The organism is Sphingomonas sp. TDK1 (genome assembly GCF_001650735.1).
Lineage (GTDB): Bacteria > Pseudomonadota > Alphaproteobacteria > Sphingomonadales > Sphingomonadaceae > Sphingomonas.
This window is the reverse complement of the sequence record NZ_LXVY01000044.1, coordinates 1-56,284: the sequence shown is the minus strand read 5'-3', so window position 1 is coordinate 56,284 and position 56,284 is coordinate 1. Positions and strand designations below refer to the sequence as shown.

Here is a 56,284-nt window from a genome sequence, read left to right as displayed (position 1 = left end):
CGATCAGCTTCGCTTCGCCGGGCATCGCGGCGGAATGGGGCATCGATCGGGCGGCGCTGGGGCTGGTGCTGTCGATGGAGCTGATCGGCATGGCGGTCGGATCGGTCGTGCTCGGCGCCTTTGCCGATCGTGCGGGGCGGCGACCGGCGATCCTGCTCTGCCTCGTCATCATGGCGGCGGGGATGCTGGCGGCGACCTTCGCCCGCAATGTCGAGATGCTTTCCGCCTTCCGGCTGTTCACCGGCCTCGGCATCGGCGGCATGCTGGCGTGCACCAATGCGATGGTGGCGGAACTGGCCAATGCCCGCACCCGCAGCCTGGCGGTGGGGCTGATGGCCTCGGGCTATCCGGTCGGCGCGATCGTCGGCGGATCGATCGCGGCGAAGCTGCTGGTCGGCGGCGACTGGCGGCATGTCTTCCTGTTCGGGGCCGGCATGACCGCGCTCTTCCTGCCGCTCGCCTGGTTCCTGCTGCCCGAATCGATCCGCTACCTGTTCCAGCGCCAGCCGGCGAATGCGCTCGCCCGTGCCAACATCTTGCTCGCGCGGATGGGTCAGCGGGCGATCGCGGCGCTGCCGCCCCCCGCCGACGCGGGTGGCAAGCTGCCGCTGGCGCAGCTGTTCGCCGGGCCGCTGGCACGCACGACGATCCTGCTCACGGTCGCCTATTTCTGCCACATCATGACCTTCTACTTCATCCTGAAATGGGTGCCGAAGATCGTCGTCGACATGGGCTATCCGCCCTCGCAGGCGGCGGGCGTGCTGGTCTGGGCCAATGTCGGCGGGCTGGCGGGCGCGGTGCTGCTCAGCGTGCTCAGCTGGCGGCTGCCGCTCCGCCCGCTGCTGGTGGTGGCGCTGGTCGCCGCAACCGCGATGGTGACGCTGTTCGGCCAGGGCCAGCGCGATCTGAGCGGGCTGGCGCTGATCGCCGGGATCGCCGGCTTCTGCACCAACGCCGGCGTCGTCGGCATGTATGCGCTGATCGCGCAGAGCTTTCCGACCGAGGCGCGCGGATCGGGCACGGGGTTCGTGATCGGCGTGGGGCGCGGCGGCGCGGCGCTGGGGCCGATCGTCGCCGGGCTGCTGTTCACGATGAACCTCGGCCTGCCGGTGGTCGCGCTGGCGATGGCCGGCGGTTCGCTGGTGGCCGCGGCGGCGCTGCTGGGGCTCAAGCGGGGATAGGCGTGCGGCGCACGGCGCGATAGACTCGCGTCATGACGATCCAGGAAGCAAGCGCGGCCGACCGGGAAGCGGTGGTGGCGCTGTGGCACGCAGCGGGGCTGACGCGCCCGTGGAACGACCCCGCCGCCGATTTCGACCGGGCGGTGCACGGGCCAAGCTCCGCCCTGTTGTTGCTGCGCGACGGGGGAACGCTCCTCGGCAGCGCGATGGTGGGCGAGGACGGGCATCGCGGCTGGATCTATTATCTGGCCGTCGCAGAGAGCGCCCGCGGGCAGGGGCATGGCCGGGCCCTGATGATCGCGGCCGAAGACTGGCTCCGCGCCCGGGGCTGCCCCAAGCTCCAGCTGATGGTCCGCGAGGGCAATGATGCGGCGATCGGTTTCTATCGCGCGCTGGGTCTGGAGGTGCAGCCGGTTGTGACGCTGGGCCGTTTCCTGCACTAGGGCGGCATGACCATCGCGCTCTACGGAATCAAGAATTGCGACACGATGAAGAAGGCCCGGGCCTGGCTCGACGCCAACGCCATCGTCCATGTCTTTCATGACTATAAGGTCGAGGGCGTGGATCCCGCACGGCTCGCCCGCTGGATCGCGATGGAGGGCTGGGAGCCGCTGCTGAACCGCGCCGGGACGACCTTCCGCAAGCTTCCGGAGATTGACAAGATCGACCTTGATTCGGCCAAGGCCAGCGCCCTGATGATCGCGCAGCCTTCGATGATCAAACGCCCGGTGCTGGAATATCCGGGTGGTCTGCTGATCGGATTCGCGGCGGAACGCTACGCGCGCGCGTTGCTCTGAGTGCGAAAATTTCCCGCATTCATGGCCTAACACCCGTGTTTATCCTAAATTAACACCGTAAATAACACGGATTATTGGGGTCGCATGGCGTCTTACATTCGGCAACGACCGGCCGGCTGGTTCCGGACCGTCGCGACGATGCTGGTCCTTTGGGGACTGCTCGGCTGCCTGGTCTTCTATGCGCATGCGACGCTGACGCCGCAGCGGGCGGGTGAGCCTGGTTTCTGGAACTGGGAATATTATCAGGCGGTTCCGCGGTGGTTCCTGATCGATTACGCGATCGGGGTGGGCAGCAGCCTGCTCGGTTCGCTGGCGATGCTGCGGCGATCGCGCAAGGCGAATATCCTGTACGTCGTGTCGCTCGCGGCGGTGATCGTGCAGTTCGGCTATCTGTTCGCGACCGGGCTGGTGTCCGGCCCGCTCCAGACGTTCGTCGTGCCGGCCTTCATCCTGGGCGTGGCAACCTTCCAGATCTGGCTTGCCGGCATGGCGACGCGGCGCGGCTGGCTGCGCTGAGCTGCGCAGGACGGCCCTGAAAACGAGGATGGTGGTTAGGCTGGCGGCCCCGCGCGGGACCGGCTAGACCGCGCGTCATGTCGCACCAGCTCAGTCTCGATACTGCCACCAGCCGCGCCAATCCCACGCCCGCGCCGATGAAGCGCGTCACCGTGCCGGCGATCCGCAAGCGCAAGGGGGGCGAGCCGCTGGTGATGCTCACGGCCTATACCGTCCGCATGGCGCAGCTGATGGACGCCGCCTGCGACATGCTGCTGGTGGGCGACAGCCTGGGCCAGGTGATCTACGGCCTGCCGTCCACGGTTCCCGTCACGCTCGAGATGATGGCGGCCCACGGCGCGGCGGTGGTGCGCGGCAGCTACCACGCACTGGTGGTGATCGACATGCCGTTCGGCAGCTATGAAGCCTCGCCTGCGCAGGCGTTCGAGAGTGCGGCGCGGCTGCTGAAGGAAACCGGGGCGGCGGCGGTGAAGCTGGAAGGCGGCGCGGCGATGGCGCCGACGGTCAAGTTCCTCAACGAGCGCGGCATCCCGGTGATCGGCCATATCGGCCTGACGCCCCAGGCGATCAACGTGCTCGGCGGCTATGGCGCACGCGGGCGCAGCGAGGCCGAACACGCCAAGCTGGTCGGCGATGCGGTGGCGATGGACGAGGCGGGGGCCTTCGCGATCGTCGTCGAAGGCGTGGTCGAGCCGATCGCGGTGGAGATCACCAAGGCGGTGCAATGCCCGACCATCGGCATCGGCGCGTCGGGCCAGTGCGACGGACAGGTGCTCGTTGCGGAGGACATGCTCGGCCTGTTCGAGCGCACGCCGCGCTTCGTGAAGCGCTATGACGATCTGGCTGGCCGCATTTCCGCCGCGGTTGAGACCTATGCGGGCGAGGTACGGTCGCGGGCCTTTCCGGGACCGGATCAGGTCTATGCGCCGAAGGACTGACAGAGTAGGGCGGTTTGCGTTCACGGCACGCGACGCTAAGGTCCGCGGCCGCATCAGACCCATGGAGTAGATTTTGGCGCTTCCTCCTTCCGGTACCACCGACGAGGCTTTCCTTCGCGAAGTCGACGAGGAATATCGGCGCGATCAGCTGATCCGCGCCGGCCGTCGCTATGGCATCTGGATCGTCGCGGGCGTGATCGCCTTCCTCGTCGCCGTCGCAGCCTGGCTGTTCTACGATCACAGCCAGCGCAGCGCCGCCGAGGCACGCGGCGAGGAATATGACGCCGCGCTCCAGCTCGCCGCGCAGAACCAAGTGGGCCAGGCCCAGCCGGGTCTGAACAAGCTGGCGCAGGGCGAGGACGGCTATGCCGCCATGGCGCGCTTCACCCAGGGCAATCTGCTGTTCCAGCAGGGCGACAAGAAGGGCGCCGCGGCCAAGTTCGCCAGCATCGTCACCGATGCCAAGCTGGCGCAGCCCTTCCGCGACCTTGCGCTGGTTCGCCAGACCCAGGCCGAGTTCGACACGCTGAACCCGCAGGAGGTGATCCAGCGGCTCGGCACGCTCGCCAACCCCGATTCGCCCTGGTTCGGCAGCGCGGGCGAGATGGTGGCAGCGGCCTATCTGAAATCGGGCAAGCGCGGCGAGGCCGCCAAGCTCTATCGCCAGCTGAGCGAAGCCGGCCCGCGCGTGCCGGATTCGATCCGCGAACGCACCGGCGAACTCGCCAAGACGCTTTCGGTCGCTCCTACCACGGCGGCCGCTCAGACCCAGGAAAAGCAAGCTAAATGAACACGAAGGTTCGCGTTGTAACGGCAGTTGCCGCGCTCGCGCTGGTGAGCGGCTGCGGGATCGTAAAGGGCGGCGGCGGGAAGAAGACGCCCGTGCTCGGCGAGCGCGTGCCGATCCTGGTCACCGAGAACGACATCAGCGCCGACAAGACGCTGGCGGCCATCGAGGTGCAGCTCCCCGAAGCGGCGACCAATGAGAACTGGACCCAGCCGGGCGGCAGCGCTTCCAAGGCGATGGGCCATCTGACGCTGGGCGAATCGCTGTCGCGCGTCTGGTCGCGACAGGTCGCCAAGCCGTCGAAGAGCGAGCGCCTCGCGGCGTCGCCGGTGATCGAGGGCAACAAGCTGTTCGTGATGGACACGGCCGGCGTCGTCCACGCCATGACCGCGGATACCGGTTCGGAGCTGTGGAAGGCCAACACCGGCGCGGGTGCCGCCAAGCGCAACCGTAACGCGCTGTTCGGCGGCGGCGTGAGCGTCGACGGCGATCATGTCTATGCCTCGAACGGCCTGGGCGACGTGGTCGCGCTGCAGGTGTCCGACGGCAAGGAACTCTGGCGCAAGCGCCCGGGCGGCCCCCTGCGCGGCGCGCCGACGCTCGCCAACGGCAATGTCTATGTGGTGACGCAGGACAACCAGCTGTTCGCGCTCACGCAGGAAAAGGGTGACGTGTCGTGGACGGCGACCGCCAGCCTCGAATCGCAGGGCGTGTTCGGCGTCGCGGCTCCGGCTTCGGCGCAGGGCACCGTGATCGCCGGCTTCTCCTCGGGCGAGCTCAACGCCTATCGCTACGAAAACGGCCTGTCGCTGTGGGGCGACGTGCTGACCCGCAACACCATGACCACCTCGGTCTCGTCGCTGTCGGACATCGATGCCGAGCCGGTGATCGACCAGGGCCGCGTCTATGCGCTGGGCGAGGGCGGCCGGATGGTCGCGGTGGACATCACCAGCGGCTCGACGCTGTGGGAACAGAGCATCGGCGGTCTGGCGTCGCCCTATGCCGTGGGTGAGTGGCTGTTCGTCGTCACCGACGATGCGCGCCTGCTCTGCCTCTCGCGCAGCAGCGGCAAGCCGCGCTGGATCGTCCAGCTGAAGAAGTACAAGAACGAGAAGAAGCTGAAGAACCCGGTCGCCTGGAAGGGGCCGATCGCGGCCGGCGGCCGTCTCGTCCTGATCAACACGCTGGGCCAGATCGTCTCGGTATCGCCGAAGGACGGCAGCATCCTCTCCACCAAGGAGACCAAGGATTCGCTGTCGCTCGCGCCGGTGATCGCCAACAGCACCTTGTACCTGCTCGACGACAAGGGTCGCCTGACCGCCTATCGTTGAACCTGCTGTTCCGGTCGCGTGCCGGGCAGAATACCCATCCAGGGGGCCGGGGCGCAGCGCTCCGGCCCCTCTCATTTTTTCGGCGGCTTTGCGTCGCCCTTTCGACTGCGTTAGAGAATCGATCATGCCTTTGCCCACCGTCGCCATCATCGGACGCCCCAATGTGGGCAAGTCGACGCTGTTCAACCGGCTGGTCGGAAAGCGCCTCGCGCTGGTCGACGACCAGCCCGGTGTCACCCGCGATCGCCGCGAGGGCGATGCCAATCTGCTCGGCCTCGAGTTCCGGGTGATCGACACGGCGGGCTATGAGGACGAGGATGCCGCGACGCTCCCCGGCCGCATGCGCGCGCAGACCGAGGCGGCGGTGCGCGAGGCGGACGTCTCGCTGTTCCTGATCGACGCGCGCGCGGGCGTGACCCCGCTGGACGAGGAAATCGCCCGCTGGCTGCGCTCGACCGACCGCCCGGTGGTGCTGATGGCCAACAAGGCCGAAGGGCGCGCGGGTGAATCCGGCGTGCTGGAGGCGATGGCGCTGGGGCTGGGCGATCCCATTCCCTTCTCGGCCGAGCATGGCGAGGGCGTGGCGGATCTGTTCGAGGCGCTGCTGCCGCATGTCGACCGCGACGACGAGGCGCCCGAGGAGGACCCCGAAAGCCCCGACGCGCCGCTCAAGCTGGCGATCGTCGGTCGCCCGAACGCGGGCAAGTCGACATTGGTCAACCGCATCCTCGGCGAGGACCGGATGATCACCGGGCCCGAGGCGGGCATCACCCGCGACTCGATCTCGATCGATTACGAGTGGACCGATTTCGAGGACAAGCCCCGCAAGGTGCGGCTGGTCGACACCGCAGGCCTCCGCAAGAAGGCGCGGGTCGAGGAGAAGCTGGAGAAGCTTTCGGTCGCCGATACGCTGCGGTCGATCGACTTCGCCGAGGTCGTCGTGCTGCTGCTCGACGCGACGCGCGGGCTGGAGGTGCAGGACCTCAAGATCGCCGATCGCGTGCTCCAGGAAGGTCGCGCGCTGATCATCGCACTGAACAAGTGGGACGTGGCCGAGAATGCCTCCGGCCTGTTCAACGGCGTGAAGGGCGCGCTGGACGAGGGGCTGGCGCAGGTGAAGGGCGTGCCGCTGCTCACGGTGTCGGCGGTGACCGGCAAGGGGCTGGATACGCTGATGCGGGTGGCGTTCGAAACGCGTGATGCCTGGTCGCGGCGCGTGTCGACGGGCCAGCTCAACCGCTGGTTCGAGCGCGCGATCGAAGCCAATCCGCCGCCCGCGCCCGGCGGCAAGCGGATCAAGCCGCGCTACGTCACGCAGAACAAGACGCGGCCGCCCAGCTTCGTGCTGTTCGGCACGCGGGTCGACCTGCTGCCGATGAGCTACCAGCGCTATCTGATCAACGGGCTGCGGCGCGAGTTCGATTTCGGCGCGGTGCCGGTGCGGCTGGTGCTCCGCGCGCCGAAGAATCCGTTCGACCGCGACAAGGAGTAAGCGCTCCCCTCGCTCCTGCTGGTCCCCCTCCCGCTCGCGGGAGAGGGCGCAGCAGGAAGGCGGCGCTTATTCCGCTTCCGCGGGCTTGCTGTTGAGCTGGATATAGTTCTCCAGGCCCATGCGCTCGATCATGTCGAACTGGCGCTCCAGCGTGTCGACATGCTCTTCCTCGCTATCGAGGATCTTGAGGAACAGGTCGCGGCTGACGAAGTCGCGCACCGTTTCGCAATGCTGGATCGCGTCGCGGAGCACGGCGATCGCCTCCACTTCCAGCGCGAGGTCCGCGCGGAGCAGCTCCTCCACCGTCTCGCCGATGCGCAGGCGGCCGAGCAGCTGGAAATTGGGCAGGCCGTCGAGGAACAGGATGCGCTCCGACAGCCAGTCGGCATGCTTCATCTCGTCGATCGATTCATGCCGCTCGAATTCGGCGAGCTTCTGCACGCCCCAGTGATCGAGCATGCGATAGTGCAGCCAGTACTGGTTGATCGCGGTAAGCTCGTTCTTCAGCACCTCGTTCAGATACTCGAGAACCTTGGCGTCGCCCTTCATATGCAAATCCCTTTCGTTTGAGCGACAACCTAGCCGCGAAACGATCGGGGCGAAACCGCGGAAGTTGTATCAGGCGGCGGTCCGTTCTTCGGCGATGATGGCGCGCGCAAAGGGAACGCACTGGCCGCACTTCGCCTGGCAGCCGAGCGCACGATAGGCCTGGCAGGCGCTCTGGGCGCCGGATCGCGCTGCTTCCCGTACTTCGCGTTCCCGCAGGGCATTGCACACGCAGACGACCATCGCATTTCCTCGATTCTCTCGCTGCCGAAGATCTAGTGCGATTGCGAGCGATTCGCAAGGCTATTGCGAATGGGTTGCAGGCTGCCCCGTGCCAGGCTTCGCCACAGCCATTCGAACGGGCCATAGCGGTAGCGGGTGAGCCAGGGCTGCGACCAGGCCAGCAGCACCGCCCACACGCCAAGGACCACCGGATATAGCTGCCAGCGCGAGAGGTGACCGAACCAGCCCAGGCCATAGCCGTCGAAGCACCAGACGCAGAGCAGGCTGGTCGCGAGATAGTTGGAGAAGGCCATCCGCCCCGCCGCCGCGACCCGGCGGCTGAGCCCGCCCTCGGGCCGCGCGGCGTACAGGATCAGGCAGGCCCAGCCGAGGATCATCACCGGCCGGACCAGCCCGGGCAGCGTCACCGCCGCCATCAGCACGGCGAACAGGCTGAACTTCGCAGCGACCAGCCAGACCGCCAGCAGCGCGTAGACGGGCAGGGCGATCGCCCAGCAGCGCAGCCACCACCGCCGATAGGTTTCGCGCGGCCAGGCCCCTGCGAGCAGTCCGGTGCGCAGCGCGGCCATGCCGAACAGCATATAGCCCAGCGTCTCCCAGCCATAGACCAGCAGCATCGCGAAGGGGCTGGTCGCATATTCGCCGAACCGATGCCCCACCACCCCCGCATAGTCGCCGCGGCGCACTGCCAGCTCGGTCGCGATCCGCGCGGCGGGCGGCACGCCGAATGCCTCAACCAGCGAGGCATATTCGCCCTGCGCCGGCTGGGGCAGCAGCGACATCCGCCAGGCGTCGTGCGCGAGGGTGCCGAACAGCGCGGTGCTGACCAGCACCAGCACCGCCCCCAGGCTGACCATCCGCGCAACGGGCAGCTTGCGCAGCGGGAAGGCGAGCATGCCGACCAGCGCATAATGGGCGAGGATGTCGCCGTGCCAGATCAGCCACAGATGGGCGAGGCCGAACAGCAGCAGCCAGCCCATGCGGGCATAATGCGCCCGCGCCGGATCGCGCCCCGCCGCCGCCGCCGCATCGGTGACGATCAGCAGCGAGGCGCCGAACAGCAACGAGAACAGGCCCCGCATCCGCCCGTCGAAGAACAGAAAGTTCACCGCCCAGGCAACGAGGTCCGCCCCGTGCCAGCCGCCATAGGCGCGCGGGTTGAAATAGGCGGCCTCGGGCATGCCGAAGCTGACGATGTTGAGCAGCAGGATGCCCAACAAGGCGGTGCCGCGGACCAGATCGAGCGAAAGCAGGCGGGGTGGGGACGGGTGTTGCACCCGACGCGCTTAGAGCCAGCTGGCGATCTGATCGAGTGGTTTGCGCTCCGCTGCGGCGGCGGGGACCGTCGCGCCGGGGGCAGGGTGGCCGGTGATGATCATCATGATCGGCCTTTCATGCTCGGGCCGCCGGCACAGCCGGTTGAGGAAGCGCGCCGGTGTCGCCGTGTGGACCAGCGTCGCCAGGCCGGCCGTATGCAACGTTGTCAGCAGGAGCCCGCACGCGATGCTGACACTTTCGGCGACATGGGGGTTGGGAAAGCGCGAGGTTTCGCTCGCCCGCATCTGCCCGAAGGCGACGATGATCCAGGGCGCGAGTTCGAGATAGGGCTTCTCCGCGCTCGCACCGAGATCCCGCAACAATCCCTGCCATTCGCTGCCGCCGACGCCGCCGTAGAAGGTGCGCTCCTCTTCTTCCACCGCGACGCGCAAGGCGGTCTTGGCGCCCGTCGAGGAAAGGGCGGCGAAATGCCAGGGGCGGCGGTTGGCGCCGCTGGGTGCGGTGCCGGCGGCAGCGATCGCAGTCTCGATGATCGCCCGCGGCACCGGCTTGGCGGAAAAGCTCCGACAACTGTGGCGCGTCGCGATATGCTCGCAAAAGGCTGCGGCGTGAGCGATCCGCGCATCGTCCGGCAGATCTAGGTCGGGGTTCCAGGGCCGCATATCTGTTTTCATAGAGGAGAATGGCGGCCAACGTTGCCGAATGCGCTGTATCTGTCCATTCCGATTAATACGGAGTTTTGACCGATGTCGTGCTTTTTATGATTTCGGTCGTAACCCGGGAATCAGCTTCACGCCCGACCAGCCTTCGAACGCACAGCGGTCGCGTTCCTCCCAGCCCTGCGCCGCGGCCAGATCGGCGACCCGATCGCCATATAGTTCGCAGGCGGCGTCCGGCTCCGGCCAGGATACCCAGCAGAACCCGTTGGCCGCCACCAGGTCGCGCAACGCCCCCAGTTCACGCTGGAGATGGTCGCAGCGCGATGCAAAGAGATGGACGCCCTGAACGCCTTCGGTCGCGCAACCCATCTCTTCCAGCGCCGCGCGCTCGGGCGCGATCGCCGCGCGCACCGATGCGGGCATGTCGTGAAACCAGACGCGCATGCCCGGCTTGAAACCCAGTCGCGTCGCCATCGGGGTGCCAGAACGTTGTTCCATTGTCGCCGCCCTCCACGCGATCAGTCTACTGCATGGGCGACGCAGGGGCCAGCGGCCTTGATAGGGGTCAATCGGGTCGGGCGATGCGGTCCAGCGGAATGCCGCGCAGTTCCACCAGCGTGCCGGGCCGCCCGGGGAGGATGCGGAGCGTCGCATCCATGCCCCGCGCCAGATTGCGCGCGATCCGCAGGCCCAGACTGTCCGCTGCGTGCACGTCGAACGTGTCGGGCACCCCCACACCATCGTCGCGGACCGTCAGCGAAAGCCGGTCGCCCTCGCACCCCACCGAAACCAGGATGTTGCCCGTTTCGCGATCGGCGAACCCGTGCTCCACGGCGTTGGCAATGGCTTCCGCCACGATGAGCGCGACCGGAATCGCGCGGTCCGGCGGCAGCAGCAACGCGCTGTTCGCTTCCACCCCATGCCGGATGCCGGGTTTGCCACCGCTTTCCGCAAGATCGGCGACCAGCGCGGAGAGAAAGGCGTCCAGCGCGAGCGGCTCGCCGCGGCTGCCATATAGTCGTCGCTGGATCCGACCGATCAGTTGCAGCTTGTTGGCGGCATCCCCGATCGCCCGCTTGGCTTCGCCGTCCGCCACGGCGCGGCGCTGCAAGGCCAGCATCGCGCCGACCATTTGCAGGTTGTTCGATACGCGGTGCTGGAGCTCCTCGAACAGGATTTCGGTGCGCGCGGCCAGTTGCGTGGAACGTTCCCGTTCCGCGACCAGCCGGGCATTGGCCACCTGCATCCAATGGACGAGCAGGATGTCCACCGCGACCACGCCCACGTAAAAGGCCAGCGCGACCCCCGTTCCATGCCCCAATGCAAAGCTCTTGATCGGCGGAATGAAAAAATACCAGGCAAGCAGGCCACAGATCAGGGCCGATAGAATGCCAGGGCCCCGGCCGAACAGGAAGGAAGCGAGGATTACCGCCGGGAAGAACGTAAGATATGGGAAGCCGGAGGGGAAATAAGGATCCAGCACAAGCCGGAGCCACCACGCAATCGCACAGAAGCAGAGCGTGATCGCATAAGCAGCCACGCGCGGCTGGGTCTGGATCGGCAGTTGTTCCAGCGTGCGGTGGTAGATTTTCATTGCCCCTGCCTCTAGCCGTCTTCCGAACCGTGCGTATGCGCTCCATGCTCGGTCGCGGCTTGCGAACGTTCTTCTGGTTCAGAAACAATTTGGACGCAAGTCAGCGATCAGCTCGGAACGGTAAATCGAACGATCGTGCCGATCGGATCGCCGGGGCGCACGTCGATCGTACCGCCAAGGGCCGCCGCCCGTTCGCGCATTCCGCTGAGCCCGAAGTGCCCGGCCCTGGCGCCCGCCGCGGCGATCTCCGGCGGAATGCCGCGGCCCTGATCGACGATCTCCACGGTCAGCCCGGCCATGGTGCTGCGCACGCGGACCTGCGCCAGGGCAGTGCCGGCATGGCGGCGGACATTTGCCAGCGCCTCCTGTACCACAGCCAGGATATGCTCGAGCTCGGCCGGCTGGAAGCGCAGCATCGGGCCTTCGCGGCTCACGCTGACGGCCAGCCCTTCCTCGACGAGGCAGCGGGCCAGTTCCTCGATCAGCGGTTGCGGGTCGCCCGGTCCGGCAATGCGGCGCAGCGCCAGCACCCGGTCGCGCGCCTCGATCATCACATCGTCTGCGCGGTCGAGCGCGGATTCCAGCATCGCATTCGCGCGCGATCCCGGCTCGGTCGCATAGGCGGCGGCCTGAAAGCGAAGCATCAGCCCCTGCATGCTCTGCAGCAGCGTGTCGTGCAGCTCGCGCGCGATCCGCTCGCGCTCGGCGAGCTGGGCTTCGGCGCGGGCGCGGCTGCGTGCGATCTGCTCGCGCAAGCGCCAGGCATAGAACAGCCAGAGTGCCGAAGCCGCCACGCCGATCGCCAGCAGCCGGAACCACCAGGTCTGATAAAAGCTCGGGGCAATGGTGATGGCGACGGTGGCGCCTTGCCGATTCCACACGCCGTCATTGTTGGCGGCGATCACCTGGAAGCGCCAGCTGCCGGGGCCGAGATTGGCGTAATAGGCCTCGCGCGCGCCGCCTGCGTCGATCCAGTTGCGGTCGACGCCGATCAGCCGGTAGCGGAAGCGCACCCGCTCGGATTCGGCGAGGCTGAGCGCGGTATAGGCGATCCGCAGATTGGTGGTGCCCGCCGGCAGCGCCACGGCGCGGGACGTGGTATAGTCCTTGCCGTTGGCGGAAAGGCCGAGGATCGTCACGGGCGGCGGCAGCGGATTCTGCACGATGCGCCGGGGATCGATCCATCCGATTCCGACATTGTCCGCCACCCAGATCCGTCCGTCGCCGCCCCGAACTGCGGTGCTCTTCTGTGCGCCCTGTTGGGCGACGCCCGGCAGCCCGTCCGCCGCGGTGAACAGCCGGTGCGGAAGCGGCGCCGCGGGATCGGCAAATGCGGCGTCGAGCGCCGTGGCGGTGGTGCGCACGAGGCCCTGCACGCCGTTGATCCAGACGGTGCCGTCGGGCGCCTGCGCGATGCCCGTGATGCCGCTGAGTTCGGGCACGCGGCTGTCGCGCAGGGCATGGAGCCGTCCGGCCTGGATCCGTCCCAGCCCGAGCTCGCCGGCCACCAGCGTTCCGGCCGGACCTTGTGAAACGAGCGCGATCGCGCCGATCCGGTCCCCGGGGATGGGCGCCAGCCTGCCGCCTGCGCGCCGATACAGGCGGTCGCGTCCGTAGAACCAGGTGCCGCCGTCCTTCCCGGATGCGGTATACATTCTCGGCGCGGGCTGGTCGGTCGGCTCCAGCGGCAGCCAGCGGCCGCCGGAGAGACGGAAGACGCCGAGATCCTCGACCGAGATCCAGCCTTCGCCACCCGCCCGCGCCCAGGTGGCGACGGGCCCTGGCGGGGCGGGGGCGGGGAGCGGGGACAGGCGATCGTCGCGCAGCCGCATCAGTCTGCCCGGCAATGCAAGGACGAGATCGGCACCGTCCGCCTCGATCATCGCGATCGGTTCGTCGAACCGCCGCATCCATTGCATCGGCTCCCCGGGGCGGGCGCGATACAGATTATGGACATTGGCGGCGAACACGGTCCCGTCGCGCGTCACTGCAAGTTCGAAACCGCCCAGGATTTTGTCGTCGACGTGCACTGCGGTGGCGGCGCTGACCGGACGCATGCGGAGCAGGCCGAGATTGGTGCCGATCCACAGATTGGCCTCGCGGTCCTCCAGCATCGGCACCGCGACGAGGGAGGGGAGCCCCTGCTTGGTGGTGAGGCGGGCGAATTGCGGGCTTCCGGTCCCGGTCAGTCCGCGCGTCTGCAACACGCCGCCCGCGAACAACGACCGCCACAACGTGCCGTCGCGCGTGAACCGCATGCGATCGGCCGCTGGAGGGCGCAATCCTGGCGGCAGTGGCGGAACGCCCAGCCCCGCTGCCCGTGCGCGCGCGGCGTCGGCCGGATCGGCCGAGGCCCAGATGCCCCCGTCCGGCGCCTCGGCCAGGCGCGTGCGGTGCAGATCCTTGAAGACAGGTACGAACCGGCCGCTGCCCGGTCGCAACACCCGCACGCCCGACCCGGTCGCCACCCAGATCGCCCCATCCCGCGCGGCGATGACGCTGTAGGCGGGCCCGTCGGGCATGCCGCGATCGCTGCCGATCCGCACGAGGTGATCGCCGGCGACGCGGAACAGCCCTCCCTGCAGCCCGGTCATCGCGGCCCAGATGGCCCCGTCCCGCCCGCGCGCCAGCTGCTCGACCACGGCATTGGGGCTGCCGAAGCTTTCGATCCTGCCGTCCCGGAGGTGCGAGACCTGTCCGGCAAAGTGACCGATCCAGAGGCTGCCGTCCGGATCCGCGAGGAGGGCGGTGATATTGCGGGAGGGGAAGTGGCCGATCCTCGGCCGGATGGGCTCAAACGTGATCCCGTCGAACCGGTAGAGTCCGGCGCCGGTGCCCAGCCACAGGAAGCCGTCGCGCGATTGCGCCAACGCCCAAATGTCGGGCGGGGCACCGTCGACCAGCTTCCAGGCGCGAAGGTCATATTGGGCGATGCTCGGCTGGACGGGCGCCTGGGCAGGAGACGGCGCCGCGGCCAGCAGCGCCGGCGCGAGCAGCATCGTCCAAAGTCGCTTGCGCAGCATGCGTCGCTTTTCGCCTCCCGTATGTCCCCCGTGCCGTGCGGCGGGCGCGGCGGCAAGCCCATGCGGGCACGCGCCGGAACGTGGCCGGGCTGCGGTCCCTGCTGAATAATCGCATTGCGCGTCGGGCAGCGTCCCTATAGCCTGTGGACTATTGCACTCGGGAAGAATCGCCATGACGCTTGCGACGACCCCCTTGGACCGGTTTTCGGTGATCAGTACCGGCACTGGTCCGGCGCGTGCCCTGTCGGCACTGTTCGGCGCACCGCTGCAGAGCGATGCGCATCTCGATTATTCGCAGGAAACGCCTCGCCAGCGCAGCATCTGGGCTGCCAAGCTCGACTCGGCGATCCTGCATGCCGAGCGGCCGGTGCTGTTGGTGGCGAATGGCGCGAGCTGCTTTGCGGCAACCTGGTGGGCGCGGCTGTCGCCGCGCGATTATATTACACGGGTGGCCGGTGCGCTGTTGATCGATCCGATTGCGGGCGAGGGCGATGCCGCGCATTTCGCCTCGCCCAGGATACGGCTTCCCTTTCCCTCGCTGCTGCTGAGCGGGGACAGCCCCGACGATGCGGTGGCGGAGCGGGTGCAGGCGCTCGCCGCCAGCTGGGGGAGTGCGGTGGGCGGCATGCCCCAGCTGCCGCACGCCCGCCGCAGCGGCAAGCACTGGCAGGGCGCGCGCGAACTGGTGCTGCGGATGACGGCTGGCATTGTCGAGCGCCGTGCCCAGGCCGCCGATGCGCTGGCCGCTGTGCTTGCGCCGGAGCAGGGCTGACGCAGCCGTCGGCGGCCCGCAGGTCCGCCCCGTTTCGTCGATCAACGCGCCAGAATGGCGACGCTGGCGCCCTTCACGCCAGCACCTTCGGCAGAGAATTTGATGACCCCGGCCGCGCCCCGGTGACGGATGATGGCCTGTGCCAGGCCGTTGAAGGCGCTGCGTGCCGGGGCCTTATCGCTTTCATGGCTGGTTGGATCGCCGTTGCCGACCCCGATCAACGCCGCCGGCCCGTCGATCGTGAAGCGTAGCGGTGTAGCGGCGGTGGGCACGGGACGCCCTTTCGCATCGACGATCTCCGCGGTGAGGATCGCCAGGTCATGGCCGTCCGCAGCGATCAGGCGGCGGTCCGGCGCCAGCCGGATGGCCGCTGCGGGCCCGCTGGTCTCGCGCACGCAGCGCGCCACGACCTGGTCGCCGCGCAGCGCGCGAGCCTCCAGCCTGCCCGGTGCATAGGGCACCCGCCATTCGACATGGCCGGCACGCACCACCGGGCGCCGCCCCAGGCTGCGGCCGTTGAGCAGCAGTTCGACCGCTTCGGCATTGCTATAGGCCCAGACCTCTATCGCCTGGCCCTCCCGGCCTGCCCAGTTCCAGTGCGGCAGCAGATGGACGATCGGCTCGGGCCGCCACCAGGCGCGGTAGTACCAGTAATTGTCCTTTGGAAAGCCGCACAGATCCATCACGCCGAAATAGCTGGAAACGGCGGGCCACAGCGCGTGCGGCGTCGGTTCGCCGCGATAGTCGAAGCCGGTCCAGATGAAGCCCCCGGCGACATAGCGGTGCGCATCGGCGACTTTCCACCACTGCTCGGCGGTGGAGGCCCAGGCGGGATATTCGGTGTCATAGGCGCGGACGATCTGGCGCGCCTTGTCGTTGAAATATTCGCCACGGGTCGAGACCGTGCTGGCCGTCTCGGTTCCGATGATCGGCTGGCTGGGAAAGCGTTCGTGGAAGGCGACGGTCCGGTCGGTGTGGTAGTTGAAGCCGATCACGTCCACCTGCCGCGCGGCGGACTCATAGTGCCCGCGGTCGAACGCCTGGGTGGTGGGGCGGGTGGGATCGAGCCGGCGGACATGCGCGACCATTGCGTGGCTCACCCGACCGCCGCGCGCGTCCATCGCCTGCGGTTCCTCGTTGCCGACCGACCACAGAATGATGCACGGATGGTTGCGATCGCGGCGCAGGATGCGGTCGAGCTGGCTCGTGGATTCGGGATCGGTGCTGTTGCGTCTCGCCTCGTCGATCACCAGCAGCCCCATCCGGTCGCAGGCGTCGAGAAAAGCCTCGGACGGCGGATTGTGGGCGCTGCGCCACGCATTGGCACCCATCTCCTTGGTCCGCGCGATCCGCCAGGCGTCGAGCGCGGGCGGAATCGCGGTGCCGACACCGGCATGGTCCTGGTGGTTGCACACGCCAAGCAGCTTCACCGGTTTGTCGTTGAGGAAGAAGCCCTGCTCCGCATCGAAGCGGATCGAGCGGATGCCGAAGCTGGTCTCGTAGCGATCGAGGACGGCATTGTCGGCGTGCAGCGTGCTCACGAGCCGATACAGCACCGGCGTTTCCACCGACCAGAGCCGCGGACGGGGCAGGGCGATCCGTGCCTCGTGCGTCAGCACCTCGTCCGGCGCGGGGGCGAGGGGGGCGTCCGGGAAGCGGGCGACGATATGGCCATCGGCATCCACAAGGTGCTGGCGCAGGAGCACCGACACGGGTGCTTCGGTACAGTTGCGGACCTCGATGGTCGCCGTCACCTCCGCGCCTTCGGGGGTGATCGCGCTCCGGACAAAGCTGCCCCATTGCGGAACATGGACCGGCGCCGCCTTTACCAGCCACACCGGGCGATAGATGCCGGCGCCTTCGTAGAACCAGCCCTCGCCGAGGCTGGCATCGGCCCGCACCGTCAGCTGGTTCGGCTTGCCGTCGAAGTTCAGGAAATCGCTGACGTCGGCATGGAAGGGCACATAGCCGCTCTCATTATGCGCGATGACATAGCCGTTCACGAACACGGTCGCGTCGCGAAATACGCCGTCGAACTCCAGCCAGATCCGCTTCCCCGCATCGCCGGCGGCGATCGGGAGCAAACGGCGATACCAGCCGACGCTGTTCGCCGGAAAGTCCCGACCGATCGCCTTGAAACCGTGCGCGGCGACATCGTCCTTCGCCTCTTCCGGCTTCACCCCTGGCGGGACGGCGTAGGGCAGTTCTACCGCCCAGTCGTGCGGGAGTTGCACCGGCGTCCACGCCTTGTCGTCGAACGCGGCCATCGCCGCATCGGCGGTGCCCGCACCCGCCTTGGCGTAGGTCTGCTGGTTGAGGCCGAAGTTGAAGTCTTTCGCCGTATCGGCAGCGTGGCCGAGATGGAAGCGCCATTCGCCGTCCAGCGGCAGGCGCTCGCGCGGCGACGGCGGCACCGCCACTGTCGCTCCCAGGGCTGGCAGCGACGCCGCCACGCCGCCCCCTACCGCACCTGCCAGAATGGTACGACGCTGCATCCCTGACTACCCCCGATGGTCTAATGTATACGATTAGTGCCAAGGGTAGGCGGTTGTGGCAAGGCCGGAACGTTATGCGGCGCGGGTGCGCGGGCGGCGTTCGTCGAGGTCGAACAGGTCGCCATGGCTGAGCACGTGCAGGCGGACGTCATGCATCGACAAGGTGCGCTCGGGGCTCGCCTCGGCAATGTTGGAGCGGGTAACGCCCGATCCGTCGACGATATAGACCGCACCCGCGCCAACGACGCGGAAGCAGCATCCCTCCAGCACGATGGCGGTGTCCTCGTCGATGCCGATGCCGAGAACGCGCGGATTTTGCGCCACCGCGCCGAGCAGGCGGCCGATCCGCCCGCGCTCGGCGAAATGCTGGTCGATGATCACGTCGCGTACCAGCCCCAGGCCCGGTGCCATGTGCAGGTCGCCGATGCGATGCGATTCCGAACTGGAGCCCTTTACCAGCATCGTCTCGCTCATCACCGACGCGCCGGCCGAGGTGCCGGCCACCACGCCGCCGCGCTGGTGGATATCCCGCACCATCCGCTCGACGGGCGTGTCGCCGATCTGGCTGGAGATGCGCAGCTGGTCGCCACCGGTGAAGAAGATGCCAGCGGCGCCCTCGATCAGCGCGTGGGTTTCCTGCGCCAGCGTTTCGCCGCGTTCGTGGACATACAGCTCCACCAGATCGTCGATTCCCAGCGCGCCGAACGCCTTCTGATAGGCGTCGAAATAGCCGTCCGGCTGATGGCTGGCGACGGTAGCGATGACGAGCTTGCCGCCCTTCACCCGCTGGGCGACTTCCTTGAGGATGGTCTTGTCGCCCTCTTTATCCTCATGGCCGCCAATGATGATCAGCGGTCCGGTGTGTTCAGCCATGCAGCAATTCCTTCACTTCGTCGCGGTGGACCGCCGCGTGCGGGGCATCGAGGTCGCTGCTGTGCAAGGCCAGGGCGAAATGATCGCTGTTATGGGCAATGCCGAACGCTCCCGAGCGTTCGATCACGATCGCCCCCGCCTCGCCGCCGACGCGGCCGAGCCGGGCGATGGCATGGGCCGCCGCTTCGCCGGCGCTGCCGCCTTGTTCCAGCGCATGCATCACCTGGGCAGCAAGCATGGTGCGCAGGATCGCCTCGCCATCGCCGGAAAAGGCGCAGCCGCCCAGCGTATCGTCGGCATAGAGGCCCGCGCCCGGCACGGGAGAATCGCCGATTCGTCCGGGATGTTTGCCCGGCAGGCCGCCGGTGGAGGTGGCGGCGGCAATTGCGCCCGTGGCGTCCATTGCGACGCAGCCTACAGTGTCGTGCGCCTTGCTGTTTTCCGAAGCGAGCGCTTCGCGGGACAGCATGGTGTCCGGCTCCACCAGTTCGATGCCCTGTTCGGTCGCGAACCGCTCGGCGCCTTCGCCTGCGAGCAGTACCGGGCGGGCAGGAAGCATCGCCCGGGCGACGCTCACCGGGTTGCGAACGCGCCGCACCCCCGCGACGCCGCCGAGGTTCAGGTCGGTGCCCTCCATCAGTGCCGCGTCCATCTCGACGGTGCCGTCGCTGGTCAGCACCGATCCGAAGCCGGCGTTGAACACCGGATCGTCTTCCAGCACCCGCACCGCCGCTTCCGCTGCGCGTACCGCGCTGCCGCCTGCCCGGAGCACCGCCGCGCCGGCTTCGGCGGCAGCAGCGGTACCTGCGCGGTTGCGATCATGGAGCGCCGGGTCGATCGTCTTGGCGCCGCCATGGACGATGATCGACCAGCGTGCGGCGTCAGGCATGGAGCTTCTCCCGAACGGCAGCTTCGGGCTGGAAGGCGAGGATACGGTCCCACACTGCCTGGATCGCGCTGGGCATGATGACCAGCAGGTCGCCGGGGCGCCCGAGCTGGAACACCATGTCCACGGCATCCATCTCGTCGACGATGCGGTGGACCTGTTCGGGCCGCATGCCCGCCTGCATCGCGCCTTCCGACATCAGCCCGTTCGTCTCGCCGCGCGGACGGCCGCGACCGTCCGGTGCTTCGCGAAACACGATCTCGTCGAAGAGCTGCCCGGCGAGCTGGCCCATCTCGACGATGTCGCAGTCTCGTCGATCGCCGGGGATGCTGACCATGCCGATCACCCGGTTGTACCGGCCCCGCATCCGCTCGATCACCTGACCCAGCGCGCGCAGCCCGGCAGGGTTGTGCGCGTAATCGAGGATGTGGCGACGGCCATGCGCGTCATGGATGTTGAGCCGGCCGGGCGAGTCCTCGAACGAGGCGCTGAACGCGCGCAATCCTTCGCGGATCGCGTCCAGCGGCACGCGCTGCGCGACGCACATGGCGATGGCGGCCAGCGCATTGGCGATGTTGAATTCCGCGATTCCGCCCAGCGTCGCCGGAATGTCGGCGGCGGGCATCAGTTCGATCCGCTCGCCGGCCTGGTGGACCACGATGCAGCCGCCATAGCTGCCGGGCTCGCGTACCACCGCCATGCCGCCTTCGGCGATATGGCGACGGAGATGGCCGGACAGGTCCGAACCGCCGCCCAGCGAGAACCACCCGACCGTGCCCCGCGCATGGCGGGCGATGCGGTGACACATCGGATCGTCGGCGTTGAGCACCGAATGCCCGCGCCGCGCGACGCTCTCGACGACCACGCCCTTCACCTTGGCCAGATCCTCGATGGTATCGATGCCCTTCAGCCCGAGATGGTCGGCGGTGACGTTGAGCACCGCGCCGACGTCGGCGCCGTCGAAGCCAAGGCCCTCCCGCAGGATGCCGCCGCGCGCCGTTTCCAGCACCGCCACGTCCACCTTTGGGTTGCGCAGCACCGTCCGGGCGCTCTTGGGGCCGCTGGCATCGGCCTCCATCATCAGATGGCCGTTGAAATAGATGCCGCTGGTCGAGGTCATGCCGACATTCTTGCCCGCCTGGCAGAGGATGCGGGAAACCATGCGCGCGGTGGTCGACTTGCCGTTGGTGCCGGTGATCGCGAAGATGGGCACGCGGCTGCGGCTGCCGCGGGGGAACAGCATGTCGATCACCGGGGTCGCGACGTCACGTGGCGTCCCGCTCGACGGCTCCAGATGCATGCGGAAGCCGGGCGCGGCATTCACCTCGACGATCCCGCCGCCGGTGTCGCGTACCGGGCGGCCGATGTCGGGCGAGAGGAAGTCGATACCGCACACATCGAGCCCGACCACGGCTGCCGCCTGCTCGGCGACGGCGCGGTTATAGGGATGGAGCACGTCGGTGCGATCCACCGCCGTCCCACCGGTCGACAGGTTCGCCGTATCGCGCAGCACGATCGTCTCGCCCGCCATGGGGATGGTGGTCGGCGACCGGTCGGTCTTTTCCAGCAGCGCCAGCATCGCATCGTCGATTACGATGCGGGTCAGCACCTTCTCGTGGCCGACGCCCCGGCGTGGATCCTGGTTCAGATCGTCGATCAGCTGCGCGATCGAATGGAAGCCGTCGCCGATCACCTGTGCCGGTACGCGCTCCGCGACCGCGACGACCTTGCCGTTCACGACGAGGATGCGATGGTCGTTGCCCGGCACCTGCTGCTCGACAATCACGCGGCGCCCATGCTGCAGCGCGAGATCGAAAGCGGTGCGCAGCGCGCCTTCGTCGGCGATGCCGGTGGTGACGCCGCGACCGTGATTGCCGTCGAGCGGCTTCACCACCACCGGCCAGCGCAGCCTTCTGGCCTCCGCCAGCGCTTCCTCCATCCGGCGCACGACGACGCCACGCGGCACCGGCAGCCCGGCCTCGGCAAGGAGTTGCTTGGTCATCGCCTTGTTGCCCGCGATGTCGACCGCGATCTGCGCGGTGTCGCCGGTGATGCTGGCGCGGATCCGCTTCTGGCGGCTGCCATGGCCGAGCTGAATCATGCTTTGCTCGTTCAACCGCGTGACCGGGATACCCCGGCGCTCCGCCGCCTCGACCAGCGCGCGGGTGGTGGGGCCCAGCGCGGTCGCCTTCAGGATGGCCTGCAGCGATGCGATGATCGCGCGCACGTCCCGCGCTGCGTCGAGCATCGGCGTGCCGAGCAGCTGCAAGCCCTGGACGCGGCGCAACGGTTCCGGCAGCAGATCGGCGACCAGGCGGATGGCCGCCAGCCCGGCGGCAAGCGCCAGCGTCTCGTCACGATAGGTGTAAAGGATGTTGTAGACGCCCGACCGGCCTCGTACCGACCGGGTCTTGCCGCGAGTGACGCGCGATCCGGCGAGCGTCTGCAGCTCCAGCGCGACATGTTCGATGACATGGCCCATCCAGGTGCCTTCGCGCAGTCGCTCCACGAAGCCGCCCGGTCGCTGATAGCTGCAGCCATGGACGCCGAGACCGGGGAGAAGGGCGAGCAACGCGTCCGTGAAGCCCGGCAGGCGGTCGCTCGGCCATTGCTCCAGATCGCGGAGATCGACCTGGACGCGGATCATCGCGCGCGTGCTGTACAGATGCGGGCCGCGATAGATGCTGCGTTCGAGCACCCGCATTCCGTTCGCCGAAGCCGGACGCACAAAATCCGCCGGCTGCACCAACGCTGTCATAGTTGACCTCTAGAAGGGACGCCGAGACCCGGCGCCTGAACCTCCAAAACGGTCCAGATGCCCCCGGCGTTCCGCGTTTGATGCGGATCAACTATTTGAAATAAAGTGGCTTATAAGGCGTAGCTCAGGCCTTCAAAATCCATCCCTTGCGATCCATCCACCAGCCGACTGCCCAGCACAGCATGGTATAGGCAAAGGCGCAGAGCAACGAGCCCAGCGGCCCCGGCGCCAGCGTCTGGAACACGCCCACGCCCGCCGCCTCGTAGACTCCGCCCTGGTCGCCTGCGGGGATGATACCCAGCAGGGTGACGAACAGTTCGGAGAAGAGGTAGATCGCCAGCGGGTTGCGCCCGAGGATGGTGAAAAAGCGGGCGCCGCGCCTGAACCCGGCAACCTCGATCAGCCAGATCGCGCCGCCGAGCAGCAGCAGGTCAAGCCCGACGGTCAGCAGGACGTAGGAGCCGGTCCACAGCTTCTTGGCGATCGGGAACCAGGGCGACCAGGCCAGCCCGGCCACCACCAGCGCCACCCCGACCAGCGCCATCCGCGCGACCGTGCGACGCAGGTCACCGCCCTGCACGATGGCAAGCCCGGCGAGATAGCCGGCGATCACGTTGACCGTGGCGGGCAGGGTGCCCAGCAAACCCTCGGGATCGAAGCCGGCGTCCTTCTTGTAGAGGTGCCCCGGCCCGAGCAGCCACAGGTCGAGTTGCGTCCCGATATTGGCATATTTGTCGAACGCCATGCCCGGCGGGCTGAAAGCGAGCAGGATCGTCCAATAGCCGAGCAGCATCGCGATGCCGGCGAGCAGCAGCTGGCGCGGATTCAGCCAGCGGATCAGCAGTCCTGCCACCACGTAGCAGAGCGCGAGCCGCTGGAGCACGCCCGGCACGCGCGTGAGCGCGAAGGGCTTGAGTTCCCAGCCGTTCGCGCCCTGCTCGACGAAGGGGAACCAGTACATCAGATAGCCGAGCACGAAGATGATCGCGCCACGCTTGAACAGCCGGGCGAGGAAGGGGGCCGTCGCCACCCGTTTGCGGAAGGCGAAGCTCATCGCATTGCCCATCGCGAACAGGAAGGTGGGGAACACCAGGTCGGCCAGCGTGAAGCCGAACCATTTGGCATGGACCAGCTGCGGATAGGGCGGGGCACCCGGGCCCGAGGTGTTGACCAGGATCATCAGGAAGATCGTGGCGCCGCGAAATACGTCCAGCGCGAGGAAGCGGGGCTTGCCCGCCAGCGCGGCGACGGTGTTGGCCTGGGTTTCGGTCATCGTGCGTCGCTTTCTGCCAACAAGCTGCGGGCAAGGACAAGCGGTGACGCAGGGCGCTTACGCGCCCACATGCGGCCGTCCGTCAGCCAGGTGGCCTGCCAGTCGCGGATCGCGCTGGCGGTGGCCTTGGCGTCGAACGGCGTGTGGGCGGCAGCGGCGGCGCGCTGGGCTGCGAGGAATCGCTGCCAGCGCGGCCAGTAATAGCCGCCATAGAGGCCCTGCCAGGCGCGCGACGCATAGTCGGAAAGATGGCCCGTGCCGCCCCACACCGTCACCACCGCCTTGGCCTGTTCGACGAACGCTGCCTTCTCGGCGGGCGTATCGCCATAGGCTGCGGCGTCGGCAAGCCATGTGCCCAGCGTTTCCTGCTGGTTGCCGGCGATGGCGTCGATGTCCTTGGCCAGCTTTTCGGCAGTCGCGGTAGCGCGGTCGCCGGTGGCGAGGTCGCCGGCCTTGTAGGCGGCGACGGCGGCCTTGAGCTGCCCGTCCAGCTTCACGCTGGCATAATGGCGGACCAGATCGACCACGTCATAGGTGTAGAGCGGCTCGCCCGCATGCTGCGGCGCCTGGGCGAGCAGCGCTTCGATCCCCGCTCGGAGTGCCACAGGGTCGCCGGGGGCGGCGGGGTATTCGGCGCCATCGAGGCTGGGGAATTTGAACAGCAGATAGGCGCCGGCCTGTTCGTGCCACCAGCGCGGGGTCCAGTAGCGCGTGCTGTAGGCCCCTGCGATCGCCTCGTTCCAGGCGGTGACCAGCGCAGGCGACGTGGCGCCATAGCGGGCCTTGGTATAATCGGTCAGCCACGCATCGAGCGGGCGGGCCTGTCCCTTTGCGTCGATCTCCCCCCAGGCGAGGTCATAGGCATAGGCGTAAGCGATGCTGTTGCTGTGCAGCCCCTCCGGAAACAGCCCGAAGCCGCGCATCCGGCCATGGCCGGGGTTCGCGAGTGCGGCCGTCATGTCGCTGCGGTAGAAATTCAGGTCGCCATAGACCGGGTTGCTGCCGCCGTAATTGTGGACATAGCCGTACGCCCAGCCCTTGCCGTAAAAGGCCTTGGTCGCATTCCAGATGCCGGGATAGCGGTCATTGCCGATGTCGAGCACCAGCATCCGCTCGTCGGGTACCTTGGAGAGGAAGGCGGCGATCGCGTCGGGCGTCCAGAACGCCTTGTCGGCGCCGAACAGCCAGCCCTGCATCACCCAGGTCGCATTGGGTGCGGCGGCGGTGATCGAGCGGTAGAGGCGTTCCCCATAGGCTGCGAGGCGGGCGTCGCGGACCTCCCTGGGCAGTGCCGCGGCGCGCGTCGCGGCGGTGTTGGCGATGGCGTCGCCATAGGTCGCGGCGCGGGCGTCGCTGCCGTCCTCCGCGATCGGCGGGACCATCTCGTTGAAGGCATCGGCGAGATAGTATTCGCCGGGGCCGTAGGTTGCCGTGTAGAGCTGAAGGAAGCGGGCGGCGAGCTTGGCGAAGAGCGGGTCGGACGGATCGAGCCAATAGGTGCCGGGAAAGCCCTCCCATTGGCGCATCTGGTAGATCTTCGCTTGCGGGTGCGCCTTGGCGAAGGCCTCGGGCACATAGCCGGAAAAGGCGGGCAGAATCGGCTTCATGCCGAGCGACCGCATCCGTGCCAGGATCTGGCGCTGGAGCACGCGCTTCTTCTCGATCCAGTTGGCCGAAAGAGGCGCGCGGTAGCCGGCAATGTTGCCCATCCGCTGCCAGGGGAGGAAGGGCGCGGCGGAGAGGCCCTCGCCGATCTCGCCGTCGTTCATGCCCTGCTCGCGCCACAGCGCGCGCCAGACGAACTCCTGCCCCTCCATCGCCAGCGGCGTGTCGACGCCATGCGCCGCCATCCAGTCGATCTCGCGCTCCCAGCGTCCCCAGGTCCACCAGGGCGTGGTGTAGCCATAGGTGCAGGTGTTCAGATAGGTCCGCAGCGAGAAGGGCGATGCGACCACGCCGCTGTCATAGCCGTCGCGCAGCGTGAGCGGGCGGTTGCGGATGCCCTCCCAGGAAACGGACAGGCTGCCCTGCTGCCCCAGCGTGCGGGCGGCGCCGCGTACCAGCGCGACGGGCGAGGAACCCTCGACTCGCAGCCGGCCAGCGGCGGTGCGGGCGCGGAATAGCGGGGTGGCGCCGGGGATGAGGTGCAGATCGACCCTGCGCGTGTCGACACCGAGGCGGGCCAGCACGGCGCGGGCGGCGGTGGTTTCGGCTTGGACGGCAGGCGCTGCCGCCGGTCGGGCAGGCTGCGCAGCGGCCGGGCTGGCGAGGGCGAGGCCGGCCGCTACCGGGCCGAGGAGACGGAGACGGCGGGCGGCGAGTTCGGCCAAGTCGGGCACTCCAGTAACGCAGAAAAGCGCGGGGGCGGCTGGGTGCCGCCCCCGATGGGTCTTACATCTTCAGCGTGGCCGAGAGGTAGAAGCTGCGGCCGTAGAAGCTGCTCTCCTGCCACACGGCGGGATCGCGGAAATAGGCCTGTTCGCGGCTGTTGTTGAGGTTGATCACCCCGGCCGCGAAGCTGAGCCAGCTGTTCGGCGAATAGCCGCCGCTGAGGTCGAACTGGGTACGGCCGCGCACGATATGGCCTTCCCGCGCGAAGAAGCTGTCCGCGCTGTTCTGCTCGTAGCTGCTGCGGTGGTTCACCGAGAGGCGGATGTTGAAATGCTCGTTCTCCCAATAGGGCGAGACGTTCCACGTCACCTTCGACAGGTTGCGGATGGTGAAGCCGGTACCGATCGCCACCTTCTGCGGATAGACCCGCGTGAAATTGGCGAGGATGCCGAAGCCGTCCACCGGCAGGATGCGATCGAACGACTGGTTCCAGCTGACCTCGAAGCCCTTCACCTTGATGGTGCTGGGGTCGTTGAGCGTCTGGGTGATGTCGTAGATGTTCCCCTTCGCATCCACGCAGTCATTGCCCGCGGTGCTGAGCGACGTGCCGTTGAAGGAGGTCGGGCAGATCAGGCGCGAGAAGGTACCGTTCTTGATCCACTTGTAGAAGCCGTTGAGCGCGATCGCGCTCGAACGGGTGAAGTACCATTCTACGCCCAGGTCCAGCTGGTTCGCCGTCAGCGGCTTGAGACCGGCCTGGCCCAGATCCACCGTGATCGTGTTGGTGCCCGCCGGGAAGGTGTTGGGCGAGCTGCTGGTGGTCTGCGCCATGGACGTGTTGCTGTCCATGATCGGGCGCACCAGCACCTTTGCCGCGGCGAAGCGCACCTGCACCTTGCTGGTCGGCTCCAGCACGAGGTTCAGGCTGGGCAGCACGTTGTCGTAGCTCTGGCTGACGGCATAGTCGCCGATCTTCTGCTGGACTTCGTCATAGCCGTCGGCGCGCGGCGCGGTGATGTTGCCCTTCACCTTCTGCTTGGTGTGCTCGTAGCGCACGCCGAGATTCCCGCGCAGCGTCATCCCGCCGAGCTGCGTATCGATGCTTGCCATCGCATAGACCGAGGGCATGTAGCGATCGACATGATAGCTCGCCTCGGGCGCCGCAATGTCCGGCACGATGATGCCGGCGGCGGCCAGCGCCTTGTCATAGGCGCCGAGGTCCGGACCGATCCAGGCGCCGGCGATGCCGGAATCGCCGTTGAGGAAGCCGCTGACCGGATAGTTGTTGGTCGCCATCGCCGGGAAGATCGGGCTGGAAGGGACCGGCTGGTTGGCCAGCAGCGCGATCATATCGTGGCGGCTGACGTCGCGGTTGAAGGTCTCGTGGCGATATTTCGCGCCGACGCTCAGCTTGTTGATCGGCCCGAGCGCCACTTCCTTGTACAGATCGGCCTGACCCGAGGTTTCGCTCGATTCCATCCGGCGGGTGGCGCCGTTGGGGTATTCGTTCCGGGTCAGCGTCGCCGGGGCGTAGAGTGCCGGGTTGGAAAGGTCGGTGCCGACGCTGTACTTCACCGAGTCGGGGTTGGAGAAGTCGATGGTCGCGGTGGGGATCGTCACACCCAGGATGGCGGCAGCTTCGCGCTGATAGGTGCTGCCCTTGGTGTAGTTGAACACCGTGCGTGCCGACCAGCCATCTTCGCCCGTCCACTTGCCGGACAGCGTGTAATCCTGGCTGACGAGGTTACGATCCTCGTGCTGGCGGTTGTTTTCCATGGTGAAGTTGGTGGCTGTCGCCTTGGTCGCGACGCCCTTCACCACGTTGCTGGCGGCGATGTTCGACGTGTTGAACAGGAACACCTGCTGATTCACGTCATAGTCGGTGATGTCCTTGGCGTAGATTGCGCTCGCATCGATCTCGATCCGGTCGCTCGGGCGCCACTGCACGCCGCCGCTGCCCATCAGGCGTTCGGTGTCACGATCGATACGGCGATAGCGCGGGCGTCGCGGCACGAAGGTGTCGGCACCGGCGATCTTCTGGGTCGCCCAGCGGTCCATCCAGAAATAGTCGGCGCGGTCCTTCAGCTTCTGGTAGCCGAGGTTGACGTACACGCCCAGCGTGCCGTCGGCGAACTGGTCGACATAGCTGCCGCTGATCTTCGGCGTGATCTTGCCGCCGGCATAGTCGGAATTCTGGCCCTTGACCGAGAGGACCAGCTGGCGGTTCTTGTAGTCGAGCGGCTGCGTCGTCTGGATGTTGACGGTGCCGGAAAGGCCGCCTGCGTCCATGTCCGCCGTCGGCGACTTGATCACCTGGATGGCGTTGGCGAGTTCGGTCTGGATGATGTCGTAGCGGAAGCCGTCGGTGAAGTCCGCGCTCTTGAAGGTCTGACCATTTACCGTGGTCATCGCATATTGCGGACCCAGGCCGCGGATACTGATCGTCGCGCCGCGGCCGTTGATGTTCGACATCTGCACGCCGGAGATGCGCTGGATCGCCTCGGTGATGTTTTCGCTGGGGAATTTGCCGAGATCCTCGGCCGAGATGCCGTCCGTCACGCGCGTATCCTGGCGCTTGGCATCGATCGCGTTGTCGATTGCGGCGCGGATGCCGGTGACGACGATCTCGCCGCCTTCCTGCGCCGGTGCCGCGGTGTCGGTCTGCGCCTGTGCGGCGGTGGCGAAGCTCAACGCTGCCAGACATCCCGATGCGAGCCAGAGGCTGCGGATGTGGTGACGTTTGCTGCCCGTGTCGCTACCCGTCAATTTCATGTGAAAACCCCCAATGCTGGCGTGCTGCCGTTGGCCGCCGCGTCCCCGTGCCCTCCCGTGGCACTGTCGTTGGAGGACGCTGCAGGTCTACATTGGTCGGTATCGGTCTTATTGTGTCAAGGCCAATTTAATACAAAAACAAATTGTGGTATTACCACTTTGCCTGACGGAACGGTGAGTGTGGGGGGTAAGCGATTGAAAATAGGGGGCGCGACAAAGTGTCGCCGAACCGCAACAGGCCCGACGCAATCGCCCATCAGCGATGCGCGATGGTTCGGTTGTCAGGCGATGCGGGGTGCGAGGATCCGCATCAGCGCTTCACATCCGGCGGCATCACCGGAGTCGAAGCGGGCCGGCACGGGGCTGTCCAGATCCAGCACGCCCAGCAGCGCCCCCTGGTGCACGATCGGTACGACGAGTTCCGAGCGGCTATCGGCGTCGCAAGCGATATGGCCCGGGAAGGCATGGACGTCTTCTACCAGCTGAGTCTCGCGAGTCGCGGCGGCGGCGCCGCAGACGCCCTTGCCGAACGGGATGCGGATGCATGCCGCCTTGCCCTGGAACGGGCCCAGCACCAGCTCGTCGGCGACGTTGCGATAAAAGCCCGCCCAGTTGAGGTCGGGAAGATACTGGCCGATCAGCGCGGAGACGTTCGCCATGTTGGCGATCGGATCGGGCTCCGCGGCGGTCAGCGAGTCGAGGGCGGCGGCGAGGTCGCGATAAAGCTCGGCCTTGCTGTCGGCGGTGATGTCGAAGCTGTACATGGACGCGATGTAGGCGATCGTCGCGGCGGGTGCGAGGGGGGCTATTGGCGTCCCCGGTGTTTCCTCCCCGGCAGGGGGAGGTGGGCCGCGCAGCGGCTCGGAGGGGGAGGAAGCACAACGGCTGCCGTTCCGGCATCCTCCCCCTCCGTCACCTTCGACGCCACCTCCCCCTGGCGGGGGAGGATATGCGTCTGCCGCTAGTCGAAACTGACCTTGCCCCGCCCGGCCTTCACCGCCGAACGCCCCTTCTTGGCATCGACCCTGCGCGCCTTGGCGGCCTTGCTCGGCTTGGTCTTGATCCGCCGGGCCTGCCGCTCATGCGCCTTGTCGATCAGGTCGGACAGACGCTGGCGGGCGTCGGTACGGTTGGCATCCTGGGTGCGATATTGCCGCGCGGTGATCAGCAGCTCGCCGGCCGAGGTCATCCGGGTGCCGGCCAGTTCCTTCAGCCGTTCATAGGCATAGGGCGACAGGCCCAGCCGGAACACGTCCACCCGCAGCTGCACCGCGGTCGCCACCTTGTTGACATTCTGCCCGCCGGGGCCGGTCGCGGCGAGGAACTTCTCCTCGACGATCGCCTCGTCGGGGATCTCAGCCATTCGGGCGGCCGAAGCCGATGTGCTGGAAGCGCGCGGGCAGCGGCGCGTCGCCATGGACGTCGGGCTTGCCGGGGCGCGGCAGCGTGATCGATTGCGCATGCAGCATCAGCGCCGGGCCGCCGCGGCCATAGACGGGGTCCCCCACGATCGGGATGCCGATGCCCTCCAGCGCATGGACGCGAATCTGGTGGGTGCGACCGGTCTCGGGATAGAAAGCGACCAGGGCGCGGCCGTCATGGACTTCCATTCGCTTCCAGCGCGTGTGCGCGCGCTTGCCCTTGGGATCATGGGTCATGCGCCAGCCCTCTTCGATGCTGGAGACCTTGCCCAGCGGCAGGTCGATCTCGCCGCTCTCCGTCTCGGGCACGCCGTCGAGGATCGCGACATAGCGCTTGGTCACCTGGCCGGCCTCGAACGCCTGGCCGAAGCGCTTCATCGCCTTGGGGTTCCGCGCGAGCAGCAGGCAGCCGCTGGTATCGCGGTCGAGCCGGTGGACGGGGACGGGCAGGCGCTGGAAGCCGAAGGTGAGCTGGTCGAGCAGGTCCTCCAGGCTTTCGCTGCGATCGCGCGGGCGATCGACGGGGAGACCCGCCGGCTTGTCGATGATCAGCGCTTCGCCGTCGATGAAGAGTACCCGGTCCTTGAACATGGGCGGGATATAGCGCGCCGGGCGAAATGCGCGAGCCCGGATGCAAAAACGGCCGGAGCGGGGCTCCGGCCGTCCTTTGTGGACCGCGCGATACGCGACGGGCGCGGTCGTCGAGGGGTTACGCCTTCAGCTTCGCAGCGGTCTCGGCGATGCGGCGACCCTGGTAGCGGGCGCCGTCCAGCTCGGCTGCGCTCGGCAGGCGGCTGCCGTCACCGTCGGCGATGGTGGTCGCGCCATAGGGCGAGCCGCCCTTCACTTCGTCCACGCCGCCCTGGCCCTGATAGCCATAGTCGAGGCCGACGATGGTCATGCCGAAGTGCAGCAGGTTGGTGATGATCGAGAACAGCGTGGTCTCGTTGCCGCCATGCTGCGACGCGGTCGAGGTGAAGGCGCCGCCGACCTTGCCGTTCAGCTGGCCCTGGAACCACACGCCGCCGGCCTTGTCCCAGAATGCCGCCATCTGGCTGGCCATGCGGCCGAAACGGGTGGGGGTGCCGACGATGATGCCGTCATACTGCGCCAGCTGGTTGACGTCGTCGAGCACCGGGTGGCTCTCGTCGACGCGGAAGCCGGCAGCCTGGGCGACGTCGAACGGCGCGGTCTCGGCGACGCGGCGGACGTCGACGGTGGCACCGGCGCTGCGTGCGCCTTCGGCGACGGCATCGGCCATCTGCGCGATATGGCCGTAGGACGAGTAGTAGAGGACGAGGATCTTGGTCATGGCGATGTTCCTGTCATGGGAAGAAAGGGGGGCGGGTAGGCCGCCCCCTGGGGAAAGGGTTACTCGGCGTCGACGAGGACGATTTCGGCATCTTCGATCGCGGTGATCGTCACGGTCTGGCCACCCGACAGGGCTGCCCCATCCCGTGCATCGACGCGATCACCATCAAGGTTGATCGAACCAACCGCCGGTACAAGATACGCGTGGCGACCCTCACCTACGGTATAGGGTACGCTTTCGCCCGCCTTGAGCGTGGCGCCCAGCACGCGGGCGTCGGCGCGGATCGGCAGGGCGTCCTTGTCGTTCGCGAAGCCCGAGGCCAGCGTGACGAAGCGGCCCGAACGATCGCCCTTGGGGAAGGGCTTGGCGCCCCAGCTCGGCTGGCCGCCGGCCTCGCGCGGCAGGATCCAGATCTGGAAGATCCGGGTCGTCTCCGGCTCGAGATTATATTCCGCGTGCCGCACGCCGGTGCCCGCGCTCATCACCTGCACGTCGCCCGCCTCGGTGCGGCCCTTGTTGCCCATCGAGTCCTGGTGGGTGATCGCACCCGAGCGGACATAGGTGATGATTTCCATGTTCTGGTGCGGGTGCGGCGGGAAGCCCGAGTTGGGGGCGATCTCGTCGTCGTTCCACACCCGAAGCGCGCCCCAGCCCATCCGGGACGGGTCGTAATAGTCAGCGAAACTGAAATGGTGCTTGGCCTTGAGCCAGCCGTGATCGGCGCCGCCCAGGCTTTCGAAACTGCGTTTGTCGATCATCGCTGATCTCCCATGTGTTGCCGCCAAGATAGGGATCGGCATCGTCGCGTAAACGGAAACGTTGGAAACTGATCGTTTCATGATATGGCTTTGCCCGATCAGGAGGGGCGGGGATGAAGCTACCGGATTTCGAGGCCTGGGCGGTGTTCGCCAGCGTGGTGGAGCATCGCTCGTTCAGCGGCGCGGCACTGGCGCTGGGTGTCTCCAAGGCGACGGTATCCAAGGCGATCACGCGGCTGGAAGAGCGGCTGGGCACCGCGCTGTTCCACCGCACCTCGCGCCGGCTGACGCTCACCGACAGCGGGCAGCAGCTCGCCGAGCATGCCCAGCGCATCCTGGAAGACGGCCAGTCGGCGGAGGAAGCCGCGTTCGAATCGGCCAGCGCCCCTTCCGGCGTGGTGCGGCTCGCGGCGCCGCTCACCTTCGGCGCGCGCCACCTTTCCGGCGTGCTGGCCGAATTCATGACCGCGCACCCGCAAATCAAGGTCGAGCTCACCTTGTCGGACGCCTTCATCGACATCGTCGGCGAAGGCATCGACGTCGCGCTGCGCATAGCCGAACTGCCCGACAGCTCACTGCGTGCCCGCCGGCTGGGGCCGGTCGGCATTCATCTCGTGGCGGCGCCGTCCTATCTCGACCGCGCCGGGCGCCCGCAGCATCCGGCCGATCTCGCCCACCATGCCTGCTTCGTCTACACCAATACCGCGACGCCCGGTGTCTGGCGGTTCAAGAAGGCGGGCGGCGAGGAGGCGGCGGTGCGGGTCGATGGGCCGCTGCGCACCGATAACGGGGAAGCGATGCTCCCTGCGCTGCGAGCGGGACTGGGGATCGCCCGGCTGCCCGGCTTCTTGGTCGATGCCGATATCGGCGCAGGGCGGCTGGAGCCGATCCTGGCCGATTGGGTGGCCGGATCGGTAGGTCTGCACCTGGTCACGCCGCCGGGATCGCGTCGCCCCGTGCGCGTCGAAACGCTGATCGATTTTCTGACGGAGCGGTTGCGCAGCATCTGCGTTCGGGAGGCGTGAAGCGCCTCGTTCCCGATGATGCCGATGCGCGGTTTATCCGCCGCGTCCTGATCCTGCTCACCGTTGGTGCGGTGGTGGTCGCGCTGGTGCGCGCGGCCGATCTCCTGATCCTCACCTTCGGCGCCGTGCTGGGCGCGGTCGTCATCCGCGCCATTGCCGATCGCTATGCGCAGCTGGGCGTGCCGAAGCGCTGGTCGGTGGTCGCCTCGATGCTGAGCGTCCTCGCGGCGATCGCCTTCCTCGTCTGGCTGTTCGCGGTGCAGTTCGGTCCGCAGGTGGAGGCGCTGGTGCGCTCCATCCCGCAACTGGTCGCACGCCTAAAGGCATGGGCACAGGAAAGTCCTGTTGCCGCCAAATTCTATGACGCAGCCGAGGTGGCCTTTGCCGGTTCCCGCGTGGCGCGCGATGCGAGCGGTTTCGCGCTGGGTTCCTTCGAGCTTTTCCTGAATGCGCTGCTGCTGCTGGTGGGCGCCTTGTTCATGGCCGCCGATCCCGGCGTCTATCTGCGCGGCCTTCTGCTGCTGGCGCCGAAGGGGGACACGCGCGATGCGATCGCCGATGCGCTGGCGGACGTGGGCACGACCTTGCGGCTCTGGCTGCGCACCCAGCTGATCCTGATGACGAGCATGGGCCTGCTGGTGGGGGTGGGCCTGTGGATCGCGGGCGTGCCGTCGCCGGCGGCACTCGGGCTGCTGGCGGGGCTCAGCGAGTTCATTCCCTATGTCGGTCCCACCGCTGCCATGCTGCCGGCGCTCGGCCTTGCGGCCACGGGTGGTCCGGGGGCGTTGATCGGATGTCTGTTCGTGTTTGCGGGCGTGCGAATCATCCAGACGAACTTCCTGACGCCGTTCGTCCAGAGTCGCGTGATCTCCATTCCGCCGGCGGTCACCCTATTCGCGATCATCGGCATCGGCTTCGTCTTCGGCCTGTTCGGTCTGTTCTTCTCGGCCGCCCTGCTGGTGGTAATCTTCACGCTGGTGCGCAGCCTGTATCTACGTGAGGTTCTTGGGGAAGATATCGAGGTAAGGCCCCATGATTCACCGGATACGGTCGAACCCGATGCGTAGATTCCACAGGGCTTGCGGAACCGCCCGGCTTACGGGAAATTAACCTTTTGGCTTCATTGACGCTTAGGTTAATGAAGCGTCCAGCGCGTCGGGCATCGGGGCACGTCGTGTGGTGTGGACAGGGGAACCGGCAATGCGCGTGCTGCTGATCGAAGACGAGCCTAGCACAGCCAAGGCGATCGAACTGATCCTTTCGGGCGAAGGGTTCAACGTCTATACCACCGACCTCGGCGAGGAAGGCCTGGATCTGGCGAAGCTGTATGATTACGACATCATCCTGCTCGACCTGAACCTGCCGGACATGCATGGCTATGACGTGCTGAAGAAGGTGCGCACCGCGCGGGTGCAGACCCCGGTGCTGATCCTTTCCGGCATCAGCGAGATGGACTCGAAGGTCCGCTCGTTCGGCTTCGGCGCCGACGATTACGTCACCAAGCCGTTCCACCGCGAAGAGCTGGTCGCCCGCATCCACGCCGTGGTGCGCCGCTCGAAGGGCCATTCGCAGTCGGTCATCCGCACCGGCAAGCTGGCGGTGAACCTGGATGCCAAGACCGTCGAGGTCGACGGCGCCCGCGTGCACCTGACCGGCAAGGAATATGCGATGCTGGAGCTGCTCTCGCTTCGCAAGGGCACCACGCTGACCAAGGAGATGTTCCTCAACCATCTCTATGGCGGCATGGACGAGCCCGAACTCAAGATCATCGACGTCTTCATCTGCAAGCTGCGCAAGAAGCTGAGCATGGCATGCGAGGGCGACAATTACATCGAGACCGTCTGGGGCCGCGGCTATGTGCTGCGCGAGCCGGACGAAGCGCTGCAGGCCGATACCCAGGTCGCCTGATTTATCCAAGATCACGCAGGGGCGGGGCCGTCGTCACCTTCGGGTGGCGGCGGCCTTTTCGTTTCGGGGGTGGCGGCGTGGGGGCGGATCTGCCACGCTGGTCGGATGACGCTGCCCAAGGACCGACAAACCTCCCGAAAGGGCTTCAGCATTTCCGCGCGCCTGAAGAGCTTCCGCTACGCGATTCGAGGACTGCGCGTGCTGGTGCGCGAGGAGCATAATGCCCGGGTGCATCTGGCGGCTTCGCTTTGTGCGGTAGCTGTCGGCGCCGTCCTGCGACTGTCGTCGGCAGAATGGCGCTGGCTTGTGCTGGCGATTGCGCTGGTCTGGTTGGCCGAGGCGTTCAACACGGCGATCGAGGATCTGTGTGACCGGATCTGTCCGGACTTCGATCCCGCGATCGGCCGGATCAAGGATCTGGCGGCGGGCGGGGTGCTGGTGGCAACGCTCGCGGCGGCGGCGATCGGGGTGTTTACGCTGGGCCCGCCGTTGTTGCGGGCACTGACCTAAGAAAGCCCCTCCCCTTCAGGGGAGGGGCTGGGGGTGGGGCCTGAGCTGGAAGCGAGTCCTCGGCTGGTCGGTCATCCCCCACCCCAACCCCTCCCCTGAAGGGGAGGGGCTTTTGCTTGCTTTACCCGCGTCGCGCTGCCGCATTGTTTTCGGCGCGGGCGAGCAGCGCGAGCAGATCCTCGCGGCTGACGTCGAAGGCCTCGCCGGATTCCTCCAGCGCCGCGTCGATATCCGCCGGCAACAGGCCCGGCGCAGGCGGCGCCGGCTGCGCCCGGTGCGGGTAGCTGTGGCCGGTGAAGCGATGGACCAGCACCCCGCACAGCGTCAGCAGCACCGCGTTTAGCCCGATCGGCAGCAGCACGAAGCCGAGTCCCTTTGCCAGCACCGCGGGCGCGAGCACCGGCAGCAGCACCGTGCCGCCGCCCGGCGGGTGCAGACTGCGGGTCAGCGACATCGCTAGGATCGCCAGCCCCACCGCGGCCCCCGCCGCGAGCGCGCCATGCCCCAGCGACCACGCCACCGCCAGCCCGACCAGCGCCGAAATCCCGTTCCCGCCGATCACGCGCCAGGGCTGTGCCAGCGGGCTCGACGGCACCGCGAACACCAGCACCGCCGAGGCGCCGATCGGCGCCGCGAGCAGGATCGCCGTCGTGCGGTCGAAACCGACCAGCGCCGATACCCAGGCGGTCGCCCCGATGCCGATCGCGCCACCCAGCGCCGCGCCGATCCGGCCGCGCCACTGCGCGCCGGCCATCGCCAGCCGGAACATGGGGCCTAGGGCTTCGCGCCCCAGGCGCGGCGGCCGCCGACCCAGGTCTCGACCACCTTGGTGCCGCGCAGCTCGGCGGGCGAGACGGTCAGCGGGTCGCGGTCGAGGATCAGGAAGTCGGCCCACAGCCCCGGGGCCAGCCGCCCGATCTTGTCGTCGGCGAAGCCGGCATAGGCCGCGCCGATGGTGAAGCCCGCCCAGCCTTCCTCACGGGTCAGCTTCTCCTCGGGGCGCCAGCCACCCGGCGGGTTGCCGCTCGCATCCTGACGGGTGAAGCTTGCCGCCCAGCCCGCCCAGGGATCGGGGCTCTCGACCGGATAGTCCGAGCCGAAGGCCAGGTGCGTCCCGTCGCGGAGCATCGTCTTCCAGGCATAGGCACCGGCGAGCCGGTCCTGCCCCAGCCGGGCCTCGGCCATCGTCCGGTCGCTGGTCTGGTGGACCGGCTGCATCGAGGCGATCGCGCCCAGCTTGGCGAAGCGCGGCAGGTCCTTGGGATCGATGATCTGGGCATGCTCGATCCGCCAGCGGCGATCGCCCTTGTAGGTCTCGGACAGGATCTCGATCGCGTCGAGCACCTGCTGGTTCGCACGGTCGCCGATCGCGTGGACGGCGAGCTGGAAATTGTCCATCGCGCCGCGCGCCATCAGGTTGAGCAGCTGGTCGTCGGTGAGGAAGCCCAGCCCCTTGTTGCCCGGCGCGTCGCTGTAATCGGCCTTGAGCCACGCCCCGCGCGAACCGAGCGCGCCATCGGCATAGAGCTTGATGCCGCCCATCCGCAGCCGGTCGCCATAGAGCCAGGGCGTCGGCCCGGCGCCCGCCACGCGAAGCGCGGTGTCGACGCCGTGCGCATAGCTCAGGATGCGGAGGTGGAGCTGGCCGATATCGGCCATGCCGCGCATCGTCTCCCAGTCGTCGACCGTCGTGCCCATGTCGGCGGTGGCGGTGATGCCGAGCGAGAGCAGCTTCTGCTGGGCCGCGAGGAACGCGGCGTTGCGCTCGCGCGGGGTCGGCTGCGGCACGACCTTGGCGACCAGCTCGGTCGCGGCATCGACCAGCACGCCGGTGGGCTTGCCGCTCGCGTCGCGTTCGATGCGCCCGCCGGCGGGGTCCTTGGTCGCGGCGTTAACGCCGGCGAGTTCGAGCGCCTTGCTGTTCGCCCAGCCCGCATGGCCGTCGACCCGTTCCAGCCAGACCGGGCGATCGCTTACCGCGCGGTCGAGATCGGCGGCGGTGGGGAAGCGGCCGAGCTTCCAGGCTTCCTGGTTCCAGCCGCGGCCGAGCACCCATTTCGCCCGGCTCTTGCCTGCATAGTCGCCGATGCGGGCGAGGGCGTCGTCAAGGCTGGTGGTGGCCGACAGATCGAGCTGAAGCTGCTGGAAGCCCAGCCCCATGAAATGGCCGTGCGCATCGATCATGCCCGGCACGATCGTCGCGCCCTTCAGGTCCAGTCGCCAGACCAGCTTCTTGGGCCGCTTCTGCCCCTTGGCGTAGACCGCGACCACCTTGCCATAGGGGTCGATCTGCAGCGCCTCGAAGCGCACCACCGCGCCCTTGGCATCGAGCGTGATGCCGTTGACATTGTCAACGATTCCATCGGCCTGGGCGGCGGGCGCGAGCAGCAGGGCGGTGGCGGCGGCAAGCCGCTTGAGGCGCGTGAACATGGGTGCGGGCATAGGGCCTGTTCCCCTGCCGCGCCAGATGGTCTAGGCGGGCAGGATCATGGCTACCAAAGCAGCAAACGCGCCCGCCTCGCTCCCCGTGTCGATCGACGATGTCCGTGCGGCGGCCCAGCGAATTTCGGGCGCGGTGGTGCGCACGCCGACGCTGCACAGCCGCACGCTGTCGCAGCTGACCGGCGCGAACGTGTATCTGAAGTTCGAGAATCTCCAGTTCACCGCCGCCTACAAGGAACGCGGCGCGCTCAACACGCTGCTGCAACTGGATGCCGAAGCGCGGTCCAAGGGCGTGATCGCGGCGTCCGCCGGCAACCATGCGCAGGGACTGGCCTATCACGCGACCCGGCTGGGCATCCCCAGCACGATCGTGATGCCCAAGAACACGCCGATCGTGAAGGTCACCCAGACCGAAGGCCACGGCGCCAATGTCGTGCTCCACGGCGAGACCTTCGACGCCGCCTACCAGCACTCCCGCGAGCTCGAGGCGGAGCGCGGCTTCACCTTCATCCACCCGTTCGACGATCCCCGCGTGATCGCCGGCCAGGGCACGGCGACGCTGGAACTGCTCGAGGACGTGCCGGGCATCGACACGCTGGTCGTGCCGATCGGCGGCGGCGGGCTGATCTCGGGCGCGGCGGTGGTCGCCAAGGCGCAGGACCGGTCGATCGAGGTGCTGGGCGTCCAGGCCGAGCTCTACCCGTCGATGTACAACCGGGTGCACCACACCGAGATGCCGTGCGCGGGCGACACGCTCGCCGAGGGCATCGCGGTGAAGTATCCCGGCACCATCACCGCGAAGATCGTCGAGGCGCTGGTCGACGACATCGTGCTGGTCGGCGAACGCCGGCTGGAAGAGTCGGTGAGCCTGCTGCTCCAGATCGAGAAGACGGTGGTCGAGGGGGCAGGGGCTGCCGGCCTCGCCGCGCTGCTCTCCGAGCCGGAGCGCTTCAAGGGCAAGACCGTCGGCACCATCCTGTGCGGCGGCAATATCGATACGCGGCTGCTCGCCAATGTGCTGCTGCGCGACCTTGCCCGCTCGGGCCGGCTCGCGCGTCTGCGCATTCGCCTGCAGGACCGCCCGGGCGCGCTGTTCCACGTCGCGCGGATCTTCCACGAGCAGGGCGTGAACATCATCGAGGTGTATCACCAGCGCGTGTTCACCTCGCTGCCCGCCAAGGGGCTGGTGACCGACATCGAGTGCGAGACTCGCGACCGCAACCATCTCGATCGGCTGATCACCGCGCTGCGCCGCGCGCAATATGAAGTGAGCATGGTCGAGTCCGCCTGATGCGTACGCTGTTCTCGACCCTGCTCTACCAGCAGCCGCTGGGCGACGACGCGCTGGTTGCCGATCTCGAAACCTCATGCCTCCAACTGGCCGAGGACGACACCGCCGGGCGTCGCTGGTGCCGCGAGAACCATTATCGCGGCTACACCAGCTATGCCTCCCTGAACGACCTGCCGATCCGAGACCCGGCCTTCGCCGATCTCAAGCGGTTGCTCGACAAGCATGTCGCGAAGTTCGCCGAGGCGTGTGCGTTCGACCTGGGCGGGCGCAAGCTCAAGCTCGACAGCCTGTGGGTAAACGTGCTCGACGGCAAGGGCGGGCACGGTGCGCACATCCACCCGCACAGCGTCGTCTCGGGCACCGTATATGTCGCGCTGCCGCCGGGCGCGCGCGGTCTCAAGCTGGAAGATCCGCGACTCGCCATGATGATGGCCGCGCCGACGCGGCGGCCCGATGCGCCAGAGTCGCTCCAGCCCTTCATCGAAGTAGTCCCGGAACCAGGCACGATTTTGCTATGGGAAAGCTGGCTTCGTCATGAAGTGCCCCCTGGCGACGGAAAAGAAAAGGAAAAGCGGATCAGCGTCAGCTTCAACTATCGCTGGTAGGCTTAACGTCGCTGCTCGGTGACTGTTCCGATGCGGGACGTGCGATCGTTTCCTCAATGTGTCTGATACTTCGCTGTGGTGGTATAGAACTGGCCGTCGACAAAAGTCGATTGGTGGGGGACAACCACACAGAGAGGATCAACCATGAAAGCTTTACGCCATATTGCGTTGGCATCGATCGCGCTCGTCTCCGCGACGGCTGCAAATGCCCAAATATCCGGTTCCCTAGGCAGCGCGGGCGGCGCTTTGCTGGCATTGACGTCTGCAGGATTGAACGGCGGCTCCGTCGCCACCTTGTCGGGCGGGTCTGTCCTTTCTTCGAGCACCGGCTATGCGGCGATGCCGGTCGGCACGGTGGGCAACTTCCTTGCTGCAGGTCCGACCGCCGGTGAGCCGGCCATCCTGACGTTTACGCCCGGCACGAAGTATCTCAGCTTCCTCTGGGGGTCGCCCGACACCTACAACAGGTTCACCGTCAATACGTCGCTGGGCAACACGGCGATATTCACCGCAACGGGCTTGGGCTTCTCCCAGTCCGGTGGACAGCAGGGCTTTGCGCAGGCTGTGCAGTTCAAGACGCTGAGCGCCGGCGAGTATTTCACCACCGTCAGCTTTGCGAACTCGCCGTCGTCCAATGCCTTCGAGGTTTCGAACTTCCGCTCGGCGGTGCCGGAGCCGGCTGCCTGGGGCATGCTTATCCTCGGCTTTGGCGCGGCGGGCGGTGTGATGCGCCGTCGTCGCGATATGACGCGCCTGGCACACGCCTGACCTTCCGCGCGCTTCGGCGCCCTGTGGATGCCGGCGTCTCCCTGGGGAGGCGTCGGCATCTTCGCGCATGGGGGCCGTTATCGCGATTGGTTTGTACGGCCCCAACGCCTATGTTGCGGGCCAATGGCTAAGAACAGAACAAGCGCAGGGTTGCCGACGCGGCAGCAGATTCTCGATTTTATCGCGTCCTCGAACACGCCCGCCGGCAAGCGTGAGATCGCCAAGGCGTTCGGGCTGAGCGCGCAGGACAAGATCCTGCTCAAGGCGCTCCTGAAGGATATGAGCGACGAAGGGCTGATCGACGTCGCGCCCGGGCGCGCGTTTCACAAGATGGGCGGGTTGCCCAAGGTGACCGTGCTGCGGATCACCGACGCCGATGGCGACACGACCTGGGCGGTGCCCGAGCGCTGGGAGGCCGAGCACGTCCCCGCGCCACGGCTCCGCGTCCGCGAGCTGCGCGGCAAGCGTTCGGCCCTGGGCGTGGGCGATCGCATCCTCGCCCGCACCGAAGAGGCGGGCAACGGCTGGATCGCGCATCCGATGAAGACACTCGCCCGCGGCGAGGTACTGATGCTCGGCGTGCTGCATGAGGAGGGCGGCAAGCTCTGGCTGCAGGGCGTGGAGAAGAAGGAGCGGCGCAGCTGGCCGGTCTCCGACGCCGGCGGCGCGGAGCCGGGCGACCTGGTGCTGGCCGAGAAGGCTGGACGGCCGCCCCGGATCACCGCGCGGGTGGTCGAGCGGCTGGGCGACCCGTTCGCGCCGCGCAGCTTCTCGCTGATCGCGATCCACCGCCACGGCATCCCCAACGTCTTCTCGGAGGAGCTGCTGGACGAGGCCGAGCGCGTCGCCAGGCAGCCGCTGGGCGAGGGGCGCGAGGATCTGCGCCACCTGCCGATCGTCGCGATCGACCCCGCCGATGCGCGCGACCATGACGATGCCGTCTGGGCAACCCCCGATGACGACCCCGCCAATGAGGGCGGCTGGAAGGCGATCGTCGCGATCGCCGACGTGTCCTTCTACGTCCGCCCCGGTTCCGAACTGGATCGCGAGGCGCGCAAGCGGGGCAACTCGGTGTACTTCCCCGATCGCGTCGTGCCGATGTTGCCGGAAGTGCTGTCGGCGGACGTGTGCTCGCTGAAGGAGGGCGTAGACCGCGCCGCGCTCGCCTGCCATCTGCAAGTGACCAAGAGCGGCACGCTCAAGAGCTGGCGGTTCACCCGCGCCGTGGTGCGGCTGGCGGCGAACATCGCCTATGAGGACGCGCAGGCGGCGATTGACGGCGCGCTGGAGAACCCGCTCACCGAAACCGCGCTGCGTCCGCTCTGGGACTGCTGGCACGCGCTCAACGCCGCGCGCGAGAAGCGTGAGCCGCTCGACCTCGACCTGCCCGAGCGCCGCATCGTGCTCGACGAAAAGGGCCGCATCCTTTCGGTCGCACCGCGCGAGCGGCTCGATGCGCACAAGCTGATCGAGGATTACATGATCGCCGCCAATGTCGCCGCCGCCAAGGCGCTGGAGGCCAAGAAGACGCCGGTGATGTACCGCATCCACGAGCCGCCGGCGCGCGAGAAGCTCACGGCGCTCAAGGAGTATCTCAAAACGTTCGACGTGGAGTTCGCGTTGGGCCAGGTGATCCGCCCGGCGACCTTCAACCGCATCCTGGACCGGGTGGGCGAGGAAGAATTCCGCCCGCAGGTGATGGAGCAGGTGCTGCGCACCCAGACCCAGGCCTATTACGGTCCCGAGAATGTCGGCCATTTCGGGCTGGCGCTCGGCTCCTACGCCCACTTCACCTCGCCGATCCGCCGTTATGCCGATCTGATCGTGCACCGCGCGCTGGTCGACGCCTATCGGCTGGGGCCGGGCGGACTGACGGCCGAGGAAGCCGGCAGCATGGACCGGATCGGCCAGTCGATCAGCCAGCTCGAGCGCCGCGCGATGGAGGCGGAGCGCGAGACGATCGATCGCTATGTCGCAGCCTATCTCGCCGCGCATGTCGGCGAGGTGATGGAGGCCCGGATCACCGGGGTGCAGAATTTCGGTTTCTTCGCGACCGTGGAAGGGGTGGGCGGCGACGGCCTCGTCGCCGCGCGCGACCTGGGTGCCGAATATTTCCACTTCGACGAAGCCGGCAAACGACTGGTCGGCGAGCATAGCGGCGAGGAATTCACGCTGGGCCAGCGGATCGAGCTTCGGCTGGTGGAGGCCAACCCCATCTCCGGCGCGCTGCGGTTCGAGCTGCCCGACGGCAAGGGTTCCGCCGGCGGGCCCCAGCGCACGGGCCGTCCCGGCAAGGGCGCGCCCAAGCGGGTCCTCCACCGCCGCGGGCGGCCGGGCAACATCCGGCACCAGGGGCGCAAGCGTTGAGGCGAGGCGCTGCCGGGCCGTTCGTCTGGCAGCGCTGTCCAAAGTCAGTGCAAAGGCGGAACGGACGCGCTACAAGCTGTCACAGAGAGCATATTGCAATGCCGAAATGACGCTGTTCAGCGAAGGAGTGAGAATGTCCGGCCGCCCGACGATCAAGGAAGTCTCGAAGATCGCAGGGGTGTCTTTCAAGACCGTGTCGCGGGTGTTGAACAACGAAAAACATGTGAGCGAAGAGACGCGACGGCGCGTCGAGGAGGTGGTGGCGCAGCTCAATTTTCGCCCAAGCCATGCTGCGCGCACGCTCGCCGGACGGCGCTCTTTCCAAGTGGCGCTGCTCTACGACAATCCCAGCCCCTATTATGTCTTCCACATCCAGTCCGGCGCGCTGGAGCGGTGCCATGAGCTTGGCTATCGCCTGCTGATGCAGCCGATCGACAGCACCGCGCCGGATATGGTGTCCGATGTTCTGGCGCTGGTCGATGAAGCGCATCTGGACGGCGTGATCCTCTCGCCGCCGCTTACCGAGATGCCGGAACTGATCGAGGCACTGGACAAGCGGAAGCTGCCTTATGTTCGCATCGCGCCCGGCCTTCGGAAGGATCATGGGCTCGCCACCACGATGAACGACGTGGCGGCCGCGCGCGAGATCGTGCGTCACCTGATCGATCTGGGGCACCGCCGGATCGCCTTCATCCGCGGGCCGGAAAGCCATGTGTCGTCCGCGGATCGCCTTGCCGGCTATCGGCAGGAACTGGAAGCGCACGGCATCGCCTTCGACCCGGCGCTGGTGATCGCGGGCGATTACAGCTTCGGCTCGGGCGGCGCGGCGGCACGGGGGCTGTTCGCGCGCGCCCCGCGGCCGACCGCGATCTTCGCCGGCAACGACGATATGGCGGCAGGCGCGCTGGCGGCGGCGCATGAGGCGGACATTGCGGTGCCGGAGGCGCTATCGATCGCCGGCTTCGACGATTCGGATCTGGCGCGGGCGGTATGGCCGCCGCTCACCACCATTCGCCAGCCCGTTCGCGAACTTGCCTATGCGGCAGCGGACCTGATGCTGTCGGGCAAGGCGCTCACCCCGCAGGTGATGCTGGAGCACGAACTCATGGTGCGTGCCACGACCGGCCCCGCGCCCAGGGGCTGAGTTCTTCTGTATCCTCCCCCGCCAGGGAGAGGTTGCGCCCAAGGCGACGGAGGGGGCGATTGCCGGAACCTCTCGAACCGTCTGCTTCCCCCCTCCGAGCCGCTGCACGGGCCACCTCCCCCGGGCGGGAAAGGATTACGACGGCGCGAAGCAGCGCATCCCGCCCCGGGACGGCGTTAACCATGGTTGATGCTGGTCGAATTGGTAAACAGGGCGTTAACCTAACGCCATGCAGCAGCCCTTTGCCCTTCGCGATGCTCGCCGCCACCCGTTCCGCCGGCATGTTCGGCAGATCGTACGCCGCCACCGCAAGCGGAGCGAGGACGGCGATGTGAAGCTCTTCGCCCTGAGCTTCACGGCCTTCTTCGTCTGCTTCTACACCTTCCTGCTTTAGGCTCCGCCTTCGCAGGTGTCCCCGCGGCGGGGGACGTCGCCCTCCTTGTGCAGCTTGCGTGCGCACCAGGCCGAGGCCAGCGCCAGCACCGCCACCACCCATAGCGAGTCTTCGACGTTCACCCCGGGAATGCGGGTAAAGCCGAAAATGCCGACTGAGCCCAGCACCATTGCGCCCGAGTTGACGACGTTGTTCGCCGCCACGGTCCGCGCGGTCTGCGACTTTTCCACGGTCGTGGTGAGAAACGCATAGAGCGGCACCACGAACATGCCGCCGGTAGTGGCGATCAGGATCAGGTCGCCGAGCGCGTGCCAAGCCGCGGGCATCTGGATGAAATCCATGGTCTTGAGCAGGGGCCCTTCATGGACCGGCCAGTATTTGGCGGTGAAGTGGAAATCCACGACGAACGCCGTCATCGCCAGCACGGAAGGCACGCAATAGCGCGCCGAGACATTGCCCTTGAGCAGCTTGTTGATGATCACCGATCCGATCGCGATGCCGATCGAGAAGATCCCCAGGAACACGCTCGCCACGTCCTTCTGGGCGTGGAACACGTTCTTGACGAGCGGCGGGAACAGCACGCCCAGCACCGCTGCGATCGACCAGAACACGCTGATCGATATGATCGCCAGGAACAGCCGCCGGATATGCATCGTCGCCGAGATCAGCCGGGCCGAGGCACGGAAGATATTCAGGTCGATCTCCAGGTGCGTCAGCGGCGGCGCAGGCGGAATCTGCAGGGACGCGATCCAGCCGACCAGGGCCACACCGATCACCGCGAAGGCCGCGGCATGGGCACTGATCAGGCCCCCGGCGATGGTGCCGCACAGGATCGCGACATAAGTGCCGGCCTCGATCATCCCGGTGCCGCCCAGCACGTCGTCCTCGGCCAGGTGCTGCGGCAGGACCGCGTATTTGATCGGCCCGAAGAAGGTGGAATGTACGCCCATGCCGACCAGCGCCACCAGCATCAGCGGCAGGCTTTTCACAAAGATCCCCGCCGCGCCGATGAGCATGATTCCCACTTCGGCCGCCTTGATGATCCGCATGATCTTGGCCTTGTCATGCGTATCGGCGAGCTGGCCAGCCAGCGCGGAGAAGAGGAAGAAGGGCAGGATGAAGATGCCGGTGGCGATCGCGCTGAACCGCGTCTCCTGCTCCACCGAGTTGAAAATCTGGTAGGTCGCGAAGAAGATCATCGCGTTCTTGAAGAGGTTGTCGTTGAACGCTCCCAGGAACTGCGTGATGAAAAGGGGCAGGAACCGGCGCTCCTTCATGAGCCCGAGCGCACCGATCATTCGATAAAAGCTCCCCTGCTGCGGTATTCCGCATGGTGAAGGGGCGGCATACCGGGGGGCGGGCGCGGCTTCAATCGATTAATCCGTATGGAGGGGAACGCGTGGAGAACATGGTGCGGGAAGCGGCGATCGCAGCGGGCATGGTGCCGGAAGGGCTGGCCGCGGCAGTGGCAGGACGCCGCTGGTTTCGGGACTGCGTGGGGGAGTCCGGTTGCGCCGTCTATCGGCTGACCGCATCCGGCGAGGTCGATCTCTACCTCAAAGTGGCCGAGACGGAGACGCTGTCGGATCTTGTCGACGAGATGGTCCGCTTGCGTTGGCTGGACGGGCGCTTCCCGGTGCCGAAGCTTCGGCATTTTCTGCTGGAGGCGGCGGGCTGGATGCTGACCGAACGCCTGCCCGGGCAGACCGCCTACCAGCTGCTGGAGGCAGACCTCGCCGCCGCGCCGGCGCTGGCCGCGGCGCTCGGGCGGTTTCTTCGGCAGTTGCACGCGTTGCCGGCCGAGCGCTGCCCGTTCAACGCCGATCACCAGTTGCGCATGGCGGCGGCGCGGGACCGCATGGAAGCGGGGCTGGTAGCGGAAGATGAGTTCGACGACGCTCGCCTCGGCAAAACGGCACGGGAAGTATGGGAAGAAATGCTGGCGGCGATGCCTGCGGACTTCGACCGGGTCGTGACACATGGCGACTTCTCGCTCGACAATATCTTCATCGTCGACGGACAAGTGACTGGCTGCATCGATCTGGGACGGGTGGGGCTGGCCGATCCGTGGCAGGATCTCGCCATCCTCTGGAACAGCCTGAAGGAATTCGGTGAAGAGGCGGCAACGGCAATGTTGCAAGCCTATGGAATCCCGATGGATCCGGCGAAGCTGGACTTCCACTTGCGGCTCGACGAATTCTTCTGACGGGGCCAAGCTTTGGCCCTCCCGCTTCGCGAATGCGGGTGCTAGGGCTTTTCCGATGTTGACGTTGCCGAACATTCTCACCTTGTCGCGCATCTTCGCGGTGCCGCTGCTGGTGGGATTCCTGTGGTGGCCGCTCTGGGCGCCGGGATATGCGATCGCCTTCGCGCTCTACTGCCTGATGGGCATCACCGATTATTTCGACGGCTATCTGGCGCGCGCGCAAGGAACGGTGTCGAAGCTCGGCGTGTTCCTCGACCCGATCGCGGACAAGATCATGGTCGCGGCGGTGATCCTGATCCTGGTAGGCAAGGGCGTGATCGCCGATTGGCATGTCATTGCCGCGCTGGTGATTCTGCTGCGCGAAATCGCCGTGTCCGGCCTGCGCGAGTTCCTGGGGGGGATACAGGTTTCCGTGCCGGTATCGCGGCTCGCCAAATGGAAGACGACGCTGCAGCTTGTGTCCCTCGGCGCGCTCATTCTCTCCGGCGCGGTGCCGGAATGGGGCTGGGTGCTGGTCATAGGGCTCGTCACCCTTTGGGGCGCGGCGGTGCTGACTGCTATTACCGGTTGGGACTATCTCCGCGTCGGCTTGAGCCATATGGACAGCTGATGATGATCAACATGCTCTATTTTGCGTGGGTGCGTGAGCGGATCGGGACCGGCGAGGAGCAGGTCGATCCACCCGAAGCCGTGCGCAACATGGCCGACCTGATCGACTGGCTGGCGCAGCAGAGCGACGGCCATGCCGCCGCCTTCGCAGAACCCGCCAAACTCCGCGCAGCCATCGATCAGCGTTTCGTACCGCTGGATGCCCTGCTCGGCAGCGCCCGCGAAGTGGCGATCTTCCCGCCGGTGACGGGCGGATGATCCGCGTTTCGGTCGATCCGGCGCCGATCGAACTCGGCGTGGAAGTCGCGGCGCTGGAGGAGCGCGGCGCCGGGGGCGTCGCCACCTTCACCGGCGTGGTGCGCACCGACGACGGCGTCGAGGCGCTGGAGCTGGAGCATTATCCCGGCATGACCGAGGCGGCGCTCTGTGTGCTGGCCGAGGCGGCGGTTGCACGGTGGAACCTGCTCGGCGTCACCATCGTCCACCGCGTCGGGCGGATGACGGCGGGCGAGCGAATCGTGTTCGTCGGCACGGCGGCGGCGCACCGGCGCGAGGCGCTGGACGCGTGCGCCTATTTGATCGACCGGCTCAAGACCGATGCGCCCTTCTGGAAGCGGGAATGGCTGGCGGGCGGCACGCGCTGGGTGGAGCCTCGGGCCACCGACACGGAGGCGGCGGCGCACTGGTCGTAAGCTGTACAGGATATTCCATGATATCTGTACGCGCCTGACCAAGCCGATGCGCTTCAACGTCCGAGTCTCCGGCCCCTTGAGCGCGTTCGTGGCGGGGAACGTCGGCGAGGACGGGCTGTACGAGAATGTCAGCGAATATGTTCGAGACCTGATCCGCCGCGAAGGAGCGGGTCGACCGCGACGCTTTCCACGAAGAGCTGCGGCAGCGGCACGGATGAGTCGCTACCAGCTTTCGCCGGCCGCCAAGGGGCAGATCGCCGAGATCTATGCCTATACGCATGCGACCTGGGGCCGCGCGCAAGCGGACCGCTATTAAGCTCTTCGACTGCTTTGAGGCTGTCGCGGAAAGGCCGGTGGCTTGGCGAAGCGTCGGCGCCGCCTTGCGCATCGTCACCATCCTCCACGAGCGGATGCACCAGCTCGAACAGCTCCGCGCCGTGTGGCAGCCCTAGGTCCGCGCTGCCGCCAGCACGTCCGCCAGCAGGCGGAAATCCCGCTCGCGGGGGGACGCCTTGCGCCAGACCAACGCGATGTTGCGCGAGGCATTGGCCGAATCCAGCGGCCGCGCCTTGACCGAGGTGTGCTCCAGGATACCGGCATCCACCGCCATTTCCGGCAGCATCGTCACGCCCAGCCCGTTATCGACCATCTGCACCATGGTGTGGAGCGAGGTGCCGAGCATCGTCGCCTCGGCGCGCATTTCCGGGCGGTTGCAGGCGGCCAGCGCATGGTCCTTCAGGCAGTGGCCGTCCTCCAGCATCAGTAGCCGCGTCTCGTCGATCGCGTTCGGATGGATCGCGCCGTTAGGGTCCATCTCGCCCTCCCGGAAGGCCACGAACAGCCGATCGTCGAACAGCGGCGCGCTTTCCACGTCGCCGCAGGAGAAGGGGAGGGCGAGCAGCACGCAATCGGTGCGGCCATGGCTGAGCGCTTCGCAGGCCTGGCCGCTGGTCTCCTCTCGCAGATAGAGCTTGAGGTCGGGATATTGCAGGCGGAGACGCGGCAGGATGCGCGGCAGAAGGAACGGCGCGATGGTGGGGATCACGCTCATCCGCATCTCCCCCGAAAGCGGCCGTCCGGCGGCGCGGGCAAGGTCGCCCAGCTCGTCCGCCTCGCGCAGCACGCGGCGGGCCTTCTCGACGATCCGCTCGCCCAGCGGCGTGAAGCGCACCACCCGGCGAGTGCGCTCGACCAGCACCACGCCGATCAGCGTCTCCAGCTCGCGGATACCGGCGGAGAGGGTCGACTGGGTGACGAAGCACGCCTCCGCCGCGCGGCCGAAATGCCCCGCATCGTTCAGCGCCACCAGATACTGGAGCTGCTTGAGGGTAGGGAGGTAGGTTTGCGCCACTGATCGCCTCTCTCGATTGTCGAGGGGGTATATAGTGACTGAATCGAACATGGGAAGCGAAGAGGCAAAAGCACTCCCCCTCCCGCAGGGCGGGAGGGGGAGAGGGCTCAGGCGGCAACAGCCTGAAGTTCTTCTTCCGGCAGTCGGATCATGTAGTCGAACGCGGAGAGCGCCGCGGTCGAACCCGCGCCCATCGCGATCACGATCTGCTTGTACGGCACGGTGGTGCAGTCGCCCGCCGCGAAGATGCCGGGCTGGCTTGTCTCGCCGCGCGCGTCGATCTCGATCTCGCCGCGCTGGGTGAGTGCCACCGCGTCCTTCAGCCATTCGGTGTTGGGCACCAGACCGATCTGGACGAAGATGCCTTCCAGTTCGATGTCGTGCTCGGTGCCGCCGTTGCGGTCCTTGTAGCTGAGCCCAGACACCTTCTCGCCATCGCCGTTGACCTTGGTGGTCATCGCCGAGGTGAGGATCTTGACGTTGGGCAGGCTGGCGAGCTTGCGCTGCAACACCGCATCGGCGCGAAGCTGGCTGTCGAACTCGATCAGCGTGACGTGCGCGACGATGCCGGCCAGGTCGATCGCAGCCTCGACACCCGAATTGCCGCCGCCGATCACTGCAACGCGCTTGCCCTTGAACAGCGGGCCGTCGCAGTGCGGGCAATAGGCCACGCCCTTGTTCTTGTATTCGTCCTCGCCGGGCACGTTCATCTGCCGCCAGCGCGCGCCGGTGGAGAGAATGATCGCCTTGGCCTTCAGGCTCGCGCCGTTCGCCAGCACGACCTCGTGCAGGCCGCCCTCGCGCTTCGCCGGGATCAGCTTCTCGGCGCGCTGCAGGTTCATGACGTCGACGTCATAGTCCTTCACATGCTGCTCGAGCTGCGCGACCAGCTTGGGGCCTTCGGTGTGCGAGACCGAGATGAAGTTCTCGATGCCCATGGTGTCGAGCACCTGGCCGCCGAAGCGTTCCGCCGCGATGCCGACGCGAATGCCCTTGCGGGCGGTGTAGATCGCCGCCGCAGCACCGGCAGGGCCGCCGCCGACAATAAGAACCTCGAACGGCTCCTTCGTCTTGATCTTCTCCGCCGCGCGGGCTTCGGCGCCGGTGTCGATCTTGGCGACGATCTGCTCCAGGTCCATCCGGCCCGAGGCGAAGGGTTCGCCGTTCAGGTACACGGTCGGCACGGCCATGACCTTGCGGCCCTCGACCTCTTCCTTGAACAGCGCGCCGTCGATCGCGACGTGGCGGATATTGGGGTTGAGCACCGCCATCAGGTTCAGTGCCTGCACCACGTCCGGGCAGTTCTGGCACGACAGCGAGAAATAGGTCTCGAAGCTGAACTCGCCGTCGATGTTGCGGACCTGTTCGATCAGCTCCTGCGCCGCCTTGCTGGGGTGGCCGCCGACCTGGAGCAGCGCGAGCACCAGCGAAGTGAACTCATGCCCCATCGGGATGCCGGCGAAGCGCACGCCGATATCGGTGCCCTTGCGGCGGATCATGAAGCTGGGCTTGCGCTTGTCGTCCGCGTGGACGAGGTCGATCTTGTCGGAAAGGGCGGCGATGTCCGCAAGCAGCTCGCCCAGCTCGCGCGACTTGGCGTCCTCGCCCAGGCTGGCAACGAGCTCGATCGGCTCGCGGATGTTCACGAGATAGCCCTTGAGCTGCTGCGTCAGAGTGGCGTCGAGCATGGGGAAACTCCTGTATCTTCTACTAAAACGGCCCGGAGCGGAGGGGGGAATCCGCTCCGGGCCGCGATCGGCGCCCGCAAGGGGGGCAGGGACGGGCGCCGTACTCGTGGATCCTCCGAAGAGGATCAGGTCTTAGATCTTGCCGACCAGATCGAGCGACGGCGCGAGGGTCTCGGCGCCTTCTTCCCACTTGGCGGGGCAGACTTCGCCCGGATGGGCGGCGACATACTGCGCGGCCTTGATCTTGCGGAGCAGTTCCTGTGCGTTACGGCCGACGCCCTCCGACGTGACTTCCATGATCTGGATCACGCCGTCCGGGTCCACCACGAAGGTGCCGCGGTCAGCCAGGCCCTGGCCCGCACGCAGAACGTCGAAGTTGTTCGAGATCACGTGGTTCTGGTCGCCCAGCATGTAGTAGTTGATCTTGCCGATCGCGGGCGAGGTGTCGTGCCAAGCCTTGTGGCTGAAGTGGGTGTCGGTCGAAACCGAATAGACCTCGACGCCCATGCCCTGCAGGGTCGGATAGATATCGGCCAGGTCTTCCAGTTCGGTCGGGCACACGAAGGTGAAGTCCGCCGGGTAGAAGAAGAAGACCGCCCACTTGCCCTTCACGTCGGCGTCGGTGACTTCGACGAACTTGCCTTCCTTATAGGCCTGTGCGGTGAACGGCTTGATGGTGCTGCCGATAAGAGCCATGATTTTTGTTCCTCCAGAACGGGGGTTGCTGTTGCGAACACCGATATAGGCGGCTGCAACGCCCGTGTGAAATTGGAAGACCCGCTTGCGCTGATCGAGTGGCTCACTCAGTCGATCGACTTTAATCGGTCACATACATGAATATCGTCAGATCAGCGCACGATAGAGGCTGAAGGCGCTGGTTGCGGTCAACACCACGCCGACCAGGCTCAGCAGCAGGCGCACCGGCATCCGCTTGGCGAACATGGCGCCAAAAGGAGCTGCCACGACGCCGCCGATCAGCAGCCCCAGCACCGGATGCCAGAAATCGGGCGTGAAGCCCTGAGAGCCGATATGAAACAGGAACGTGGCCGAGATGGTAAGGGTGAGGAAGAACTCGGTGGTATTCACCGTGCCGATCGTCGTGCGCGGCTGCGCGCCCTGCACGAGCAGGTTGCTGGTTACCACCGGGCCCCAGCCCCCGCCGCCCGCGGCATCGAGGAAGCCGCCTGCCAGGCCCAGCGGTTCGACGATTTTCGGCTCGCGATGGTTCGGCGCGAATCGGATCGCGCGAAACAGCAGGTACAGGCCGATGGCGGAAAGATACGCCATCACGAACGGTCGCGTCACCGAAGCATCGAGCGTGGTGAGGACATAGGCGCCGAGCACGCCGCCGATGATGCCGGGGATCAGCAATCGGGCGAACAGCCGCCAGTTCACATTGCGGTGGAGAACGTGGCTGAGCCCCGATACGCCGGTCGTCATCGTCTCGACCAGGTGCACGCCCGCTGAGGCCGTGGCTGGCGGAATGCCGAGCACACTCACCAGCAGCGTGCTGGAAATCACCCCGAATGCCATGCCCAGCGCGCCGTCCACCAGCTGGGCGGCGAAGCCGACGGCAACATAGGGCAACATCTCGGCTAGCGTAATTCCTGCGAACATCCATGCCCCTGTTGCGACGGCCCGACTGCCCGAAATGGCGGGTCCGACCAAATCCTACAACCCCGATAGTGTATAACCGGGACCGGCATGCGGCAGGCCAAAGCTGGAAATCTCGGGGAGCTTTCCCTATTTTGCCTGCTTCAAAGGGGTCCGGCCATGTATCAGCGTCTGAAGCGCTATCTCGATTCGATTCATGCGCGCGATCCCGCGCCACGCAGCCGCCTGGAAATTCTGCTCTATCCGGGCGTCTGGGCGCTCGGCTACCACCGGATCGCGCATGCACTGTTCCGTCGGCGCTTCTTTTTCCTCGCCCGGCTGGTCAATCACTGGTCGCGCTGGATGACTGCGATCGATATCCATCCGGGCGCCACGATCGGCTGCAATTTCTTCATCGACCATGGTTTCGTGGTGATTGGGGAGACGGCGACGATCGGCGACAACGTGACGATCTACCAGTGCGTGACGCTGGGCGGGACCAGCCCGGACAATGGCGTGGGCGGCAAGCGCCACCCGACGCTGCTCGACGGCGTGATCATCGGTTCGGGCGCGCAGGTGCTGGGGCCGATCACGGTGGGCGAGCGGGCGCGGATCGGCGCCAACGCCGTGGTCACCAAGGATGTGGCCCCCGGCGCGGTGATGGTCGGCATTCCGGCCAAGCCGACATTGGTTGAAGCCGTGACCTGGCAGAAGGATTTCGTACCCTATGGCACGCCCTGCAGCGACGTGTTCGACCCCTCGACCCAGAAGCTCGAACTGATGCGCTGCGAGATCGACACACTACGCAAGCGGCTTGATGCGATGATCGCGGAGCGAGAAGCCCAGGCCGAGCGGCGCGACCGGGCCTGATGGGAACCGTAACGCCGCTGCCACTCGCGCGTCCCGAACAAGTCGGCTTCGATCGTCTCGAACTCAACCGCATTCTGGATCTCTATGGCCGGATGGTCGCGGCCGGGCATTGGCGCGATTACGCGATGCAGTTCGAGAAAGACTTCGCGGCGTTCGCCGCGTTCCGCCGAGCGGCCGAGCGGCCCGAATATCGCATCGAGAAGCGGCCGTCGCTGCGCAATCGCCAGGGCATGTGGGCGCTGGTCAATGAAAGCGGCGCAGTGCTCAAGCGCGGGCACGAACTCGGTCCGGTGCTGGCCCCGGTCGAACGCCGGCTGATGAAGCTGGTCGAGGAATAAGCCTTGCAATCCCATCCCCCCCTTGGCGGGGGAGGATGGGTTCGGCGTCAGGCCAGCGCGCCCTGCTGGGTTGGCGGAAGGCGGCGGGCGAAGCCGCCCAGCAGCCCTACCGCCGCGCGCCGCATCGGATGCCAGAAGGCCGAAAGCGACAGCAGCGCGGAGCCGATCACCAGTCCGGTGAACGCCGCGCTCAACTCCACTGCGCCGCTCTGGTGAAAGAGCGAGTACATCGCCCAAAGCACATAGGCGAGGCTGGAGACGAGCAGCGCGCGCCGGTCCACCGCCAGCGCGACAAAGGCGAAGAACAGGTAGAGCGCAAAGACCAGCGCCGCCATCGGCGCGCCGATCTCGCCGTCGAATACGCCGAGCATGTGGAACACCGGGTGCGCGATCAGCGGCGCGGCGGCGAGGTGGAGCCAGAAGGCCACGTCTGCGCGGCGGGTGCGGCGTTCCAGATCCGACATGTCCCAGCGCATCGCCGCGACAAAGGTGCCAAGGCCGCCGACCAGCAGGATCGCATTCACCCAGTCCCGCGCGGCGGGGATTAGCGAAGTAATCACCCCGACCGAGACTCCGACCACCGCGAGCGCGCCCGCTGCTACCGTGATGGGAAACATGAAGCGACGCCAGTGCACCAGGGCTGCGAGGGCGGTGAGCGTCCCGGCAACGGCGGCGACCACGCCGGCCAGCCGCCCCCGCTGCAATTCGGTGGTGATGTGCAGGCTGGTCTCAAGCCAGGGTATGTTGATCACGAACAGGCCGGCGATGGTGGCGCCCGCACCGCCGACAAGGCCGAGGAGCAGCAGAATCGAGGGAAGGGCCAGCCGCCGCCGCGCGGTGAAGTATTCGGCGAGCATCCAGCTGGTGGCGGCAACGGCAGCGCCGCCGCCGATCAGGTTCGCGCCGATGATGTGCGGTTCGGGGCCCGCGCCCACCATCGCCGCGACCAGGCTGCCGCCCAGCTTGCCGATCGCCAGCAGGATCAGCGCCGCCGCGATGGTGACGAAGATGTCGTTGAATCCGCTCAGCAGGCGGAAATGTTCTTCGTCGACCGCCGGCGTCGCCCGGCTTGCGGCGACATGGTTGCGGAATGCCGCAGCGGCTTCCGGGGTAAGTGCCCCGGCCTCCACGGCGCCCGCCAGTTCGCTTTCGCTATACATCGGCCATCCTCCTTCTGCACCGAAGATGCCATTGGTGTATTGCTGATGCAATACGCTAAAACGCGGAGGTTCGGCGCTGGAGCTTGCTGAGGATGGCCATGGTCTGCTCCGCGCCCGATCCGGGGACGATTTCGCCGGTGCGATCGGTGATCTCTGCCCATTGCGCGGCCACCGCCTCCGGCGTGCCCGATGCCAGAACCGCGCCCTGGGTCAGCGTGACATAGGCGGCCTGCACCACGCCCGCGCCAGCGCCGACGATCATGTTGCTGGGCGCCCCCTCGGAAACGAGGAACAGGGCGGCAGGCGCGACGTGCTCCGGCGCGAAGGCGGCGAATGCGGCTTCGGGGAACAGGCCTTCGGTCATGCGGGTGCCGGCCACGGGCGCGATCGTGTTCACCCGGATCCCATGCTTCGCCCCTTCGAGATGCAGCGTCCTGGCCAGCCCCGCGAGGCCCAGCTTTGCGGCGCCGTAATTCGCCTGACCGAAATTGCCGAACAACCCCGAGGAGGAGGCCGTCATCAGGACGCGGCCATAGCCCTGCTCGCGCATGATATCCCATACGGCCTTGGTGGCGTTGGCCGAGCCTATCAGATGCACATCGACGACGAAGCGGAAGTCCTCCGGCGTCATCTTCGCGAAGCTCTTGTCGCGCAGCACCCCGGCGTTGTTGATGAGAATATCGATCCGGCCCCAGCGCGCCTTTGCCGCCTCCGCCATCGCGATCATTGCCGCCGCATCGGTGACGCTGCCGCCATCGGCGATCGCTTCGCCACCCGCTGCTTCGATCTCGGCGACCACCGCGCGTGCGGCATCGGAGTGGCCCGAACCATCCGTACTGGCGCCGAGATCGTTCACCACCACGCGGGCGCCGCGCTTGGCGAGTTCCAGCGCATAGGCACGGCCGATACCGCCGCCGGCACCGGTGACAATGGCGACGCGATCGTCGAAACGGATGGTCATGGGAAATGCTCTCCAGCGAAAGATTTTGAGGAGAGCCTAGGGGAGGTTGGCCGCACCGCCAACCTTGCTCCCCTCCCGCAGGGGAGGGGAGCGAAGTGGCGACGGCTTACTTGCCGCCGCGCTGGCGGCAATGATCCTTCACCGTGCGCGAGCACACCGGGTAGCTGCCCGGGTCGGCGGGGGGCGGCGGCGCGGCGGCAGTTGCCGGAGCCGCCGGTGCTGCTGCCGGAGCGGGGGGCGCTGCATCGGCAGGCGGCGGCGGGGGCGGTGCGCCCGGCGCCATGGTCCCCGGCGGCGGGGGCGGGGACGGCGCCACGCCCGAACCC

General features: G+C 67.1%; 54 protein-coding genes and 1 pseudogene (1 of these 55 cut by a window edge). 26 read left to right on the top strand and 29 right to left on the bottom strand.

The genetic code is table 11. The features are described 5' to 3' along the window. The 8 genes from A7X12_RS20300 to der all read left to right on the top strand — a co-directional run. On the top strand, window positions 1-1,181 hold the 3' portion of the coding sequence (locus tag A7X12_RS20300; RefSeq protein WP_064313281.1) for an MFS transporter. Its footprint begins 118 nt before the window's first position; only the last 1,181 of its 1,299 coding nucleotides appear in the window; its start codon lies off the left edge, out of view; the stop codon is at window positions 1,179-1,181. A gap of 32 nt (window positions 1,182-1,213) precedes the next feature. Further along, a complete protein-coding gene (locus A7X12_RS20295) occupies window positions 1,214-1,624 on the top strand; it encodes a GNAT family acetyltransferase (protein ID WP_064313280.1) in 411 nt (136 codons plus the stop codon). Between the two features lie 6 nt (window positions 1,625-1,630). Next, the gene (locus tag A7X12_RS20290) at window positions 1,631-1,978 is read left to right on the top strand and encodes an ArsC family reductase (protein WP_064313279.1); all 348 of its coding nucleotides are present in this window, start codon (window positions 1,631-1,633) and stop codon (window positions 1,976-1,978) included. Between the two features lie 84 nt (window positions 1,979-2,062). After that, entirely contained in the window at window positions 2,063-2,494 is a 432-nt protein-coding gene (locus tag A7X12_RS20285; protein WP_232318618.1) for a hypothetical protein, read from the top strand. Window positions 2,495-2,571: 77 nt separating this feature from the next. Continuing rightward, window positions 2,572-3,432 carry a 3-methyl-2-oxobutanoate hydroxymethyltransferase gene (gene panB, locus A7X12_RS20280; RefSeq protein WP_064313278.1) on the top strand — a complete coding sequence of 287 codons (861 nt, stop codon included), beginning with the start codon at window positions 2,572-2,574 and terminating at the stop codon, window positions 3,430-3,432. A 73-nt stretch (window positions 3,433-3,505) separates the two neighbouring features. Then, window positions 3,506-4,222: a tetratricopeptide repeat protein gene (locus A7X12_RS20275; protein WP_064313277.1), complete on the top strand. Its 717-nt coding sequence runs from the start codon at window positions 3,506-3,508 to the stop codon at window positions 4,220-4,222. Beyond that, window positions 4,219-5,550 carry a PQQ-like beta-propeller repeat protein gene (locus A7X12_RS20270; RefSeq protein WP_064313276.1) on the top strand — a complete coding sequence of 444 codons (1,332 nt, stop codon included), beginning with the start codon at window positions 4,219-4,221 and terminating at the stop codon, window positions 5,548-5,550. The genes A7X12_RS20275 and A7X12_RS20270 overlap by 4 nt, the downstream gene beginning before the upstream one ends. 124 nt (window positions 5,551-5,674) lie before the next feature. Beyond that, window positions 5,675-7,042 (top strand): ribosome biogenesis GTPase Der, encoded by a 1,368-nt coding sequence (gene der, locus A7X12_RS20265; protein WP_064313275.1) that lies wholly within the window; start codon window positions 5,675-5,677, stop codon window positions 7,040-7,042. Between the two features lie 66 nt (window positions 7,043-7,108). Here the strand turns inward: der and bfr are convergent, their stop codons facing one another. From bfr to A7X12_RS20230, 7 genes are all read right to left on the bottom strand, one after another. Then, entirely contained in the window at window positions 7,109-7,591 is a 483-nt protein-coding gene (bfr, locus tag A7X12_RS20260; RefSeq protein WP_064313274.1) for a bacterioferritin, read from the bottom strand. 69 nt (window positions 7,592-7,660) lie between these two features. Beyond that, the gene (locus A7X12_RS20255) at window positions 7,661-7,831 is read right to left on the bottom strand and encodes a (2Fe-2S)-binding protein (protein WP_064313273.1); all 171 of its coding nucleotides are present in this window, start codon (window positions 7,829-7,831) and stop codon (window positions 7,661-7,663) included. A gap of 32 nt (window positions 7,832-7,863) precedes the next feature. Further along, window positions 7,864-9,108: a DUF418 domain-containing protein gene (locus tag A7X12_RS20250; RefSeq protein ID WP_064313272.1), complete on the bottom strand. Its 1,245-nt coding sequence runs from the start codon at window positions 9,106-9,108 to the stop codon at window positions 7,864-7,866. 9 nt (window positions 9,109-9,117) lie between these two features. Further along, window positions 9,118-9,771 carry a nitroreductase family protein gene (locus A7X12_RS20245; protein ID WP_232318617.1) on the bottom strand — a complete coding sequence of 218 codons (654 nt, stop codon included), beginning with the start codon at window positions 9,769-9,771 and terminating at the stop codon, window positions 9,118-9,120. A 96-nt stretch (window positions 9,772-9,867) separates the two neighbouring features. Next, window positions 9,868-10,266 (bottom strand): hypothetical protein, encoded by a 399-nt coding sequence (locus tag A7X12_RS20240; RefSeq protein ID WP_064313270.1) that lies wholly within the window; start codon window positions 10,264-10,266, stop codon window positions 9,868-9,870. 67 nt (window positions 10,267-10,333) lie between these two features. Beyond that, on the bottom strand, window positions 10,334-11,362 hold the full coding sequence (locus A7X12_RS20235) for a sensor histidine kinase (protein WP_064313269.1): 1,029 nt from the start codon (window positions 11,360-11,362) through the stop codon (window positions 10,334-10,336). 107 nt (window positions 11,363-11,469) lie between these two features. Then, window positions 11,470-14,385, bottom strand: coding sequence for a sensor histidine kinase (locus tag A7X12_RS20230; protein WP_064313268.1), 2,916 nt, complete (start codon window positions 14,383-14,385; stop codon window positions 11,470-11,472). 172 nt (window positions 14,386-14,557) lie between these two features. On the opposite strand from A7X12_RS20230, the gene A7X12_RS20225 reads away from it, so the two are divergent. Then, a complete protein-coding gene (locus A7X12_RS20225) occupies window positions 14,558-15,157 on the top strand; it encodes an alpha/beta hydrolase (protein ID WP_064313267.1) in 600 nt (199 codons plus the stop codon). A gap of 41 nt (window positions 15,158-15,198) precedes the next feature. Here A7X12_RS20225 and galA read toward each other — a convergent pair whose 3' ends face one another. From galA to A7X12_RS20165, 12 genes are all read right to left on the bottom strand, one after another. Then, window positions 15,199-17,652: a beta-galactosidase GalA gene (gene galA, locus A7X12_RS20220; RefSeq protein WP_064313266.1), complete on the bottom strand. Its 2,454-nt coding sequence runs from the start codon at window positions 17,650-17,652 to the stop codon at window positions 15,199-15,201. A gap of 72 nt (window positions 17,653-17,724) precedes the next feature. Then, window positions 17,725-18,525, bottom strand: coding sequence for a cyanophycinase (locus tag A7X12_RS20215; protein ID WP_064313265.1), 801 nt, complete (start codon window positions 18,523-18,525; stop codon window positions 17,725-17,727). Then, window positions 18,518-19,414: an isoaspartyl peptidase/L-asparaginase family protein gene (locus A7X12_RS20210; RefSeq protein WP_064313264.1), complete on the bottom strand. Its 897-nt coding sequence runs from the start codon at window positions 19,412-19,414 to the stop codon at window positions 18,518-18,520. Before A7X12_RS20210 ends, A7X12_RS20215 begins: the two co-directional genes overlap by 8 nt. Beyond that, window positions 19,407-22,115 carry a cyanophycin synthetase gene (cphA, locus tag A7X12_RS20205; protein ID WP_232318616.1) on the bottom strand — a complete coding sequence of 903 codons (2,709 nt, stop codon included), beginning with the start codon at window positions 22,113-22,115 and terminating at the stop codon, window positions 19,407-19,409. The genes A7X12_RS20210 and cphA overlap by 8 nt, the downstream gene beginning before the upstream one ends. Before the next feature lie 178 nt (window positions 22,116-22,293). Further along, window positions 22,294-23,442, bottom strand: a complete 1,149-nt coding sequence (locus A7X12_RS20200; RefSeq protein WP_064313262.1) for an acyltransferase family protein — start codon at window positions 23,440-23,442, stop codon at window positions 22,294-22,296. After that, window positions 23,439-25,781 carry an alpha-N-acetylglucosaminidase gene (locus A7X12_RS20195; protein WP_232318615.1) on the bottom strand — a complete coding sequence of 781 codons (2,343 nt, stop codon included), beginning with the start codon at window positions 25,779-25,781 and terminating at the stop codon, window positions 23,439-23,441. The genes A7X12_RS20200 and A7X12_RS20195 overlap by 4 nt, the downstream gene beginning before the upstream one ends. 52 nt (window positions 25,782-25,833) lie before the next feature. Continuing rightward, window positions 25,834-28,545, bottom strand: a complete 2,712-nt coding sequence (locus tag A7X12_RS20190; protein WP_064313260.1) for a TonB-dependent receptor — start codon at window positions 28,543-28,545, stop codon at window positions 25,834-25,836. 281 nt (window positions 28,546-28,826) lie between these two features. Beyond that, window positions 28,827-29,309: a GAF domain-containing protein gene (locus A7X12_RS20185; protein ID WP_064313259.1), complete on the bottom strand. Its 483-nt coding sequence runs from the start codon at window positions 29,307-29,309 to the stop codon at window positions 28,827-28,829. Window positions 29,310-29,506: 197 nt separating this feature from the next. Then, window positions 29,507-29,908, bottom strand: coding sequence for an alternative ribosome rescue aminoacyl-tRNA hydrolase ArfB (arfB, locus tag A7X12_RS20180; RefSeq protein ID WP_064313258.1), 402 nt, complete (start codon window positions 29,906-29,908; stop codon window positions 29,507-29,509). After that, window positions 29,901-30,557 (bottom strand): RluA family pseudouridine synthase, encoded by a 657-nt coding sequence (locus A7X12_RS20175; RefSeq protein WP_064313257.1) that lies wholly within the window; start codon window positions 30,555-30,557, stop codon window positions 29,901-29,903. Before A7X12_RS20175 ends, arfB begins: the two co-directional genes overlap by 8 nt. A gap of 118 nt (window positions 30,558-30,675) precedes the next feature. After that, a complete protein-coding gene (gene wrbA, locus A7X12_RS20170; protein WP_064313256.1) occupies window positions 30,676-31,278 on the bottom strand; it encodes an NAD(P)H:quinone oxidoreductase in 603 nt (200 codons plus the stop codon). A gap of 59 nt (window positions 31,279-31,337) precedes the next feature. After that, on the bottom strand, window positions 31,338-32,036 hold the full coding sequence (locus A7X12_RS20165) for a pirin family protein (RefSeq protein ID WP_064313255.1): 699 nt from the start codon (window positions 32,034-32,036) through the stop codon (window positions 31,338-31,340). A 113-nt stretch (window positions 32,037-32,149) separates the two neighbouring features. Between A7X12_RS20165 and A7X12_RS20160 the strand changes: the two genes are divergently transcribed. From A7X12_RS20160 to A7X12_RS20145, 4 genes are all read left to right on the top strand, one after another. Further along, complete coding sequence (locus tag A7X12_RS20160) at window positions 32,150-33,061, top strand: LysR family transcriptional regulator (RefSeq protein WP_064313254.1); 912 nt, start codon at window positions 32,150-32,152, stop codon at window positions 33,059-33,061. Next, window positions 33,058-34,128, top strand: a complete 1,071-nt coding sequence (locus A7X12_RS20155) for an AI-2E family transporter (RefSeq protein ID WP_064313253.1) — start codon at window positions 33,058-33,060, stop codon at window positions 34,126-34,128. The genes A7X12_RS20160 and A7X12_RS20155 overlap by 4 nt, the downstream gene beginning before the upstream one ends. A 133-nt stretch (window positions 34,129-34,261) precedes the next feature. Then, window positions 34,262-34,969, top strand: coding sequence for a response regulator transcription factor CtrA (gene ctrA / locus A7X12_RS20150; RefSeq protein ID WP_064313252.1), 708 nt, complete (start codon window positions 34,262-34,264; stop codon window positions 34,967-34,969). 105 nt (window positions 34,970-35,074) lie between these two features. Beyond that, a complete protein-coding gene (locus tag A7X12_RS20145) occupies window positions 35,075-35,479 on the top strand; it encodes a diacylglycerol kinase family protein (RefSeq protein WP_064313251.1) in 405 nt (134 codons plus the stop codon). Between the two features lie 121 nt (window positions 35,480-35,600). Here the strand turns inward: A7X12_RS20145 and A7X12_RS20140 are convergent, their stop codons facing one another. Beyond that, window positions 35,601-36,248 carry an HPP family protein gene (locus A7X12_RS20140; protein WP_064313250.1) on the bottom strand — a complete coding sequence of 216 codons (648 nt, stop codon included), beginning with the start codon at window positions 36,246-36,248 and terminating at the stop codon, window positions 35,601-35,603. A gap of 5 nt (window positions 36,249-36,253) precedes the next feature. Further along, on the bottom strand, window positions 36,254-37,921 hold the full coding sequence (locus tag A7X12_RS20135) for an amidohydrolase (protein ID WP_443029315.1): 1,668 nt from the start codon (window positions 37,919-37,921) through the stop codon (window positions 36,254-36,256). Between the two features lie 46 nt (window positions 37,922-37,967). On the opposite strand from A7X12_RS20135, the gene A7X12_RS20130 reads away from it, so the two are divergent. The 6 genes from A7X12_RS20130 to A7X12_RS26050 all read left to right on the top strand — a co-directional run bounded on the left by A7X12_RS20130 (window position 37,968) and on the right by A7X12_RS26050 (window position 44,490). Then, window positions 37,968-39,212 (top strand): threonine ammonia-lyase, encoded by a 1,245-nt coding sequence (locus A7X12_RS20130; RefSeq protein WP_064313249.1) that lies wholly within the window; start codon window positions 37,968-37,970, stop codon window positions 39,210-39,212. After that, the gene (locus tag A7X12_RS20125; RefSeq protein ID WP_064313248.1) at window positions 39,212-39,817 is read left to right on the top strand and encodes a TIGR02466 family protein; all 606 of its coding nucleotides are present in this window, start codon (window positions 39,212-39,214) and stop codon (window positions 39,815-39,817) included. The genes A7X12_RS20130 and A7X12_RS20125 overlap by 1 nt, the downstream gene beginning before the upstream one ends. A gap of 144 nt (window positions 39,818-39,961) precedes the next feature. Then, window positions 39,962-40,585 (top strand): PEPxxWA-CTERM sorting domain-containing protein, encoded by a 624-nt coding sequence (locus A7X12_RS26495; protein WP_157105665.1) that lies wholly within the window; start codon window positions 39,962-39,964, stop codon window positions 40,583-40,585. 123 nt (window positions 40,586-40,708) lie between these two features. Then, complete coding sequence (gene rnr, locus A7X12_RS20115) at window positions 40,709-42,952, top strand: ribonuclease R (protein ID WP_064313246.1); 2,244 nt, start codon at window positions 40,709-40,711, stop codon at window positions 42,950-42,952. A gap of 133 nt (window positions 42,953-43,085) precedes the next feature. Continuing rightward, complete coding sequence (locus A7X12_RS20110; protein ID WP_064313245.1) at window positions 43,086-44,096, top strand: LacI family DNA-binding transcriptional regulator; 1,011 nt, start codon at window positions 43,086-43,088, stop codon at window positions 44,094-44,096. A gap of 229 nt (window positions 44,097-44,325) precedes the next feature. After that, window positions 44,326-44,490 carry a hypothetical protein gene (locus A7X12_RS26050; protein WP_198162114.1) on the top strand — a complete coding sequence of 55 codons (165 nt, stop codon included), beginning with the start codon at window positions 44,326-44,328 and terminating at the stop codon, window positions 44,488-44,490. On the opposite strand, the gene A7X12_RS20105 is transcribed toward A7X12_RS26050, so the two are convergent. Next, on the bottom strand, window positions 44,487-45,788 hold the full coding sequence (locus A7X12_RS20105) for an MFS transporter (protein ID WP_064313244.1): 1,302 nt from the start codon (window positions 45,786-45,788) through the stop codon (window positions 44,487-44,489). The two genes, A7X12_RS26050 and A7X12_RS20105, sit on opposite strands and share 4 nt — an antisense overlap. Window positions 45,789-45,820: 32 nt before the next feature. Between A7X12_RS20105 and A7X12_RS20100 the strand changes: the two genes are divergently transcribed. The 5 genes from A7X12_RS20100 (at window position 45,821) to A7X12_RS26490 (ending at window position 48,313) form a co-directional block, all read left to right on the top strand. Beyond that, window positions 45,821-46,696 (top strand): APH(3') family aminoglycoside O-phosphotransferase, encoded by an 876-nt coding sequence (locus tag A7X12_RS20100; protein WP_232318614.1) that lies wholly within the window; start codon window positions 45,821-45,823, stop codon window positions 46,694-46,696. 55 nt (window positions 46,697-46,751) lie between these two features. Continuing rightward, window positions 46,752-47,306: a CDP-diacylglycerol--glycerol-3-phosphate 3-phosphatidyltransferase gene (gene pgsA / locus A7X12_RS20095; RefSeq protein ID WP_064313242.1), complete on the top strand. Its 555-nt coding sequence runs from the start codon at window positions 46,752-46,754 to the stop codon at window positions 47,304-47,306. Further along, a complete protein-coding gene (gene moaD / locus A7X12_RS20090; protein ID WP_064313241.1) occupies window positions 47,306-47,563 on the top strand; it encodes a molybdopterin converting factor subunit 1 in 258 nt (85 codons plus the stop codon). Before pgsA ends, moaD begins: the two co-directional genes overlap by 1 nt. After that, entirely contained in the window at window positions 47,560-47,997 is a 438-nt protein-coding gene (locus A7X12_RS20085) for a molybdenum cofactor biosynthesis protein MoaE (RefSeq protein ID WP_064313240.1), read from the top strand. The genes moaD and A7X12_RS20085 overlap by 4 nt, the downstream gene beginning before the upstream one ends. 88 nt (window positions 47,998-48,085) lie before the next feature. Then, entirely contained in the window at window positions 48,086-48,313 is a 228-nt protein-coding gene (locus A7X12_RS26490) for a hypothetical protein (RefSeq protein ID WP_232318613.1), read from the top strand. A gap of 132 nt (window positions 48,314-48,445) precedes the next feature. On the opposite strand, the gene A7X12_RS20080 is transcribed toward A7X12_RS26490, so the two are convergent. The 4 genes from A7X12_RS20080 to A7X12_RS20065 all read right to left on the bottom strand — a co-directional run bounded on the left by A7X12_RS20080 (window position 48,446) and on the right by A7X12_RS20065 (window position 52,653). Next, complete coding sequence (locus tag A7X12_RS20080; protein WP_064313239.1) at window positions 48,446-49,399, bottom strand: hydrogen peroxide-inducible genes activator; 954 nt, start codon at window positions 49,397-49,399, stop codon at window positions 48,446-48,448. A gap of 56 nt (window positions 49,400-49,455) precedes the next feature. Next, window positions 49,456-51,036 (bottom strand): alkyl hydroperoxide reductase subunit F, encoded by a 1,581-nt coding sequence (ahpF, locus tag A7X12_RS20075; RefSeq protein ID WP_064313238.1) that lies wholly within the window; start codon window positions 51,034-51,036, stop codon window positions 49,456-49,458. Window positions 51,037-51,168: 132 nt separating this feature from the next. Further along, window positions 51,169-51,732, bottom strand: coding sequence for an alkyl hydroperoxide reductase subunit C (gene ahpC, locus A7X12_RS20070; protein WP_064313237.1), 564 nt, complete (start codon window positions 51,730-51,732; stop codon window positions 51,169-51,171). 147 nt (window positions 51,733-51,879) lie between these two features. Then, a complete protein-coding gene (locus A7X12_RS20065; RefSeq protein WP_064313236.1) occupies window positions 51,880-52,653 on the bottom strand; it encodes a sulfite exporter TauE/SafE family protein in 774 nt (257 codons plus the stop codon). 156 nt (window positions 52,654-52,809) lie between these two features. On the opposite strand from A7X12_RS20065, the gene epsC reads away from it, so the two are divergent. Together epsC and A7X12_RS20055 are read left to right on the top strand one after the other, a co-directional pair. Continuing rightward, a complete protein-coding gene (gene epsC, locus A7X12_RS20060; protein WP_064313235.1) occupies window positions 52,810-53,499 on the top strand; it encodes a serine O-acetyltransferase EpsC in 690 nt (229 codons plus the stop codon). Beyond that, complete coding sequence (locus tag A7X12_RS20055; RefSeq protein WP_064313234.1) at window positions 53,499-53,837, top strand: DUF2794 domain-containing protein; 339 nt, start codon at window positions 53,499-53,501, stop codon at window positions 53,835-53,837. Before epsC ends, A7X12_RS20055 begins: the two co-directional genes overlap by 1 nt. 47 nt (window positions 53,838-53,884) lie before the next feature. Here the strand turns inward: A7X12_RS20055 and A7X12_RS20050 are convergent, their stop codons facing one another. From A7X12_RS20050 to A7X12_RS26485, 3 genes and pseudogenes are all read right to left on the bottom strand, one after another. Then, entirely contained in the window at window positions 53,885-54,997 is a 1,113-nt protein-coding gene (locus A7X12_RS20050) for a hypothetical protein (protein ID WP_064313233.1), read from the bottom strand. A gap of 55 nt (window positions 54,998-55,052) precedes the next feature. Beyond that, on the bottom strand, window positions 55,053-55,958 hold the full coding sequence (locus A7X12_RS20045) for an SDR family NAD(P)-dependent oxidoreductase (protein WP_064313232.1): 906 nt from the start codon (window positions 55,956-55,958) through the stop codon (window positions 55,053-55,055). A gap of 106 nt (window positions 55,959-56,064) precedes the next feature. Further along, a pseudogene (locus tag A7X12_RS26485) lies at window positions 56,065-56,284 on the bottom strand (hypothetical protein); the annotation flags it as partial.

Coding starts and splice junctions, on each gene's coding strand:
- A7X12_RS20295 (WP_064313280.1), top strand. CDS start 1,214: ATGACGATCCAGGAAGCAAGCGCGGCCGACCGGGAAGCGGTGGTGGCG.
- A7X12_RS20290 (WP_064313279.1), top strand. CDS start 1,631: ATGACCATCGCGCTCTACGGAATCAAGAATTGCGACACGATGAAGAAG.
- A7X12_RS20285 (WP_232318618.1), top strand. CDS start 2,063: ATGGCGTCTTACATTCGGCAACGACCGGCCGGCTGGTTCCGGACCGTC.
- panB (WP_064313278.1), top strand. CDS start 2,572: ATGTCGCACCAGCTCAGTCTCGATACTGCCACCAGCCGCGCCAATCCC.
- A7X12_RS20270 (WP_064313276.1), top strand. CDS start 4,219: ATGAACACGAAGGTTCGCGTTGTAACGGCAGTTGCCGCGCTCGCGCTG.
- der (WP_064313275.1), top strand. CDS start 5,675: ATGCCTTTGCCCACCGTCGCCATCATCGGACGCCCCAATGTGGGCAAG.
- bfr (WP_064313274.1), bottom strand. CDS start 7,591: ATGAAGGGCGACGCCAAGGTTCTCGAGTATCTGAACGAGGTGCTGAAG.
- A7X12_RS20255 (WP_064313273.1), bottom strand. CDS start 7,831: ATGGTCGTCTGCGTGTGCAATGCCCTGCGGGAACGCGAAGTACGGGAA.
- A7X12_RS20245 (WP_232318617.1), bottom strand. CDS start 9,771: ATGCGGCCCTGGAACCCCGACCTAGATCTGCCGGACGATGCGCGGATC.
- A7X12_RS20240 (WP_064313270.1), bottom strand. CDS start 10,266: ATGGAACAACGTTCTGGCACCCCGATGGCGACGCGACTGGGTTTCAAG.
- A7X12_RS20235 (WP_064313269.1), bottom strand. CDS start 11,362: ATGAAAATCTACCACCGCACGCTGGAACAACTGCCGATCCAGACCCAG.
- A7X12_RS20230 (WP_064313268.1), bottom strand. CDS start 14,385: ATGCTGCGCAAGCGACTTTGGACGATGCTGCTCGCGCCGGCGCTGCTG.
- A7X12_RS20225 (WP_064313267.1), top strand. CDS start 14,558: ATGACGCTTGCGACGACCCCCTTGGACCGGTTTTCGGTGATCAGTACC.
- galA (WP_064313266.1), bottom strand. CDS start 17,652: ATGCAGCGTCGTACCATTCTGGCAGGTGCGGTAGGGGGCGGCGTGGCG.
- A7X12_RS20215 (WP_064313265.1), bottom strand. CDS start 18,525: ATGGCTGAACACACCGGACCGCTGATCATCATTGGCGGCCATGAGGAT.
- A7X12_RS20210 (WP_064313264.1), bottom strand. CDS start 19,414: ATGCCTGACGCCGCACGCTGGTCGATCATCGTCCATGGCGGCGCCAAG.
- cphA (WP_232318616.1), bottom strand. CDS start 22,115: ATGCGGGTGCTCGAACGCAGCATCTATCGCGGCCCGCATCTGTACAGC.
- A7X12_RS20200 (WP_064313262.1), bottom strand. CDS start 23,442: ATGACCGAAACCCAGGCCAACACCGTCGCCGCGCTGGCGGGCAAGCCC.
- A7X12_RS20190 (WP_064313260.1), bottom strand. CDS start 28,545: ATGAAATTGACGGGTAGCGACACGGGCAGCAAACGTCACCACATCCGC.
- A7X12_RS20185 (WP_064313259.1), bottom strand. CDS start 29,309: ATGTACAGCTTCGACATCACCGCCGACAGCAAGGCCGAGCTTTATCGC.
- arfB (WP_064313258.1), bottom strand. CDS start 29,908: ATGGCTGAGATCCCCGACGAGGCGATCGTCGAGGAGAAGTTCCTCGCC.
- A7X12_RS20175 (WP_064313257.1), bottom strand. CDS start 30,557: ATGTTCAAGGACCGGGTACTCTTCATCGACGGCGAAGCGCTGATCATC.
- wrbA (WP_064313256.1), bottom strand. CDS start 31,278: ATGACCAAGATCCTCGTCCTCTACTACTCGTCCTACGGCCATATCGCG.
- A7X12_RS20165 (WP_064313255.1), bottom strand. CDS start 32,036: ATGATCGACAAACGCAGTTTCGAAAGCCTGGGCGGCGCCGATCACGGC.
- A7X12_RS20160 (WP_064313254.1), top strand. CDS start 32,150: ATGAAGCTACCGGATTTCGAGGCCTGGGCGGTGTTCGCCAGCGTGGTG.
- ctrA (WP_064313252.1), top strand. CDS start 34,262: ATGCGCGTGCTGCTGATCGAAGACGAGCCTAGCACAGCCAAGGCGATC.
- A7X12_RS20145 (WP_064313251.1), top strand. CDS start 35,075: ATGACGCTGCCCAAGGACCGACAAACCTCCCGAAAGGGCTTCAGCATT.
- A7X12_RS20140 (WP_064313250.1), bottom strand. CDS start 36,248: ATGTTCCGGCTGGCGATGGCCGGCGCGCAGTGGCGCGGCCGGATCGGC.
- A7X12_RS20135 (WP_443029315.1), bottom strand. CDS start 37,921: ATGCCCGCACCCATGTTCACGCGCCTCAAGCGGCTTGCCGCCGCCACC.
- A7X12_RS20130 (WP_064313249.1), top strand. CDS start 37,968: ATGGCTACCAAAGCAGCAAACGCGCCCGCCTCGCTCCCCGTGTCGATC.
- A7X12_RS20125 (WP_064313248.1), top strand. CDS start 39,212: ATGCGTACGCTGTTCTCGACCCTGCTCTACCAGCAGCCGCTGGGCGAC.
- A7X12_RS26495 (WP_157105665.1), top strand. CDS start 39,962: ATGAAAGCTTTACGCCATATTGCGTTGGCATCGATCGCGCTCGTCTCC.
- rnr (WP_064313246.1), top strand. CDS start 40,709: ATGGCTAAGAACAGAACAAGCGCAGGGTTGCCGACGCGGCAGCAGATT.
- A7X12_RS20110 (WP_064313245.1), top strand. CDS start 43,086: ATGTCCGGCCGCCCGACGATCAAGGAAGTCTCGAAGATCGCAGGGGTG.
- A7X12_RS26050 (WP_198162114.1), top strand. CDS start 44,326: ATGCAGCAGCCCTTTGCCCTTCGCGATGCTCGCCGCCACCCGTTCCGC.
- A7X12_RS20105 (WP_064313244.1), bottom strand. CDS start 45,788: ATGATCGGTGCGCTCGGGCTCATGAAGGAGCGCCGGTTCCTGCCCCTT.
- A7X12_RS20100 (WP_232318614.1), top strand. CDS start 45,821: ATGGTGAAGGGGCGGCATACCGGGGGGCGGGCGCGGCTTCAATCGATT.
- pgsA (WP_064313242.1), top strand. CDS start 46,752: ATGTTGACGTTGCCGAACATTCTCACCTTGTCGCGCATCTTCGCGGTG.
- moaD (WP_064313241.1), top strand. CDS start 47,306: ATGATGATCAACATGCTCTATTTTGCGTGGGTGCGTGAGCGGATCGGG.
- A7X12_RS20085 (WP_064313240.1), top strand. CDS start 47,560: ATGATCCGCGTTTCGGTCGATCCGGCGCCGATCGAACTCGGCGTGGAA.
- A7X12_RS20080 (WP_064313239.1), bottom strand. CDS start 49,399: ATGTTCGATTCAGTCACTATATACCCCCTCGACAATCGAGAGAGGCGA.
- ahpF (WP_064313238.1), bottom strand. CDS start 51,036: ATGCTCGACGCCACTCTGACGCAGCAGCTCAAGGGCTATCTCGTGAAC.
- ahpC (WP_064313237.1), bottom strand. CDS start 51,732: ATGGCTCTTATCGGCAGCACCATCAAGCCGTTCACCGCACAGGCCTAT.
- A7X12_RS20065 (WP_064313236.1), bottom strand. CDS start 52,653: ATGTTCGCAGGAATTACGCTAGCCGAGATGTTGCCCTATGTTGCCGTC.
- epsC (WP_064313235.1), top strand. CDS start 52,810: ATGTATCAGCGTCTGAAGCGCTATCTCGATTCGATTCATGCGCGCGAT.
- A7X12_RS20055 (WP_064313234.1), top strand. CDS start 53,499: ATGGGAACCGTAACGCCGCTGCCACTCGCGCGTCCCGAACAAGTCGGC.
- A7X12_RS20050 (WP_064313233.1), bottom strand. CDS start 54,997: ATGTATAGCGAAAGCGAACTGGCGGGCGCCGTGGAGGCCGGGGCACTT.
- A7X12_RS20045 (WP_064313232.1), bottom strand. CDS start 55,958: ATGACCATCCGTTTCGACGATCGCGTCGCCATTGTCACCGGTGCCGGC.